This is a genomic window from Paenibacillus cremeus, assembly GCF_007786445.1.
Classification (GTDB): Bacteria; Bacillota; Bacilli; order Paenibacillales; family NBRC-103111; genus Paenibacillus_G; species Paenibacillus_G cremeus.
Window position 1 is genome coordinate 1 of record NZ_VNJI01000027.1, and the last position, 57671, is coordinate 57671.

Here is a 57671-nt window from a genome sequence, read left to right on the forward strand (position 1 = left end):
GGTTTCGCTATTGCCGTTTACGCGGGCTGAGAAATGCGACAGAGCAAGCGCTCATGACCGCAGCGGTTCAGAATATGAAGAAGATCGCCCTCCACTTAGAAAGGAGGGCATTGGAGGGTTAATACCCCCTCTAGTCCCGCAAAATATGTGTTTTGGGGCAAAAAAAGAGAAACCCAGCTTTTTAAAAAGTGGGTTTCTCTACAATCTGAAAAAGCCCCTTAGGGCTTTTTGTTTTTGCTTTTATCCGCGTGACTATACGCGAACCGGATCCTTGGCAAAAGAACGGGCGACCTCCTGGGCTCGCGCAATCGCTTTTTCCTTGATCGACTGAGCTTGATCCGGCATCGCCGCCATCCCCTCAACGAAGATGGATTCGACGTCCTTGATCCCGATAAATTGAAAGATTGCGCGTAAATGCTTGTCCCCGCACTCCAAATCTTTAGCCGGGCCTTCGGAATAAATGCCGCCGCGCGCTTGAATATGAATCGCTTTTTTATCGTTTAACAGCCCGACCGGTCCGTTCGCGGTATAGCGGAACGTTTTCCCGGCTATGCAGATCGTATCGATATAGGCTTTCATTCTAGGCGGATAGCTGAAGTTCCACATCGGGGTGACGAACACATACCGGTCAGCCGCAATAAACTGGTCCGTCAGCTCGTTAATGCGAGCCACCTTGGATTGTTCATCCCCCGATAGCTCGTCGAAGGCTTTACCTTGCTGCAGCTTGCCCCAGCCGCTGAATACGTCCGTGTCGATGTAAGGAATGTTGGTTTGATACAGGTCAAGCTCAACGATTTCGTCCCCCGGCTGCTCTTTCCGATATGCTTCAAGAAAGGCTCGGGCTACAGACAGGCTAAAGGATTGTTCATCCGCCTTCGGATTGGCCGTTATATAAAGAAGTTTGCCCATGGTTTGTGGTTCCACCTTTCGCTGCTCTAATTAAATGCTCGAATCATCGGCAAAAATCGGCTTCCCATATTCAAACATAAACTCGGCCGGCGCCACCGGTGTTCCGGCGTTGGGCTCTCCCGCTTCGTCGCTCACTACATCCTCTAACGGGATGTCCTGGCCATAACTAAACACGCTAACTCCCTCCTCCTTTGTTGCAACTGCCATCGGTTTTCGTCGATTTCAGTTGTCAACGTTTTGCAAGACTGATTCCAGTATCCCCTGCCGCAAAATATTTTATGAACATCCCCTCTGCCAAAAATCTCAATCTCTGCACGGCACTGCGCAGAAACAAAAACCCCTCTCGAGGAGAGGGGCTGCTATCGCTGTATGAAGCTACTCTTTCATCAAAATGGCCGTAATGCCCGGTTCAATCAAGTCGATAAAATGAATCGCATCTTCCCGCGTGCCGACGACATCCGCATAATGATAAGGAACAACCACCTTCGGATGAATCAGATTGGCTGCTTTAGCCGCTTCCTCATAGGCCATCGTGAACTTGCCGCCCATCGGCAGGAAGGCCACGTCCGCTTGGATGTCCTTCATTTCCGGAATGAGATCCGTGTCCCCAGCCATATAGTACTTCACGCCGTTCAATGTAATGATGTACCCGACCCAAGCCTTGTCCTTCGGATGGTTAGCCGTTTGCGTATTATACGCTGGAACGGCCTTGTAGGAGATCCCCAGCGCCGTACCCGACTCGTTCGGCTTTGCGCCGATCACCTTATCGAACCCGGAGCCCGCCAGCTTGTCCAGCTCATTCGCCGGGAAGACGATGGTCGCGCCTTTCTTGGCCACCTTGCCGATTTCCGCTAAGTTGAAATGGTCGCCATGGGTATGGGTAATAAAAATGATATCGCCATCCTTCGGCTCGCCGTCGACCTTATACGGATCCACGTAGATCACCTTGTCGCCCGTCAGCTTGACCATCGATTGCTTAAACAGCTGGACGCCTTTGAGTACATTCGATTTGGTCGTCACCTCTGCCGTCAGCTTTTGCTTATTCCATACAGCGGCTGCGCCCAGCTTGTCTTGAATGAAGGAAAGCTCGACATACACACGGCCATCCTTCAGGAATGGTTTATTGCCGTTCACCGCGTTGTCCGGCTTAAAAGTGACAGAGGCGCTGCCTTCCCCAATCCGTACGGACGTGGTGCTTGCATCCCAGACAACGGGGAGACCCATATTTTCAGCTACAATTCGGACCGGAACATAGACGCTGGCTGATACGGAATAGGGCTTAGCATCCGGAAAAACAATTGTACGCCCATCCACCTGAACGGTCGCCGCGCCGCTGGCCTCTTCTGCTGCAAAAATCGCCCCGGCCCCCGAGAAAGATAGGAGCAAGACTAATAAGACGGTCACACTGAGCCTCATTTGAACACCCTCCACAATTAGGTAGTTGCTTACAAAAACAACATTCTACAACGACCAAAAAATCCCTTTTTTTGCTATAAAAATTGGTAATCCGAGAGCACTTCTTCAATCGTGCTTTTGGATATCGAGGCCAGTACGGGGTTCTTGTCGATGTAGTAGACGTAAGCGATCAGGCCGAAGGACAGCGCCCAGCCTTGCCCCCGCAGCCAGGTCGCGTCATCGACAGGCAGCGCTGCGCGGAAGCAAGCGCGAGCTTCGGCGGTGAGCAGCGTCCACCCCGCCATCAAGTCGCAGGCAGGGTCGCCGACGCCCAGCGTCCCGAAGTCGATGATGGCGCTCAGCCGTCCCTCCTGCACCAGGACGTTGCCGGGGTGCAGGTCGCCGTGAAGCCAGACCGGCGCGCCGTGCCACACGGGTGCGTGCAGCGCGGCTTCCCAAGCCGCCAATGCCGCATCGGTGTCCAGGAGGCCGCTGAGGCCCGCGATGGCATCCCGAACCGCGGCGTCACGCTGGGCCAGCGGTACACCACGGCCCGAGTTGTGCGGCCCTGGCACCGGCCCCCCGGTGGCATCGATCCGCTGCAGCGCGGTCACAAAGTGCGCCAGCGCGTCCGCGGCCTGCCCCAGATCGTCGATGCCCCGGACGATGGCGTTCTCCCCCTCGAGCCACTGGTAGACCGACCAGCGGCTCGGATAGCCCTCGGCGGGCAGCCCCAAGGCGAGCGGCGCGGGGATGGCAAGCGGCAGCTGTGGGGCTAGCATGGGCAGCCACCGCTGCTCCTTCTCCACCTGCCCCATGGCCCATTCGGCCCGCGGCAGCCGCACCGCCAGCTCCTTGCCAAGCCTGAAGATGGCGTTGTCCGTCCCAGCGGACTCCACCGGTTCGATCGGCAGGTCAGCCCACTGCGGGAATTGGGAAGCGATTAATCGGTTCACAAGGTTGACGTCGACTAACATTTCATGGCTCATTATAGTTCAATCACCTCCGTGCAAAATGCAAACGATGCTGTAAGCATAAAATGCCACTTCAGCCGGTACAAGATGCAATTTTATTAAAACGAAAAAAGCCTGAGACTAGGTGGGATTGTAATAACCACCTAGTCTCAGGCTTAAATGCGGGGTTTTCGCTTTGCACGGGGCATCCCGGCCCGAGGCCAGGCTGCAAAGCGGGGGTTCCGCTTTGCACGGGGCGTCCCGGCCCGAGGCCAGGCCGCAAAGCGGGGTTTCCGCTTTGCACGGGGCGTCCCGGCCCGAGGCCAGGCCGCAAAGCGGGGTTTCCGCTTTGCATGGGGCATCCCGGCCCGAGGCCAATCTGCAAAGCGGGGGTTCCGCTTTGCACGAGGCATCCCGGCCCGAGGCCGGCTGCAAAGCGGGTTTTCCGCTTTGCACGGGGCGTCCCGGCTTGTTCTCTCCAAGTCCCAGCTCGGAAAAAAAGGACTGCGCCCAAGCGGCACAGCCCTTTCATAGCAACAGACTTATACGTTCAAGTCCTTCCGTTTACCGGTCACCATGTAGATGACGCCTTCGCCGATATTTGTGCAGTGATCGCCGACGCGCTCCAAATACAGCGCCGCGAGCATCAGCTGGGACAGCTGGCGGTTGCGGGCGAAGTCGGTCGTCATCAAGTGGTTGATCTCGTTCACCACGCTGCTGTAGATTTTATCGACCTCGTCATCCTTCTCAGCCAGCGCCGCGGCACGGTGTACATCCCGCTCGGTGTACGCCAGCAGGCTGTCGCGCAGCATGATCTTCGTCAGCTCCGCCATGCGCGGGATGTCGATCAGCGGCTTTACCAGCTCCTCGCCGTTCAAGCGGATGCAAATCTTGGCGATGTCCACCGCATGGTCGGCAATCCGCTCCAGATCGGTAGCGATTTTCAGTGCAATGCTGATGATGCGCAGGTCGCTGGCCATCGGCTGCTGCAATGCAATCAGGCGGAGGCAGCTTTCCTCAATGCGGATCAGCATGTCATCAATCTGATCATCCTGCTCAATCGTTTGCTTCGCCAGCTTCTCGTCCATACGAGCCAGCGCCTCTACCGCTTGATGGATCAGCAGTTCGACCTGGCTGCCCATGCTGAACAGATTTTGCTGCAATAAAACTAACGATTGATGGAAATTCACTCGGTTATCCAAAAGGGCACTCTCCTATTCTCTCTTTTAATTCCGTTATCCGAAACGGCCGGTAATGTAATCTTCCGTACGTTGATCGGACGGAGTCGTGAAAATCTTATCCGTTTTATCAGACTCCACAAGCACGCCGTTTAAGAAGAAGGAGGTGTAATCTGAGATGCGGGCCGCTTGCTGCATGTTATGGGTAACGATAATGATCGTGTACTTATCTTTAAGCACTTGCGTCAGCTCTTCAACCTTCAGCGTCGAGATCGGATCCAGCGCCGAGGTTGGCTCATCCATGAGCAGCACGTCCGGCTCTACCGCGAGCAGTCGGGCGATGCAAAGGCGCTGCTGCTGGCCGCCGGATAACCCGAGAGCCGATTTGTCCAGGCGGTCCTTAACTTCATCCCACAAGGCAGCCTGCTGTAAGCTGCGCTCTACAATTTCGTCGAGCACGGCTTTTTTCTTGATGCCGTGAATGCGCGGCCCGTAGGCGATGTTGTCGTAGATGCTCATAGGAAACGGGTTCGGGCGCTGGAACACCATGCCTACCTTTTTCCGCAAGGAGACGACGTCGGTGGTTGGATCGTAAATGTTCTGACCGTCAATAATAATGTCACCGTTGATCCGAACGTTCTCGATCAGGTCGTTCATCCGGTTCAAGGTACGCAGGAAGGTCGACTTTCCGCAGCCGGAGGGCCCAATCAAGGCCGCAATCGTATTTTGCTCGATGCTCAAATCAATATTATGAAGCGCATGGTTTTCGCCATAGTAGAGGTTCAGTTGGTTTACATTGATTTTCGTACCTGTTTCAATTCTATTCGCTACCGTCATGGTCATTTCCCTCCGGACAGTTTTTTCTGGATCATACGGCTTGGAATGGCAATGAGCAGATTGAACGCCAGCACGACGAGAAGAAGCAATGCTGCACTGCCCTTGGCGATATTTTTGGCGTCAGGAACAATCGCCTCGGATTGCACATACCATAAGTGAGTCGAGAGCGTCTCGCCCATCGAGAAAATGTTAAAGTCCGGCAGGTACCGGGAAACCGACAGGCCTGCGGTATAGATCAGGATCGCCGACTCACCGAGCGCGCGACCCGCTACGAGCGTAATCCCTGTCATTAAGCTTGGAAGCGCCGCGGGAAGGAGCACCTTCCGAATCGCCTGCCACTGTGTGGAGCCGAGCGCCAGAGAGGCCTCCCAGTACGATTCCGGCACCGAACGAAGCGCGACCTCCGTAACCCGCACCAAGACCGGCAGATTCAGCAGTGCCAAGGTGGCCGAACCGCCGAGAATCGAAAATTTCAATCCCATCCAATTCACGAACAATAGAAAGCCGAACAATCCGAAAACGATCGATGGAACCGAAGCCAGCGCCTCGACGGACACTCGAATGAAATCAGTAAACTGGTTCTTTTTCGCATAAATGGCTAAGTAGACACCTGCACCGATCCCGATCGGTAACGAAAACAGCAGGGACAGGAACAAAATATAAAACGAATTGAACAGCTGCGGACCTACGCCGCCCCCGGCTCTGACCTCGGAAGGTCTGCCGGTAATAAAGTTCCAGGACAGCATTGGAAGGCCGTCACCCAGAATGCGGATGAGAAACCAGGCGAGCAGGAGCACGATGATGAGCCCCGTTGCCCAAAAGAAGATCGTTGCGATCCGATCGGTCGTTTTGCTTGTCATTTCAGTTCGCTCCTTTTGGCCACAATACGAATCACGATAATCAGAAGCAGCGAGATCAGGAGCAGCACCAGTGCCATGAGAAACAATGCGTTATTCCACGTGCTTCCATAGTGTGTGTTACCCATATCTTTAACCACTGCAGTAGTCAATACCGTGGTGGAGGAGAGCAGCGATTTCGGCATTTGCGGCGAGTTCCCGATGACCATGAATACCGCCATCGTTTCCCCGATCGCCCGGCCCATCCCCAGAATCACACCGGTCAAAATGCCCGGACGTGCAGCTGGAAGGAGCACTCTCCAAATCGTTTGCCAGCGTGTTGCGCCCAGTGCCAGCGACGCCTCTTCCAATCGTCCCGGCAGCGAGCGTATGGCATCCTCGGAGATGGACAGGATCGTCGGCATAATCATAATGGCCAGAATAATCGCCGCGGGCAAAATCCCGTAGCCAAAGCCTTCATTGAATTTCGCCAAAAAAGGCACGATGACCGTTAAGCCGATCAACCCGTAAACGACGGAAGGAATGCCGACGAACAAATCCGTGGCCGGCCGTAAAATTTCACGCACCCAGCTCGGCGCGATTTTCGCCATAAAGACCGCTCCAGCCAAAGCAAGCGGCAGCGACATCACGACGGAGAGCAGCGTTAGAAGCATCGTACTGTATAGAAACGGAAACGCTCCGAACTTATCTTTAGACGGCGTCCAGTCCGTGGAGAAGAAGAACTCGCTTGGGGACACGGCCGAGAAGGTTTTTACGCCCTGCCATCCGACAAAGGCAATGATCGAAAAGATGATGACGGACACCAGAATCGCGCTGCCGACGAAAATAATCCGCATGATCCGGTCGTTGCGGTGCTGGCCGCGGGTCCATCGATTCCCCTTTGACGGTTCCTTTCTTGCTTGCTCCAGGCTATCCGTTAGCTGGTCGGCGTATGAACTCATTAGTGAAAACCCCCTGCTTGTTTAAAAATCACCTTTATTATCTCTCATTTATCTTAGAGTATAATTGTAAGGGCAATAATCGAGAATTGTTAAGGGAATGTAAAAGTTAATGAATTTGAACAAAAAAAGAACAGCGACGATGTCGTCACTGCTCTTTTCGGGTACTGCTTGGTATTACTTCTTTAGCAGGTTAGCAGGCAGGAATTTCAGCTCTTCCACGCTTTTGCCTTGGAAATCAGCGCTCATGATGTAATCCAGGAATGCTTTCGTAGCGCCTTTAGCTTCGCCTTTAGTGTACATATGCTCAATACCGTACAGTGGGTACTTGCCGTCTTTGATTGCGTCTTTGCTGAATGCTACGCCATCAAATTTAACCGCTTTGATGGTATCGTTCAGGTAAGGAGTATCTACATAACCAATGGAGCCTTGAGTTTGGCCAACGGTCGTTGCAACTGCGCCGCTGGACTCTTGCGTTACGCCGTCTTTTGTAAACTCAGCGCCGCCAAGCACGATTTGCTTAACCAGTGCACGGGAGCCGGAACCGTCTGGACGGTGTACTACAATGATTTTCGCGTCTTTACCGCCAACGTCTTTCCAGTTCGTGATTTTACCTGTGTAGATGTCCGCTGCTTGCTGCTTCGTCAGGCTATCCACGTTAACGTCTTTGCTTACGATCAGGGCGAATGGAGCCACTGCTACGATATGGTCCACCAAGCCTTTGTCTTTATATTCAGGACCTGCTTCAATGTCGGAGCTACCGATATCAGAGGTGCCGTCAGCTACGTTCTTAAGACCAGTGCCCGATCCGCCGGCTGTTGGGTTGATCGTCACTTTTGCATTTTTCTTCATGAAGTCATCTGCTGCTGCTTTTACCAAAGGAAGCAATGCGCTGGAGCCGGAAGCTGTAACTGTTCCTTCAATTGCTGGCGCTTGTGCCGCAGGAGTAGTTGCTGCAGGTGCAGGTGCTGCTCCTTGTTTTGTATCGGCAGGCGTTTGTGCCTTGCTGCCACATGCTGCAAGAAATCCTACGGAAAGTACCATTACCATTGCTACACTTACACTTTTTTTCGACAGCTGCTTAAACATTTCAGCATGTCCTCCCTTTTTCTTCTGTTGTTTTTGTTTACTTAGCTATAATAGCAACCGATTGTAAAGTCTAAACCCACGGAACGTTAACGCAATGTTAAACTTTTATTCCGACAAAATTAACCTCTTTTTTACATAATTCTAGCTCTCATTTAATAGAAGCGAATTAATCTATAAGGGGAGAAGTGTACAGAACTGAAGGGAGATTTATACCAATGACTTTAAAAATGAAGCTAATCTCGGGTCTGACCGGTGTCTTGATGCTTTTTCTGTGTGTAGCGTTATTCAACCTACAGCAGGTGCAGCAGATCAAAGGACAGCTGGAGCAGCAAAATCAGAAGGTCGAGCTTAAGCTAATGGCTCTAGAATTGAAGGAAATGGTCCAGGAGCTGAATATTATCGCTTCAGGCCTCGAGATTTCGAAGAAGACCGAATATATTCCTACATATAATGAGAAGCGAAAGCTCTTCGACCAGATGATCAAGCGGATCGGGGAAACGGCGGATACCGATGAAAAACACGTATGGCGCAGCAAGCTGATTCTGCTCACCGGCGAGTACACGAATACGTTCGATGTCGCGGCGAAGCTGATTCAGGAACGGCAGCTAGCACCGGCCGATCTGGACAAGAACATGGAATATTTGTATAACGAGTCACAAAGGGGCATGGGAGACATCTTTAAATATGTTGACCAATTCTACGCATCCTATTCGCAGGATGCCGACACGGCCGTTGCCGTTACGATCAGCAAATTGAACCGCACGGTTAGCACTATGATCGCCGCCTTTATTATTGTAGGCTTGTGCATCATCTCCACCGGCTTTATCCTGCTTCGCTCCTTCATGCGCCCGATTCAGCGGCTGCAGGAAGCGGTCGGACGCATTGCCGAAGGCGACCTGCGTTATCAGATTAACAGCCCTGCGAAGGACGAGCTTGGCCGGCTCAGTCACAGCTTCGATCACATGGTTCTGGAGGTACGCCACATGCTCCAGCAAACCCAGTCGATCGCCTCGTCGCTCTCCGAGCATTCGGAACGGTCCCGTGAGTTCTCCGGCGCAACCGCTGCGGCCAACCGCGAGATTATCCGGGCTATGCAGGAAATTTCCGAAGGCGCCTCGCAGCAGGCGGATTATACCGAGCAAAGTGCGACCATCATTTCCGAGCTGGCGCAGGAGATTCAGCAGATGTCGGACTACACGAATGCGATGCTGAGCAAAAGCCATGAGGCCGCCTTACATACGCACACCGGCTCCCAGTCGATGAAGTCGCTCGCTACCGCAGTAAGCCGTACCGAAGCGGTGCTGAAGGAAGTTCATACGGCGATGACCGCCCTATCGGAAAGCTCCGCCAAAATCGGTCACATTGTCGGCACGATCACGGACATTTCATCGCAAACGAATGTGCTCGCTTTGAATGCTTCCATCGAAGCCGCCCGTGCCGGCGTCCATGGGAAAGGGTTCTCCGTGATCGCAGAGGAAGTACGGCTGCTGTCGACACGCACGAACGAGTCCTCCAAGGGCATCGAGCAGCTGGTTCAGTCTCTGCTGTCGCAGACGAAGGGACTGGAGGCGTCCATCGCCGAAACCCACCATTCCTTCCATGAGCAGCATCAGCAAATGGTCGAAAGCGTCGAGGCGTTCAGCCACATCCGCTCGTCGATGGACGAGCTGTCCGGTCAGATCGATGGGGTTCACCAGCTGATCGCTCACACCGAAGAGCAGAACAGCCGATTGGTCGATTCCGTGCAGCATGTCGCGGGCATCGCGCAGGAAGCGGCGGCAGGCGTGGAAGAGGTCACCTCCTCCTCTCTTCAGCAGGATGCGGCTATCCACCAGATTGCCGTTCAATCGGATGATATGCTGGAGCTGGCACAGCGGTTGTTTACGGAGATCAGCCGGTTCAAGATCGGGGAAGAAGGGGTCCAAAGCTCCGAGCTTCAGGACGAGACTTCCGAGGGTTCGGGAAACGGAAAAGCAAAAGACAAGGAAAAGGGCAACGCCACCGGTACATCCAGCCGTACAGAGCTTGAATCATTGAAAGCAGCATCAGCATAAGCAGGAAGGCGATCGTTCGCTACAGAACGATCGCTTTTTTTTAGATTAAATTTCCTAGTAGAGGAAACAATAAGATAACTATTTTTGAAGCAAGGAGACTAAGATGCAGACCATCAAACCCATAAAGATTAGTTCTGCGAAAATGAATACTTCTGAAAGATTGACGTCGGCAGAAATGGGCAAGCTTTGGGCAACTCACATAGGAAACAGCATGTCCAGATGTATTTTGAGCTATTTCCTTCAGCATGTAGAAGACGATGATATTCGAACGCTAGTACAGAATGCGCTAAATTTGTGTACCGAATTTCTGAACACAACCACAGACATTTTCACGAAGGAAGGCTTTCCTTTGCCTATCGGCTTTACGGATGAAGATGTCAATCTAGGCGCGCCTAGACTATTTGAAGATGAATTCTATGTTCATTACTTGAAATATGTTGCCAAGGCCGGGATGAGCATTTATACCGTAGCTGTGCCCTTAGTCTTTAGAAAAGATATCAACGAGTTTTTCATTCATTGTATGGATTCCACCATGGCCCTAGTGATGCAAATCAAAGAGCTATTAATGAGTAAAGGCTTCATCATGAAGCCGCCGCTCATTCCAGTTCCGGAAAAAGCGGAGTTTGTTCGCAGGGAGTTTTTGAATGGGTTCTTTGGACATGTCCGGCCTTTGCACGCCTTAGAAATTGCCCATTTGTACGACAATATTGAAAATAACGTAACTAGCAAAGCGCTGATCATGTCCTTTAGTCAGGTTGTCCGATCGGAAAAAATAAAGGAGCTGTTCATCCGGGGAAAGGAAATGACTCATAACCACCTGGAGCATTATATGGAAAAAATGCATCACGAAAATTTACCTACCCCCTCATTTCTGGATCATTTGATTACAACATCCACCTTCTCGCCGTTTTCGGATAAGCTGATGTTATTTCATAAGATGGATATGTTTTCTATGAAAATCAGATCCTTTGGAAATTCAATGGCTGTGGACGGTAGGCATGATATAGGGCTTCTTTATTCCAAATCGTTGATGCACATTGCATCGTTTGCAGAGGATGCCGCCAAGCTCATGATCGACCACGGCTGGATGGAGCAACCTCCTTATGCGGCGGATCGAGATAAAATCGCTTTTCATTAAAATACACCGTGGAGCAGCTGCTTAAAGCAGACTGCTTCTTTTTATGCGTTCTCTGGATGTCGAAGGGTATGGTATAATTTAACAGTGTCGAGCCTTTTTAATCCAAGGGGGTTATGAAGTCTATGAGCGGTTTGAGATCATTGGCGGTATTCGCTATGACCTTTCTCCATCGCCGAAATTTGTTCATCAGAAGATCATTGCGAACCTGTATTTAAGTCTTCACAACACCTGTCATCAGAATGGGGAAATCCTCTTTGCCCCGATGGACGTCCATTTTGACGAAGACAACCTCGCTCAGCCTGATCTTCTCTTTATCGCTAATGAACATCGGGGCATCCTTCGTGATGGGTTCGTATATGGCGCTCCCGATTTGTGCGCTGAAGTGTTGTCGAGCAGCACCGGGCGCAAGGATAAAACCGTGAAGAAGGACATGTTCCAGCGCTTCGGCGTAAAAGAGTATTGGCTGATCGACCCGACGTACCGAACCGTCGATCAGTTTGTGCTCGTGGATGGCCAATACCAGCTGGCTGCGACGCTCTCGGAGAGCGACGTGCTGACCTCTCCGGTGCTGACTTGCATCTCGATTGATCTTAGTGCGATTTTCCCGCCGGAGAACGCCGCTGAGGCATAATAAAAGGGCTGCCCTCCCTCCGTAGTTCAGCTACGGTGAGGCAGCCCTTTGTCAACAATTCCGGGCGCGGAACACTCTTCGGCTCCATTAGCTGCTTCCAGGGCAGCTATTACGACAGCCGCCTAAGGCTTTCGCTCACATTTCCTGTTTTTTCCTAAAGTCGCTCGGCGGGAAGCCGGTCGTTTTCTTAAACGCCCGATTGAAGGTGAAATAATGCTCGTAGCCGACTTGGGCTGCGATCTCTTGAATCGACAAGCTCGTTTCCTCCAGCAGCCGGCGCGCATGCTGCATTCGTACATCGGCTACGTAGTCGATGAAATTTTCCCCGAACTCATCCTTGAACAAGCGGCTTAAGTAGTTTTTGCTGATGCCGAATTCCTCACTCAACAGCTGCAGAGACAAATTGCCGTTGCCGTACTGCTGTTCGATATGCTCCCGGACCCTGTGCATCAGCGACCGCTGGCTGCGATGCTCGCGCAGCAAGTTCCATTTGTCCGACACCCGCTTCAAGCTGCCGAAGAACGTATACCGAAGCTCATGCAGCGTCTCGAACGTGCCCAGCGCATGTGTAATCGGCGTGATCGCCTCCATCTTCCAAATCTCCATATACTCAGGCGGAAATTCCGACAGCTCCCGGGTAAACGTGAAGCTCATGTAGTGGAACAGATTGATCATTTTTATCGTATGTATACAGCCCGCATCCGAAGGAGATAAGATGGCCTCACAAGCTTGTTGAAACGATGACCGGCTGTTTTTGCAGGAGCAGCTGTCCCAGCCGTTCGCAAGCAGCTGGACTGCTGCGCGAAGCTATAAGGATTTTGACACGCAAGCCTATGATGTCCAAGTGGTGTCCCTGGTGAAAAAAGTTCCGATGCTGTCCGAATCCGACGGGTGTACTGGTCATCAATTTGGACCTGGCGGCATTGCAGAAGTGGCTGGAGCCGGCTCGCGCCACAATTCACGGATTTAACCGCACCTCACACTTTTGATGATCGGGCACCACCTCACCTTTTTCACACGCCTCACGTTTTTCACACTTCCTGGCGCTTCGAGTTCGGGCAAAAGCTGTTTGATCAGGGAGGCTTTCCGCCGATCAAAATCAAAGTAAAGCCCTCGCCAGCGCACTCGAATGGTTTCAGCTGACCGAATGCATTTCCGCCACCACTTTCTTCAAAAAGCAGAGCTCCAGCAGTTTATTCGCGAGTAATCTAGGCTATAAGCATGCAAAAAGGGCCCTCCCAGCGTTTTGGGGATAGGCCCTTTCATGTAGTAATTATTATGACAGTGGTTCAATAACAAACGATTCAAAATCAGCGTACGCTGCGGCATCCGATTCACTTCCGCTTCCACTCGCAAAGATGCCGACCTTGGCTCCGACCCATTTGCCTTCCTGTGCCCGGAAGCTCGGTCCGATCGCATGGAAGCGCTCGCCGTCCATGCTGTATTGGAAGCAGCAGTCCGCATTCCCAGTCACCGTGACCCGCAGGCTCACCGGACGGCTCGCCGCTTCCAGGGCAACAGCTTCCGCTTCCTGTTCCTCGCGTCCTTCCGCCCCGATCACTTGGGACAGCCGAAGCTTCCCGTCCGCCGTTCTTGCCACCGCAAGGTATGCGTAGCTCAGACCGAACACCATCAGCCCGGCGTGCACCTGCTCAGATGCCGAGTCTGGCAGTTCTACGGACGTCGTGGCTGCGAACTCCTGCGCCGGGAGCTTTTGCAGCAGCAGGTTCGGCGCGTCGTACAGCGTCTTAGCGCCCTCCGGCAGCGGCGCCGCATACAGCCGCAGCTGGCCTGGCTTAGCCTCCAGCGAGTACCACGACGCCACCGGATTCGCCTGCCACTGCCATTGAAGGCCTAAGCGCGCGCCCGAGAAATCATCCGACGTTTGCGGAACAGCTATCGGCTGAACGCCGCCTACCTTCGGCTTGCTCGATCTAGAAACAGGCTCGCCAACGCCTTCCGCATTCTGATTCTCGCCCATCAGCGGCCAATCGTCCACCCAGCGTACCGGCTGAATATGCACGATGCGCCCATAGGCTCCGCGGTCTTGGAAATGCAAGAACCAGGACTCGCCGGATTCCAGCTCCACCCAAGCGCCTTGATGCGGGCCGTTCACCTCGGTACCGCCTTGGTGCAGCACGATTTTGTCCTTATAAGGCCCCCAAATATCCCGTGAGCGCAAAATCGTCTGCCAGCCCGTAGCTACGCCGCCAGCCGGTGCAAAGATGTAATAGTACCCACTGCGCTTGTACATCTTAGGCCCTTCGAGCGTCGGATGCTCCACGGTCCCGTCGAAGATGATTTTTCCTTCCCCGAGCAGCTCTTTTCCGTCAAGCGACATCTCGAACAGATGCAGCTTATGCTTGATCCCGCAGCGGCTGGCCGCAAACGCGTGAACCAGGTAGGCTTTGCCGTCTTCATCCCAGAATGGGCACGGATCAATCCAGCCTTTGACCTCTTTAATCATATGAAGCGGCGTCCACTTCCCTCGCGGATCGTCAGCCGTGCTCATAAAAATCCCTTCATCCGGCGTGCTGAAAAACACCCAGTATTTCCCTGCATGATAGCGGATGCTTGGCGCCCACACGCCCTTGCCGTGCTGAGGGACGTCATAGCCGGGCAAGTCCAGCCGGTCGATGACGTGGTTCACAATCGTCCAATTAACCAAATCCTTGGAATGCAGAATAGGCAGCCCCGGCAAATGGGAAAAGCTGGACGCCACCATATAAAAATCATCTCCTACCCGGATTGCGTCCGGATCGGAATAGTCAGCGAACAGCACCGGGTTCTGAAACGTCCCGTCCCCCATGTCCGCCTGCCATGCTTCGCGCTTAGACAATTCTGATTTCATTTTCTACGACCTCCTCAGTTGGCTGATAAAAGCTTAAAGTAAGCAGCGGCAGCGTCCACTCGTCGACCAGTGTCCGGGTCCGGCCTAAGGAGACCAGACGTACTTCGCTCGAACATCGCCAGCCAGATCGCAATCGCTTGACGGCTCAGCTCGACATCTTTTAAATGATAACCGTACAGCTTCGATTGGGCAATATCGTCCACCTTGACAGTCCCAGCTGTTTCAGCCCATCGGGGGCGTTTTTGCTACAAATGCAGACATGTTAAACTACCCCCTGGTTTCGATTCATCGGGCTATAAAATAGGAAGTCCGCCGATCGCTCGGCGGATTCCAAGTTGAAGGCGTACATTATTTCCCGCTGCTTTTGTTGTAATCGGCGGTAAATTCCTCGATGATTTTATCGCCGCCATTTTTACGCCACTTCTCGACGACGTCGTTCCAGCCTTTTTCATCCAGCTCGCCAAGCACATATTTCACTTCCGCATCGGTCACCGCTTTTTTCAGATCCACACCTTTTTGTGTGTTCGTATCGGACAGCAAGGCAGCACTGAGGTCTACAACACCAAGTTTTGAATTGTCGACAAATAATTTATCCACCTTTTGCTCCAGCGGGGTTTTCTCAATTTGGATACCGCCGTACGGATTTCCCCATCTCAGGTTAAATACGTCCCCGGAGCCCAGGGCGCCGGCAATCTTCTTGGCTTTGCCGCCTTCTACATTGTAGTCCGTTCCTTCCAGACCTACGTTGTTCAACGTCAGCATCGGATCGTCGCCCAATTTATCGAGGAAGCCAAGGATTTGCTTCAGCTTCGCTTCGTCCTTCACGCTCGATTTCGGAATGGCGATGAGCGAGTCATAGCCTGTCGTACCTCTGACACGTTGACCCTGCGGGCCGTCAAAATTCTCTGCAACATCCACTTGAGCCTTCGGATTTTGCTTCATCATATCCACGTGACGCGTGGTGGCATCATCGATAACGGAGTAATACATTCCGGCTTTGCCTTGGTTGAAATAATCATATTTTTTGGCGATGGGGAAATCGGAAGCAATAATTTTTTCAGCCACCATCTTCTTGTACAGGTCCAATGCCGTCTTGAATTCCGGCGTGACGAAATCCGGCACAACCTTGCCATCCTTAAGCCCCCAGCCGTTCGGGCCTCCGGCATAGACCGTCAGCTGCTTGAGCAGCTCCATCGTCGCATCTTCCTGGATCCCAAAGGTATCTTTCTTGCCGTTTTTGTCCGGATCATTCTCGGTGAATGCTTTGGCTACCTTGTACAAATCATCTGCCGATTTCGGCATTTGCAAGCCCAGATTATCCAGCCAATCCTTGCGGATGATCATCCCATACCGGGAAAGCACGCGTTCGCGCGGAATACCGTACAGCTTCCCGCCGATGCTCGCATTTTTCACTCCAACCGGGCTCATTTTACTCAAGTTTTTGGTATCCTTCAGGTAAGGCGTTAGCTCCCAGAACACACCCGACATTTGCGCGTTCAGGTTCGGGGACTCTTTCGTTTTCCGGATCAGGAGAACATCCGGCAGGTTTCCAGACGCGATCGTTGCGCTCACTTTATCGTCATAGGCGGTTCCGGCTCCCGGCACCCAGGTGATATCCAGCTTTGTATTCGTGTATTCTTCGATTTTCTTAATATACGGATTGTCTTTCTTAGGCGGCTCGGCAGCCTGCTGAATCATCATAATTTTCAATTCGAGCGGCTTAGCAGCAGCCTGCGCTCCTCCAGCTTGAGCAGGCGTTTCTTTCTTGGCGGACGTACAAGCGGCAAGCATCGATGCGGACATGCAGGTGATGCAGACCACGCTAACCCATTTGAGCGATTTCCGACTTCCTTTCGTGTTCATCCAATTCTCTCCTCTACATGATTGTAATACTAGCCTTTTACGGACCCCAATAGTGCACCTTTGGCAAAATGCTTCTGTAAAAACGGATAAACAACCAAGATTGGCAACGTCGTGATGACAATAACGGCCATCTTGATCGTTTCCGCAGGCGGAGCAACAAAGTCGTCCCCGAACTGCGTCGAATCTCCAATCCCCCCCTGAGATAATATAACAATTTGTCTTAACCAAACTTGGATCGGCCAAAACGTATTGTCATTGATGTACAGCACGGCATTAAAATAAGAGTTCCAGTGCCCGACCGCGTAAAACAACGCGAGGGAAGCCAGTACAGGCGCCGACAAGGGCAGGACGATGCGGAACAAAATGCCCGGATCACTGCAGCCGTCAATCCGCGCGGCTTCCTCAAGACCATCAGGAAGCTGCTGGAAGAAGCTGCGCATAATGATCAGGTTAAAGGCACTGATCAAACCCGGAACGATAAGGGCCGCCGGATTATCGAGCAGTCCGGTTGCCTTCACGATCAAATACGTTGGGATCATCCCGCCACCGAACAGCATTGAAAAAACAACCAGCTTCATGATGATGCTCACACCCATCAAGTCCTTTTGTGCGAGCGGATAAGCCATAAGGGCGGTGAAAAATAAATTCGCCAGCGTCCCAAGGACGGTGACACCAATGGAAACGCTCAAGCTGGAAAGAATAATATCGGTTGACAAAATGTACTTGAAACCAACTAGTGAGAACTTATGCGGGATCAAGATGAAGCCTTTTTGGATCAGCTCCTGAGGATCGGTCAGGGATGCAGCCAAGATATATAGAAACGGCAGCACACACACCGCGGCCACGAGCAGCAGCAGCAAATAATTCATGCCATCCAGAAGCCTGCTTGAGAAGCTTTTGTCCACCATGCCGGTAAGTCCCCCTTTCGTTAATAAATGCCGTCTTCGCCTAATCGTTTGGCGAGCCGATTGGCCACGATGACGAGCACTAACCCGACAACCGATTTAAACATGCCGACCGCGGTGCTGTAGCTGAACTTTCCTTGGGAAATCCCTGTGCTGTAAACGTACGTGTCGAATACTTCACCGACATTGCGGTTCATCGGATTGACCATCAAGAAAATTTGCTCAAAGCCGGAGTCAAGAAAATGTCCGATCCGCAAAATCAGCAAAACGATGATCGTACTGCGAATGGCCGGAAGGGTGATATGCCACATTTGCCTCCAACGTCCTGCACCGTCAATGCGCGCCGCTTCATACAATCCCGGATCCACGCCGGCAAGCGCTGCCAAGAAGATGATCGTACCCCAACCGGTTTCTTTCCACATCACCTGTGAAGTGATCATCGTGCGGAACCAATCGGCGCTGAGCAGAAATTTCACGGGCTCATGACCGACACTCGTCAGCATACTGTTGACAATCCCGCCCTCCGTAGAGAAGAACAGGAAGCTGATCCCAACGACGACGACCCAAGAAACAAAGTGCGGAATGTAGATCAAGGTTTGCACGACCCGCTTGAAGGCTTCCTTCCGTACCTCGTTTAACATGAGTGAAATAATAATCGGCAGCGGGAAAAAGAATACGATGTTATAGACCGCCAAGATGAACGTGTTCTTAAACAGCATCCAAAAGCTGGCATCCGTGAAGAACGTCTCGAAGTGCTTCAGTCCGACCCATTTACTCCCGAAAAAACCGAGAAAGGGCTGGTAATCCTGAAAGGCAATCAGGACTCCCCACATCGGTGCGTATTTATAAATTAGAAAATAAAGCAGACCAGGAAGCAGCATGATATAAAACCACCGATGACGCATGAGGCGTCTGGCCAATGTGCTTTTTTGTGAAACCGTTCGCATATTGTGGACCGATTTCGCTATCTCCATGGTTGTTCCCCCCTCCTAAAAAGTAATCGTAGTTTGTTGGTCTGGGTATCTTTTCGAGATACGTTCAGCGTACCCGGATAGGTGATTCCTGTCGACAATCCCCACAGCAGTTCCTAGGGAATTCAGACGGTTTAAACGTCAAGATAATCACTTCAGCAGATCCGATACTCCGCAGGGCGTATGATGAAAATGAAAAGAATCCGCCGAATGCTCCGACGGATTCCTTAGATATATGATTATTTTTTACTTTGGTTATAACTCGCCGTAAATTCATCGATGATTTTGTCTCCGCCGTCCTTACGCCATTTGTCCACGGCAGCGTGCCAGCCCTGATCATTCAGCTCGCCCATGATGTACTTCGTTTCGGCATCGGAGATGGCGGTTTTCAGCTCATTGCCTTTCTCCGTATTCGTGTCCGAGAGCAAGGAGGCGCTCAAATCCATCACCGATAAGCTCTTATTTTGAGCATAGAGCTGATCGAATTTGTCTTCCAGCGGTGTACGCGTTCCCTTCATCGAAGTGCCGAACAAATCCCATCGGAACATGTTCAGGTCTCCTGCGCCTGGTGTGTTTGGAATTTTCTTTGGCTTGCCGCCCGCCATCGTGTAATCCGTCCCCTCCATGCCCCAATCGATTAAATCCTGCACCGGCTGCTCCGCCATCTGGTCCAGGAACGTCAAGATCTGCTTCAATCTCGCCTCATTTTTTACGCTGGACTTCGGAATCACGAGCAAGGAATCGTAGCCGGTCGTCGCTCTCACGCGTTCCCCCTGCGGCCCGTCAAAGGTTTGCGTGACATCAATCACGGCATTCGGATTGGCCTTCAGGAGGTCGGGATGAGTGATGGCATCGCCGATCACGGAGAAGTACATGCCAGCCTTCTCCTGATTGAAATAACTGTATTTTTTGGCGATAGCAAAGTCGGCATTGATGAGGTGCTCGTCGGTCATTTGGCGGAGCAGATCCAAGGCGCTCTTGAACTCGGGATACAGGAAGTCCGGTGTGATTCGGCCATCCTTCAGGCCCCATGCGTTAGGAGCGCCCAAGAACAAGGCGATTTGCTTCAGCGATTCGATGCTCTTCTCCTCTTGCATGCCGAACGTATCGTTTTTGCCGTCCTGATCCGGATCGCTTAACGTAAACGCCTTCGCCGTCTTATAAATATCGTCTACTGTTCTCGGCACAGGCAGACCTAGATGATCCAGCCAGTCTTTACGGAAGATCAGCCCATATCTGGCAATCGGGCGTTCCCTCGGAATGCCGTACAGCTTTCCGTTCAGGCTAGCATTCGTTACGGCCACCGGGCTCAGTTGGCTTAAATTTTTATAGTTCTTCAGATAAGGGGACAGGTCCCAAAACATGCCTGACAGCTGCGCATTGAGCATCGCGGATTCTTTGTTGCGGCGTAGCAGCATGAGTTCAGGCAGATTGCCGGATGCGATGGTCGCGCTCACCTTGTCATCATAGGTCGTAGCTGGCACCCAAGTGATATCAAGCTTCGTATTCGTAAGCGTTTCGAGCTGTTTGATGACCGGGCTGTCCTTTTTCATCGGCTCGGCGGCAAACTGAATCATCATAACGGAAATCGGCGGCACCTGCGATGCACTGCTGCCTTTTGCAATAGCGGATGGCTTGGGCCCCCCCGTTCCACCGCAGCCGGGCAGCAGGGCTGCGACGAGCGCGGCGAAGACGATGGCGTGTACCGCCTTCCTTCTGCTGTTCCAATCCATTTTCATCTTTGGACAACTCCTTCTCATTTCACTACTTATCATAGCAGGAAACGATCAAAAGGACAGCCCTAAGTCCGGTACTGCGAGCTTAGGACTGCCCTTGTTCAAAGGACAATGCTTATTTGGGGGATGGCATCCGGTTCGCGGCCGCGAAATACTCCGGCTTAGAGCCATCCGTGAAGCGAATCGCTGTGCCCGCTTCGGAAAAATCGTTGCCTACGACAAATAGCTGGCTCGGCTCTACGTCCTCCAGCGCCAGGAACGTCTCTGTTCCCGGACGTGCCTTGGAATGCTCTACCGACAGCTTGTTCACGTGCTTCAGCTCAATGGCGTTCTCGCCTGCAGCGGGAGCACCACGGAAGTGCACCAGGGATAAGTCCTCCAGATGCTCACCGTACAACGCTTGCTTCCAATGTTTATTGAGCGGTGCGCTCCACTCGATTTCAATATCATACAGGGAAATATTTTTCCCATAGCGGCAGAAGAGCGCTGGCGTGGGGTGTGGGAACACGCCTCGTGCCGTTGGATTCGTATCGAACACGCCGCCTGGATAGGGGCTGCGCTGCTTCATTGTATATTTCAGGTTACGAATCGCAATGCCTTCGATAATACAATCCTCGGAGCCCTCGAGATAAACCGCGTTTTCCCCCTCCGCTAGTATTTGGTCAAACCGGATGTTGCGGATTGGTCCAGGCTTCCCGAGATGGGTTTCCCGACGAGGCTCAGCTGTCACAAAGATCGGCTCGCCTTTGCCCCACCATTTGCGCTTACGGGTTTGCTCGAACTCGTCACTGAACAACCGTGTTTCGACGATGATGTTTTGGAACAAAATATTTTCGATCGTTCCCCCATTCCGAGACCATACCCCCATCCCGCGGTTCGAATTCCGGATGACGCAGTTCTGGAACACGACGTTGCGGATGTCGGCGAACGTTTCGGTCCCGATCTTCAGCGCGCAGGAACGGGATATCATCGTGCAATTCGTGACAGTAATATTCTCGCACGCCCCATAAGCAACGGCTCCGTAATCGGTTGTTTTGAGCACAATACAGTCGTCGCCCGCTTCAATATGGCAATCAGAAATATGTACGTCACGACAGCTGTCGGGGTCGATCCCGTCGTTGTTCGGACCACGCAGCTGGCCGAGAATTTTGATGCTTTGCACGTTCACGCGCTGGCAGCCTGTCATATGCAGACACCAAGAGGACGCACGCCACAACGTTACGTCGCGGAACAACACGTCGAAGCATCCCTCGAGGTCGACCAGCTTCGGGCGAAACTCCTGCAGCGGCAGCAGCACATGATCGCCTTGGAAATCGTCTTCCTCCAGGAAGCGCGGGCCTTGTCCGTCAATCGTTCCGAGACCGGTCACCGAGATGTTGTTCGCGTGACGCGCACAGATCAAACCCCGGCGGCCGATATTCACATCCGGGTCGAAGTCCTGCTCCTCCATGCTGGAGATAATGCGGGCCGTAGCCGCCAGATGCAGCTCCACGTTGCTTTTCAGCATAATCGTCCCCGTTAAAAATTCGCCTTGCGGCACGAGAACCGTTCCCCCGCCGGTCTCCGTACAAGCATCGATTGCCGCTTGGATGCTATGGGTATTCAGAGTGACCGCGTCGCCGACGGCACCGAAATCGATAATGTTAAACGTATTTTGCATGATGGAACTCTCCTTCTCCTTCTAGCGTGCTTGAATATACTAACCGTACTGTGTTTATGGATTCCTGTCGACAATCCGGAAAGCAGAAGATCGGGTAATAATCATCAGAGCAGGATGGATAATCATCTGGGCGGCCGCAGCGCAAAAAAAGACCTGAGGCAGCACCTCAGGTCCTTCGAATATGATGATTAGCTTTCTTTGCCAAAGAATGTTTTTACTCCTTCATAAAGCAGGGCCCCGGAAAACACAATTAACCCGAGCAAAGAAACAATGGCAAATACGATATCCAGCATCGAAAATATTTTCCAGCCGAACATGCCGACCGAAACATTCGATAATGCGATACTGCCGATCAGACCGCCCACGTACCCAAAAAATTTGCTCATTGCCTGCCGACCTCCTCTCCGCCGTCCATTTAGTACACTGTATTCCGCGGACGCTGGAGAGGACTGTACATTCGTAAGAATATTTTGAATATTTAAAATAATTAAAACATTCATAAAAGGAGCCTCTCCACTATGGCTGCCGCTGACAAAATAAGCAGTTTGTAAACAGCCCCATACAGGAAAGGTTCCGTCTTCGTGATTGCCACGTCGATTATCGATGCTTTTCACGGTATTGTCCCGGCGTCATGTCTTCCATTTTGCGGAAGTAGCGGATGAAATTTTGCGAGTTCTGATATTGCAGCTTCTCGGCGATCTCGTTGATCTTCATATCCGTTTCCACCAGCCATTGCTTGGCCACCGTCAGCCTGTATTTGGACAAGTAATCACTAAAATTACTGCCCGTTTCTTTGCGAAACACCGTCTTGATGTAATTCGGATGGTAATTCAATCGCGAAGCGCACAGCTCCAGCGTTAATCCCGAGGCGAACTCCTCGTGTATCATCTCCAGCATGCGCTCGGATATTTTCTTGTTCTGGGTCTCCCATTTATGATGAAGCGAGTCCATCATCGGCTCGATCACATCGCTGTAAAACCACGCCTCAATTTCCTCGGCCGTTCGCAATTGAACCAGCCGTTCCTGGAACGAGCTGCCCGAAGGATCAAGCGTACTCGCTGTCTCCCTTGCTTCCTGCCATTCCCTGAGCAAGTCGATTAGAAGACGAGTAAGCACCATTTGAAGATCATTGTAGCGCGGGTAATCCATGATCGCCTTTTGAATAAATTCATTCAGCAGCGCTTTGGCTTTGCCCCGCTCCTCCATTTTGACGGCATCAATCAGTTCCTTCTCCAGCCATTCCGGGTATGCCGCGACGATCCGCGTATCGGGCAGCACGTTGTCAAACGGCAGAATGGCCAGCTCACCGAAGCGTACCCGGTATTTCAGCGCCTCTAAGCTTTCCTTGTACGCTTGCGAGGTCTCATCAATGTCCTCGTAGGAGCGGCTGATCCCCATACTGATCTTAATCTCCAGCAGCTGGTTCACGGTGGATTGGACGAGCTCCGCATAAGCGTACACTTGCTCTTCGAATGCAGGAATCGTCATCCCTATTCCGCGGCAAATGGTCACCTGGCTGCCGACCATCATGACGGGCTCAAGCCGATGCTCCGCTGGAATCAGCTCGCTGGCAATATTGTTGATGGCGAACATCAGCAAATCCATGTCTTGCTCGCAGTATCTTGTTCGGTCAAACGCATCGATCTGAATCGTTAACACCGCAAATAGCCCGGGGGTAGGATCATAGGCAAATTGCACCCAACGCTCACGTGTCTCGTTTGGCCGTATCTCTCCGTGCAGGAGCCTCCGGATAAAAAAGGCTTCCAGCTGCTTGGAGTGAATGCTAAGCTGATCCAGCAGTTCCGTCTGCGACGAGCGAAGCTTGTGAATTTGTTCGCCGATAAATTGCAGTTCGTCCTTGCTCTGACGTTCATCGGCAGCCTGGTCGGAGGCCGCCACCGAGAAGACGCGGTGAATGGGCAAATACATCCGCCTCGAGCCAATCCAGGCAACAAGAAGGATGAGGACGAACGTTCCCACGGAAACATACAGAGTGTACCAGCCGATCGAGCGGGAATCCTTCGTAATATCGCTTAAGGAAATTAGGGACAAATAATACCAGCCGTTATATTGCGATTGATTGAACAAGATTCCGATGGTTTTGTGGTTGGCATCTTGCATTGTAAGATAGCCCTCAGGTGTATCACTTGCTTGCTTGATTTGCTCCACCACCCGAGCTAAATCGCCAGGGGAGTTGAGCACGCGTCCGAAGGGCTGCGTCAGCGGCTGAAATTGATCATCGAGGATCACCGTTTCCCTCTCCTCCGCATCATTGGCAACCATCTTCTCTAATTTAAATCCCGGAATTTCTCCAATAATGAGGCCTGAGCTGCTCGACCAGTTAATCGGCAGCTTCTTAATGAGACGCACACCCGGTGCCGCTACCTGTGGAACCTCCCCGCCGGCATTGCCCCCGCTCGCAGGTGGTGCTGGAGGCATGGTCTTCCAGAAGGAGCCCCGATCCGCACTCGCATATTGCTGGATGAGGTCCTTCATTCCGGAATCTTCCAAAGTGACATAGCCTTGATTGGACAATAACCAGTCATATTTCAAATTTGCCAAATACACGTTTTGTACGCCAAGCTCGAACGGCTGCAATTTATTTAGTCCAGAGGACAATTCATTAATAAAAGTAAAATTTTTGGCGGAAAACGGCGTCTGCAACGCTTGTCCGATGATCGGTGTGGTGATGTACTGGGTCATCAGGTTTTCAAACAGCTGAAGCACCTGCTCCACGTTGACCTGAGTTTGCTGCAGCAGCTGCATGTTACTGTCGTTCACTTTTTGCTGAAGGCTGTTCTTCGCGCGCAAGAAAGAAAGGCTGCCTAGCGTCACTACAGGGATGGTTCCGATCAGCAGGCTGAAGATCAGGAGCCGGACCAGATATTTGGAAGCAAACCATTTGGGCATCCCGAACCACTCACTCCTCATACACAGTTGTTTTCTGTTAACCCATCATTCTAGTATAGCCCTCCCAAAAGTTCAAATCAATCGCTGGATGGCATGGATTGGACTCCTGCTGACCAAAGTGGAGGCGAGCAGGAATCGCGGACAGACTATGCTAGAATGTGTAATGGGATGTGTATGCAAGAGAACAGCCGCTTACCGTCTCATTCCCCCGGAAGCCCGTACAGCCGCCACGGCTTCAGGCCACCGAACGGTCGGATCGGCCGATCCGACCGTTCGGTGGCCTAACAACAAGCTCCGGCATCGTATCGCCCGGATACAAAATCGCTTCCTCGCCCCGGCGCAGCTCCAGCTGGATCACGCCCCCGTCGCTGCCGCTCAGCTCAGCGCTGTACTCGCTGCCCTCGTCCCCGCCGCCGACCACCTGCCAGCGCACGGTGCCGCTCCAGCCGGTCTGAATCCGGCACGGCTCGCCCGCCAAGCTGCGCACGCGAATCCACGCGGTGCGGCCATCCCGCCGAACCGCGCTGACCGAGAAGCCGCCCTCGGCGCGCAGCTCGTGAAACGCCGCTTCGCGCCAGGCTTCCGGTACCGCCGGGAATACCCGCAGCGTCCCGCCCCAGCTCTGCAGCAGCATATCGTGCAGCGCCTCGGCTCCCGCGAGCGGCGTCTCAATGACCGGGCCTGCCTCCTTGTACATCGTATTCGGCTTGATGATATGCATCAGCGCCTTCAAATAGCGAAGCGCTTCGCTCCCCCGGCCCAGCGTCGCCGCGATCGAAGCGGCACCGGTCAGACTGAACCCGCGGAGATCGCCTTCCTTGTCAATCCAGTGCTTCAGCGATCGTTCGATCAGTCCCCGCTCCTCTTCCGTGTCGACGCCGATCAAATGCAGCGGAAAAACCGCCAGCAGATGGCTGAAATGCCGGTGCCCGTAAGCCAGCGGCGTATCGCGCCCGATCATGAAGCCGGTTTCATCCACCGGCAGCGGAGCCAGTCGCGCCAGCACGTCACGCCAGCGCTCCTGCAGCGGATCGTCCACACCAAGCCGCCCACAGCTTGCCAGCAGCGTCTCGCAGCCCCAATGCAGTAGCGCCAGATCGTAATGGCAATCGCTCACCTTCGTCTTAAAAAACGAGCCGTACTCCGGCGAAATCATCGGAGGCAGATGCAGGTGGCCGTCCTCCCCTTCTTCCAGCAAATGCAAATAGTAGTTGATGCTTCGGCGCAAAACGGGATACAGCAGCTGCTCCAGCAGCCGATCGTCCATCGAATAGCGGTACTGCCGCCAGAGACAGTGGCACACCCATGTCAAGTTGCCGACCTCATCGTCCACCTTGCTGCTCAGATCATAGCTGCAGCTGCGCCCTAGCCCGGAGGAATCATGGCGGAACGGCTCGGCAACGTTGCGAATGAGCTGCTCCTGCTGCTCCGCAATGGCACGTACAAGCGATTCGCCGATCTCCAGCCGGCCAGAAGCATACACCGGTGAGTAGCTCATCTGTACGTTCATATTAAACCAGACACCCGCCCAAGGCGTCGGTGCAAGCCAAGGGCCTTGATTATCGATCAACGGCTTGTCAGCCCGGGTTGCCGAGGCCAGCTTATACATCTGAATCCAATAGAAACTCTCCAGCTGCCCGTCCGGAATGGAGATCAAGCTTTGCCGGTAATAGCGGTGCCACCAGGCGCGATGAGCGTCCACCCACGACTCAAAAGGCGTGCCCGACGCTTGCATAACCGCATCCACCGCTGCCCGCCGAGCCTCCTCATCACAGCCCTTAGCCACGGACATATAGATCACCCGGCGCGTGTCGGACAGCTGCACCTCTTTCATCGCCGTAACACAGCCTTCGTGAAGCGTACTGTACCGCTGAACCACAACAGCTACCCCATTTTCGCTGCTCTTCTCCACCACAGCTTCGGGAATAAACTGGTTCAGGTTGATCCCATCGGCGTTGATCAGCACCGGATCGACCTCAGAATGCGCATACCAGTGCACACCCGCCCCCAGCTCGCCTTCAGATGCTCCCAGCTCAATAGCCATCACCGGCTCCTCGCTATGCACGAACGCGCGAAGCCGAGCTTCCCCCTTGGTGGTCGTGAGCAGTCCCCGCACCTCTGCGTTCCACAAGTCCACACGCAGCCTCGTCGGATGATAGATCATCCCCGCAAGCTCCAGATCAAGCTCCCCAATTGGCACTCGAGGCGGGAAGCCCGGCTTGTCCGTCCGCGTCGCCGTAATGTCTGTTCGCCCGGTAACAAAGCGCAGCACATGCCGCTTCTTCGCATTTTCTTCGCCGTAGATCATGGCGCCCAGCAGCCCATTGCCTATAAAAGCACCCTCGTCCCAGCTGACTGGCTTCACAACCCATTCCATATCATTTGGCGCCAAAAATGTCTCCCAATCCAGCTCCAGCCTTACCGCTCCAGTGCTGCCATCTACCATGACCATCGAGAACACTCCTTCTCCGATTGAAAATTAGCCCGCTTCCACTCATACGCTGAGTAAAAGCGGGCTCCATGCGCTGCTACTTTTTAGTTTTCGTCTGTTCGTACGCCTGCTGGTTAATTTCGAGATAGCGCTTCAGGTTCATTTTATCCAGTGTGGCTAAATAGTTGTTCCATTCCTTCTCGATGTCCACCCCGCCGGTGACTGCCTTCGCAAAGAATTCGGTCCGGTAATCCGTAATCGTCTTCTCCAAATTAGCCAGCTCCTCCGCTTGCTCGTTCGTGAAGAAAAGAGGCGGCACGGTCTTCTCCAGCTTGATGGCATACGGCTCGTACTTTTCCTTCGTTTCCTTGAACAGAATAATTTCCAGCGGGTTCTTCGGATCCGCGTATTGGCCCATGCGGAACTCATTGGTGCGAAGGCTTGGACCGGCTTGCGCCCAATGTACGTTTTGTAGCTTGCCAAAGGTGACCAGCTGCTTCCACTTCGCCGGCTTGCCGTCGAGCCCCAGATCGCCGGAGGCCGCTTTATCCCACTCCTGGCCCGGACGTCCGATCGTGCTGCGCAAAGTCGCTTCCTCGCTCAGAAGGAAATCCGCCAACCGGAACGCAGCTGCAGGATTTTTCGCTTTGTTCGTAATGACGAACATGCCGTTAATAATCTGATACGGGTTAAATGGAGCCGAACGCACGCCCGTAGGTCCCTTGAGCGGAGGCAGGGCCACGAAATCCTTGAATCTCGGCGAATCCGCATCGACAAATACCGTTTGATTCTGCGATGGAACGGCACCGATAATGGCGGCATCCGGGTTCATGCCCATCTGCTTCAGCTGATTGCGGTCCTGCGTAAACGTCTGCGCCGAAATCAAGCCGTCCGCGTACAGCTTATTCAGGTACTTCAGCCCTTCCTTCCATTCCGGCTGATTGAACGCCACCTGCACCTTGCCGTCTTTTACATATTTCAGGTTGAAGTCCTTCTCAATAAACGAGCTCATGAGGAAATATTCCAGGGTCGAAGCCGGCCCATTCGTCGCGCCTACCAGCGGGATCTCGTCCGCCTTTCCGTTGCCGTTCGGATCCTTTTCTTTAAACGCTTTCAACACTTGAGCAAATTCGTCCGTGGTCGTCGGCAGCTTGAGGCCTAGTTTGTCCAGCCATGCTTGGTTAATCCACATTTTTTGCCCCAGCGAGCAGTGGTAGCATTGGTTGATTTGCGGCAGCGAGTAAATGTTGCCATCCGGCAAAGACATCTGCTCCTTCGCATACGGCACCTCTTGGAACATTTTCTTCGTTTCCACGCCGTACTTGTCGATATATTGGTTCAGCGGAAGGAACACGCCATCCTTGCCATAGATCGATTGCTGAATCGGCGACACGCTCATATTCAGCAGCACGTCGGGATAATCTCCGCTCGCCAGCGACACGTTCAGCTTTTCCTGGAACGTTTTTTCCGGCGCGACCTCCCACTCGATCTGGATGTTCGTTTTCTCCTCCAGCCATTTGCTGAATTCATTCGTGGCGAAATTTTCCACAATGCTGGAGCCCTTGACCATGACGCGCAGCTTCGTCTTTTCCTTCGTGATCGGGAAGACCCCCGCTTCCGTTACGCCGTCCGCCTTCGGGTCGGCTGCGCTTTTGTTTGCTGTATCGCCTGTTTTCCCGTTGGAGCAAGCGCTGACCAGCAGCATGGCCGCTGTCGAGACCGCAAGAATGCTTTTGAACCCTGGTTTCATAAATGAATAGCCCCCTTGATTTATCCTTTAAACTTATCCTTTCAATGAGCCAATCATCATGCCCTTGACAAAATGCCGCTGAATAAACGGATAAATGATCAGCACCGGCACCGTCGACACCACAATCAAAGAGAACTTCAGCAGCTCCCGCAGCCCTTGGCGGGCCACCGCATCAGCCACATCCGTGATCATCGACGAATCGACCTCGTTTTGCACGAGAATGTCCCGGAGCACCAGCTGCAGCGGATACAGCTCCTGCCGCTTCAAATACAGCAGCGCGTTGAAATATTGATTCCAATGCCCGACCGCATAAAATAAGGCGATAACCGCAATGATCGGACCAGAGAGCGGAAGCACAATTCGGCGGAAAAACGTAAAGTCGCTGCAGCCGTCCATCTGAGCGGCTTCCAGCAGCTCGTCCGGGATCGTCGTTTGAAAATACGTGCGGGCGATAATCATATTCCATACCCCAATGGCCGCAGGAATAATGAGCGACCAGCGGGAATCGATCAGCCCAAGTCCTTTAACTACCAGATAAGAAGGAATGAGGCCTCCGGAGAACATCATCGTGAACACGAACAGCGCCATAATGACATTGCGGGGCATAAAATCCTTACGTGAGAGCGGATATGCCGCCATCAGCGTCAGCACCACGTTAAACGCCGTACCGACGACGGTGTAGAACACCGAGTTCAGGAAGCTCGTGACGATAAGCGGATGCTTGAATACCGCCGTGTAGCCCTCCAGCGTCATGTCCACCGGATACAGCCATACCTTGCCGGACACCACCGCCGAGGCAGAGCTGAAGGATGCGCTGAAAATATAAATGAGCGGATAGAGCACCGTAATCGTGAATAAGAACAAAATCGTATAGTTGATCCAGTTGAACAGCCGGTCGTCGCGGCTTTCTTTTACGTTACCTGTCACTCTACTTCCTCCTCTCTACCATAGGCTAGTCTGCCCAACTTTTTTGGCAAATCGATTGACGAGCACCAAAAGAATTAAGCTGATCACGGATTTGAACAAGCCGATAGCCGAAGAATACGAGTAGTTAATCGCCGTGGACGCCAGCCCCACCTTGTACACGAACGTGTCGATGACCTCAGAGGCGCTCATGTTCAACGGATTTTGCATCAGCAAAATTTTCTCAAAGCCGATATCGAGCACGTGCCCGGTGCTCATGATGAGCAGGATTGTAGCAACCGGCATAATGCCCGGCAAATCAATATGCCACATGCGGCGCAGCTTGCTCGCTCCATCGACCACTGCGGCTTCATGCAGCGACGGATCAATGGCGGCTAATGCAGCCAGGTACACGATACAGGAAAACCCGACATTTTGCCAAATGCCCGACCAGACGAAAATGTGCGAAAACCACGCCGGATCGCCGATCCAATTCGCCGGTTCAATTCCAATGGCCCGAAGCAGCGTGCTTACCAGTCCGACGCGCGGGTCGAGGATTTGCAGGATGATGCCAACCATAACGACTACAGATATAAAATGCGGAGCGTACGTAATCATTTGGACCGTTTTTTTGAAAAATTGGTTTTGCACGAAGTTGAGGCACAGCGCCAGCAGGATTGGAAACGGAAAACCGGCAGCCAAGCTGTAAAAGCTTAGGACGAGTGTGTTCTTCATAACACGGATAAAGTCGTAGGAGTTAAAAAAACGAATGAAATACTTGAATCCAACCCACTCGCTGCCCCAGATGCCTTTGGTGGGCACATAGTTTTTGAAGGCGATTAACGCACCGTACATCGGTACGTATTTGAAGACGATCAAATAAAGCACGGGCAGCAGGATCAGCAGGTAGAGCTGCCATCGGTCCTTGAAATTTCTCGCTAGGCGCGTTAGGAGACCTTCCTTGACCTTCATCGTCTTCGCTGGATTGGAGGTGGATGTAGGGTTACTGACGGATACTTGCATGAAGACCTCCTTACTCGGGGGGCTAAAGTGTAGGTTCGTTTGTCGAATCCTGTACTCTTAGCATAATCCCAAGTGAAGGAGGCCGCATTATCGTAACTTATTTGGATATGACTTTTTTTGTGCCGGTGGACGGCATATGCAGGGTCATCCGTGTCCCTTGTCCGAGCGTGCTGTCGACTCGAAGCCCGTACGGCTCTCCGAACACCATCTGAATGCGGCTATGGACGTTGACGAGCCCGATGCTGCCGCCACCTGGCATACTCGTTTCTTCCTCATTCGAGGGCACGGCTTGCATCGCCAATCGCGTACGCAGCTGATTCAGCTTGTCCGGCGTCATGCCGCAGCCGTTGTCCTCCACGATCACGTAGAAGTCCTCCTGCTCGCACGATGCATCAATGACGATGCGATGATGCTCCTCGATGCCGTCTGGGAACGCGTGCTTAAACACATTTTCGATGAGCGGCTGCAGCGTTAACCGCACCATATGCATCAGCAGCATCTCAGGAGGCACCCGCACGTCGACTTCGAACTCTCTGCCGATGCGAAACTTCATGATCGACATGAAATGGAGCACGTGCTTCAGCTCGTTGGCTACCGTAATCTCCTCCAGGTCGGTACGGATGGAATAGCGGAGCATGTACGACAGGGAGCGAACGATCTCCTTGATTTCGCTCGACTTCTGGATGACGGCGTAGCAAATAATAATTTCCAGCGTGTTATATAAAAAATGCGGATTGATCTGCAGCTGCAGCGACTGAAATTCGGCCAGCTGCCGCTTCAGCGCGTTATCCTGCTCGCGAAGCTCGGATTCGTAGACGCGATCCACCAGCTCCTCAAGCCGGCCCACCATCGTATTGTAGCTGGTGATCAGGCGGTCCATCTCATCGCGGCTGCCGCTGAGCGCAACCTTCGTCCATCGCCCCTTCTCCGTTTGCCGCATTCCGCTCTCCAGCCTGCGCACCGGGTTGACGATCGACCGGCCAAAGCGGATGGCCAGAAACGACGCCAGCAGCAGCGTCCCCAGCCCGACGTACAGCGTCGTCTGCCGCAGCGCCGCAATCGGCTCCCGCGTCTCCCCGATGGACATGCTGGCGACCAGCGTCCAGCCGGAGTAGTCCGAATGGCGGCTGAAGAAGATGCGCCCCTCTTCATCCGGCATGTCGAAGATGCGGTCCGTGTTCTTTTGCACCGTCTCAAACTGACGGCCTGCCAGCTGCTTGCCGATGCGCTTGGGATCGGGATGATAAATGATTTTGCCACGGTCGTTGACAATGAAAAAGTAGCCCGATTCCCCCAGCTGAATTCCTTTCCATAGTGTCGTCAATTCGCCTATGCGCATCTCAAAGCCCATGACCCCCGTATATACGCGGGACGTTTGACGGTCCGAAATTTTGCGCGCGAGGGTCAGATGCCCGTCCAAGAAGCCGGAATCCTGAATCATCAGCATCCCGTCATCCCGGGTATCCTCCTTCAGCTGCTCTACGTATTCCTCGAACGCTTTATAGTTAATCCGGTTCAACTGGATGTTAAAATCCGTCGCGCGAAAGCCGTTGTTGCCCGCGAGATAGACCATGCTGATTTCCGGGTTGTTGATGAGCACCGGCTGGAACACTTGCTGCTTAATGATGTTTTCTTTAACTAGAAAATCGCTGACGGTGGTCTCCTTCGGATTGAGCGCGTCCCGCACCAAGGGCGACGTCAGGATCGACAGCGTAGCCCGCTCGTACCCTTTTAAATACAGGTCGGTCTGGTGTGCGGCATTGTTGACGATCTGCGCGAGCAGCGCTTGGTATTGATTTTCAAGCTCTCGGGATGAGCGCCAATAGCCCGCCACGCCGATCGTCACCGTGCTCAGCATAATAACGATGACAAAGTAGAGATAGATCCGCTGCGACATGCTGACGTTCACCATTTTCATTTGATCCCCAGCATGCTGCGGAATTCGGTCGGGGAGCAGCCGGTCGCTTTCTTGAACACCCGGGAAAAATGCGGATAGCTGTCGTAGCCGACCTCCGCAACGATATCGATAATTTTATAATGAGGAATCGCCAGCAGCCGTTTGGCATGCTCGATCCGTTTGCGCAAGCGGTAGTGCACGAACGTTTCATTGGTCGCTTTTTTAAAATAGTGGCTGAAATACGTCGGCGTCACGCCGAGCCGATCCGCCACCGCCTCCAGCGTCAGCTCCTCGCGGTAATGCTGCTCGATGTACTGCAGCGCCGCTTCCAGCAGATTGAGCTGACCGCCTCCCCGGGCCTCCAGCAGCTGGTGCAGCCACGCGAATACTTGCCCCTCGAACGCCTCGAATGCCTGCCGGCCGGACTTATTTGCCCCCGTATGCTTCGGGTCCATCTGGAATTTAAACACCCCGCGCGCGTTCAGCTTCCCGGCCAGCAGCTCCAGCCCATCCTGCGCCATTTGCAACAGCGGAAACCCTCCGCCATCGGCCGCATCCGCAAAATAATGCGCCTTTCCCTCTTGCAGCAGCTCGCTGACCCGGCCTTCCTCAGCCTGCCAGAGCGCCTCCTCTAGCTGGACCACCCATTGCTCGAAGCGCGACAAGGAGAACGTGCCGGATTTCACCTCGCTGAGCACTTTGCCGAGCACAGGATACAGCTCCAGTTCGGTCACCGGCTTCAGCAGGTATTCCTTCACTCCGTAGGACATGCATTTCTGGGCATACGCAAAATCGCCGTACCCGGACAGCACGATCACCTGCGTCGGCAGCCTGTGCTCGCGCATTTGGCGGCACAGCTCGATGCCGTCCATCTTCGGCATGCGGATATCGGTCAGCACGATGTCCGGCGGATCCGCTAGGATCGCGTTCAGCGCGCTGCTGCCGTCCGTGAAGGTTCGAATCTCTTCGAACCGGTTATATTCTCGAATCATTTGGCTGATGCCAAAGCAAATGATCGGCTCATCATCCACGATATAAATGCGACTCATGCCAAGCCCTCCCACAGGTGCCTTCAACTGGCTCCTATTATAGCATCGCGCTCCCCTGTTTTGGGAAGTAGAAAAATGGCGGGGAGGTGGTCCTGCCATTAGTTGCTTTTGGAGCAGCTAATTTCAGCATGCGCCATCTGAGCTGCCCATTAGTTGCTTTATGAGCAGCTATTGCAGATTTTCCGCGCTCCTCCGCCTTATTTCTCCCAATAGTTGCTCTCAGAGCAGCTATTGGCAGTATTATTGTCCTATCGGGGTTCGTTAACAACAAAAAAGCGTGTGCCAAATTCAGCACACACTAAAAGTAACGCTATTTCAACTCCCTACAACAGCACTGTCTGACCGGTAACCCTGCTTTCATTAGCCGCCTCGAGGAACCGCATGATCTCGACGGTTTCCTCCGGTTCGATCGGCGAGACGCGGGATTGGAACATCCGCATCGTATCCTCGAGCAGGCCGGCGTACAGCGGCTTCGGATGCTTCCGGGCATCGACCAGCTGGATCGTTTTTTCCCGGTGGATCACCACGCCGAAGCTGTTGTTGCCCTTGCGGTTGCCCCGGGCCGTTCCAATCCGGCCGTCCTCCCACACCCCGACGATCATGTCGTAGTCGCCGTTGCAGGTAACCGTGACTTGCTTGCAGCCCTTGCCGAGTCCCCGGTAGAGCATCTCGACACAATGAATGCCGTACCAGTGGTAAAACGGCATCGGCGCACTCTCCACCATCGGGCCGGAGCAGTCCATCCCGAGCACTTCGCCTTCGTCCTGCTGCAGCGCCTGAACGAAGTCCTCGGCATACCGCAGACTGGACGCGCTCATCAGCGGAACGTTATAATCCCGCGCGAGCTGAAGCATCTCCCTAGCCTCTTCCGTAGTCGCCGAGAACGGCTTATCGATATAGACTGGCTTCCCGTACGGGGCAATCGCGCGGAACTGCTCCAAGTGCACTCGCCCGTCCACCGAGGTGAGCAGAATCGCATCGGATGCTTCCGCCACTTCCTCCAGCGTATCCACGAGCTTGATGCCGTACTCTTCCGTCAGCTTTTTCGTAATCCCTTCAATTCGGGAGTAGCTGACCTCCAGATCATCAGAGCCCCCCTTGTAGGCGAGCTCCACCCGACCTCCCGGCACGTGGTAGGGAACTTCCGGGTTGTTGAGCAGCTTGATAAACGCTTCGCAATGTGATGTGTCCAGTCCGATCATGCCGATTTTAAGCAAGACGTTCAGCCTCTTTTCCGCGTGTAATGGTAATGGTTACTTCGCCAGCACGGCCGTAATCGCTTTATTGGCGCCTTCATCCGCCTGCCGGAGCGCGCTGTTCACGTCAGCCTTGCCGTTTCGTTGTGTACATGCTTGCCCCGCTCTTGTATACCTCTACAGGAATCGCCTTGCTTCCATCCCACTCCATCAGCAACAAATCGGCTGGCGCGCCAAACTCCAAGCCATTCGCCGCTTGCAGCCCGACCTTCGCCGCTGGGCGAACGGAGGCCATCTCCCAAGCGTCCGCCAAGCTGCACAGCCCCCGGCCGACCATATGCGCGATGCTCCACAGCAGCATTTGCGCGGACCCGGCCAAGAGCCTCGGATCGTCGGCCAGATGCAGCCGGCCCGACTCCGTCAGCACGACCCGTCCGCCCACCGGCGTCTCATAGGCGCCCGGCGGCATGCCGCTTAAGTGAACGGCGTCGCTGACGAGCAGCATCTGCTCCTCCTTCACCTTGAGGACGACCTTTAGCACCGCATCGGGCAGATGGAAGCCGTCGGCGATGACGCAGCTCCACAGCTCATTACACGCCAGCTGCTCCCACAGGTAATTCGGATGCCTTGGCAGCACCGGATGCGCGCCGTTGCCGAAGTGCGTGGACATCGAGGCTCCAGCCTCGGCGGCGGCACGAATCTGCTCCGGCGAAGCAGCCGTGTGCCCGATGGATACAACGATGCCTTGCTCCACACACCGGCGGATAAAAGCAGGCGCCTCCGGCCATTCCGGCGACAGCGTCACGATGCGGATGCGCCCGCCCGCCGCGTCCTGCCAGCGCTGAAGCAGCTCCCAGTCGGGCGCCGTGACATGCGCTTTCGGATGAGCGCCCCGCGCCCCGTCCTCCGGCGAAATGAACGGGCCCTCCAAGTGGATCCCCGCGATGCAGGCTGCGGTCAGCGGGTCTTCTTCGCAAGCACATGCGATGGCGCTCACTGCCTGCTCGATGAAGGCCGCAGAATTCGTAATTACTGTCGGGTAGTACGAGGTGACTCCCTCTTTCCACAACGCGCGGGTGACACTATGGACGACTTCCGGCGTGATGGAGTCCGCGTTAAAGTCCATGCCCTGATAGCCGTTCAGCTGCAAATCCACCAGCCCGGGTCCGATCAGCGGCAGCGGCTGTTGTGACAGGCTGTCGCCCGCCCCCTCCCACTCGTCGATCCGCTTCAGCTTGCCGTCTTCGACGACGACCTCGATCGGCTGCCCGCTCCGGTAATGCCTTCCTCTTATCACGGTTCGCTCATGTGCCAAGGCAGGTCACAGCCACCTTTCGTACTCGCAGGAGTCGCGGTCTACGTACAGCGTGCAGTCCGGATGCGAACGCAGCGCCGTAGCAGGGCAGGCCGTACCGACCGGCCCGGTGATCGTAGCGGTGACGGCGGCACGCTTGGTCGGGCCCGGCACCATGCAGAAGAGATGGGACCCGGACATGAGAGCCGGGATCGTGAGCGTGAGCGCGTGCGTAGGCACGGAGGCCAGGTCCGGGAAGCAGCCGTCGTTGACCTGCTGCTGGCGGCACGCCAAATCCAGCTTCACCGGCTTCACCCATTGCGGGTCCTGGAAGTCCGCCACGGGCGGATCGTTGAACGCGATATGGCCGTTCTCGCCGATGCCGAGACAGACGATGTCGATCGGCTTCTCCTGCAGCAGGGCGGCGTACCGCGCGCATTCCGCCTCCGCCGATCCCGTGCTGTCGATCAGGTGCACTTCGCCCGGCTTCACCTGGTCGAACAGCTTTTCGCAGACGAATCGGCTGAACGCTTGCGGAGCACCTGGCGGCAGTCCGATATATTCGTCCATATGAAACACCGTGATTGCTGACCAGTCAATGCCTTCCGCGGCCGCAAGCGCTGCCAAAAATTCATTTTGGGATGGAGCAGCCGCAAAAATCATCCGCAAGCTCCCTTTTTCCCACTGCAGCTGCCTAATGCGTTCAATCGCTTGCTCCGCCGCCGCTTTCCCCAAGGCCCCCCGATCGGAATACACCTGCACCTTCAAATGCTCCGCTGTAAAAGCTCGAATTGGCTCCGTCATCGTCCGTTCCACGCTCCTTTAGAGTGAGTGCTGATCGTTACAGAAACACCTGCTGCCCCGTACGGGACGATTCATAGATCGCTAGAATGAGTTCAACCGCTTTTTTGGCGTCTTCGCCAGTAATGAGAGGATCACGATTTTCTCGAATCGATTGAATCAAATCGTCGATCAGCACAAAGTGCCCGTCCGCCGAAATTTTCGTCGGATCGCTGCTGGAGTTAACCCGGCCTTCCACCTCCGGCATCGGCTCGTCGCTGTTAGCGAATTTCCACTGCTTAATTCCGCTGTCCGCGAACACGATCGTCCCGTTTTCCCCGTGGATTTCGAACCGGGTTTCCTGCGCCGGGTATACCGACGTGGTTCCTTGAATGACGCCGAAAGCGCCATTTTTATACTTGAGCACCGCCACAGCTGTGTCTTCCACCTCAATCTCACGAACCAGAGGAGCCGAATATGCAAAAACGGATTCCACATCGCCCATCAGCCATTGAATGACATCGATGCCGTGCACGCCTTGGTTCATCAGCGCCCCGCCGCCGTCCATCGACCACGTGCCTCTCCAGCCCGCCGTCCGGTAGTATTCAGGAGAACGATAATATTTGAGATACGCATCGCCGAGCACGAGCTTGCCCAGCTTACCTTCCTGGATCGCTTTTTTCGCTACTACAGTGGATGGCATCACGCGACGTTGATACACGCAGCCCAGCTTCACCTGACGGTCGCGGGCCGTTTGGATCATCCGGTTCATGACATCCTTCTGAATGTCGAGCGGCTTCTCGCAAAAAATATGCTTGCCCGCCTCTGCCGCCGCAATCGTGATCTCCCCGTGCATCCCGCTCGGTACACATACCGAAACCGCGTCGATATCGTCGCGCTTCAGCATTTCCTGGTAGTCGGCATAAATGCTGGCCGCTCCGACACCATGCTCATCCGCAAGCTTCCTCGCCTTGTCCGTCTCTACATCGGCAATAGCTACCAGCTCTGCATCCGGATGCTGGCTGATTGCCCGAGCATGAAACGGAGAAATCACTCCTGCGCCTACGATTGCAAATCTCATTTTTCTCGATTCCATCTGAATTCCCTCCAAATATAGGTTTATTCGTGAATGAGCTGAACCTCTTGATCCGCTTCAATCGTTGCTTTGGTGGCGAGCCAAATATCTCTGTGCGTGATGACTCCGGTGCCGCCTTCGATCCGGTTCAGGAAATCGGCGGTAATGCTCGATGGTGGCTGAAGCAGCTCGGCTCTGCGCAGCTCCTCTTCATGCGTAACCACAAGCAGCAAATCATCCTTCGAGACGAACGGGTCTCCCTCCAAGCGCAGCTCGGCCGACCCCTGGGTGCCGGTGACGAACAAGCGGCAATCGCCCCACGTCCAGCTCCTCTCCGGGTTATGCCAATCCGCATACAGCTGTGCGGTAACCTGCCCGTCCATCACGACCTGCAGCCCTGCGCGATCGTAAAAGGTCGGATGCTCCGGCAAAATCGACTTGGCCATATAGCCGCTCGCAGAGACGGGCTCCTGCCCGGTCAGCCATCGCAGCAGGTCGAAATCATGAATGAACAAATCAATGACGATGCCGCCGTTCTGCTCCTTGGAAAAATGCCATGAAGGCCGCATCGTAGGCGTCAACCGGTGCGGCTTACGCATGGTAATGTTGAGGACGCGCCCTAATTGTCCTTGCTCGATGATCTGCTTCAAAGTGTAGAGCGACGAGCGAAAGCGCTCCGTCAGCAGCATGCCGACTTGAATGGCCCCCCGGTTCAGCACAGCCTCCAAGCGCTGCAGGTCCTCGCGATTCGTCACCGCAGGCTTGTCGATCATGACGTGCCTGCCGTGCTTTTCACACAGCTCGATGATGCTGATTTTCTCATTATTGATGGCAGCGCAGCCGACGAGGTCTACGTCCGAAGCGAGCAGCCGGTTCACGTCATCTACCACCGGAATCTGATAGGTATTGGAAAAATGAGCGGCCAAAGCCACATTGTCCGGCTCGTAAATCCCGGCGCAGGTATGTCCCAGCTCCAGCATTTCTTGGATAAAAATGCCCACATGCGCATGCTGGCAGCCGATGATCGAAAAGGTGTATGCCACCTGCTTCCCTCCCCTTCTTTTTCCATTCAATTAACTATATACTATACTGTTCCTATTTAAGACAAGTCTTTATATCGTCTTTTAATTGCCGCGAAAATGGCTCGGCGTCCGCTTGAAATATCTCGTAAACGCGCGCGAAAACGTATATAAATCCGGATAGCCCACCGACAGCGCAATTTCCGTGATCGTTAGCTTTGTTTGCTTCAGCAGCTCAGCGCTTTTGTCCATACGCAGCTTCTGGATATATTGCAGGGGGGAGATACCCACCGACTTCGTGAACACCATCGAAAAATGCGACCGATGCACCCCCGCGCGTTCGGCGGCGTCGGCGATTTTTACATTTTCCATGAAGTGCAGGTTCAGGTACTCGATGCTCGTCTGCAGCCAGTCCTTCTCGCTGTTCACCTTGAGCTGCCGATTGGGCTTCCCGCTCGCTTGAAGCTGCTCAAACAGCTGGTACAAAAGGCTTTGCCATCGCAGCTCCCGCTCCTCCGTCTCCCGCTCGAACAGCTCCTGAATGCGCTGCAGCGTTCGTTTGGCGCTAACGGTGAGTTTTTGCCGGGCATAGGGCTTTGTGGCGTCGAGATCGAGCTGCTCCAGCAGCTGCGGGACTTGGGGCCCATCGAGCGCCAGCCATGCCATTCGAAGCGGCGTCGCTTCGCAGGAATAGATGTAGGTCCTTTGCGGGAATAGGCAGAACAGATCGCCTTTCTCCAGCACCTTTTCCTGATCCTCGCAGGTGAGGCGGACTTTTCCTTCCAATATAAAATGCAGCCCGTAGCATTCAATCTGCCTCGGACCGACCCGGTAATGCGGCTTCGCTTCGTTTCGTCCAGCCCGGACCAGCCACACGCCTCCGAGCTTTTGCCAAGGGGTTGGAATGTTATACCATTGGTCGGCAAATTCGTGGTGCGATTCCTTCATCGTATGTCCGCTCCCTTCCTTCATGCGTTCCTTTTACCATGATACAACAAAATGACAAACAACAGGATGTCATTCCTTGGCCTTAGCAAATCTCTTATATTAAAAAAAGAATAATTGAAGGAGGGCTTACCCGATGTCGCAGCGCAAACCGAATATTTTATTGATCACGAGCGATCAACAGCACTGGAATACGATTGGCGCATTCAATCCGGAGCTCCATACGCCGAATTTGGACCGGCTCACCAAAGAGGGCACCACGTTCACCCGGGCCTACTGCCCGAATCCGACCTGCACTCCGACTCGTGCTTCCATCATTACCGGCACGTATCCGAGCCAGCATGGCGCTTGGACGCTGGGCACGAAGCTGCTGGAGGACCGTCATACGGTCGGCGAGGACTTCCTTCAGGCGGGCTATCGGACGGCGCTCGTCGGTAAGGCGCACTTTCAGCCGCTGAAGGGGACGGAGGAGTTTCCGTCGCTGGAGGCGTATCCGCTGCTGCAGGATTTGGAGTATTGGAAGCAATTCGAAGGCCCGTTCTACGGCTTCGAGCACGTGGAGCTGGCGCGCAACCATACGAATGAAGCACACGTCGGGCAGCATTACGCCCTCTGGATGGAGGAAAAAGGCTGCACCAACTGGCGCGACTATTTCCTGCCGCCGACCGGGACCATGGACAAATCCATCCTGCACCACTGGGCCATCCCCGAGGAATTCCACTACGATACTTGGATCGCGGAACGGACCAATGCGCTCTTGGAGACGTACAAGGAGCAGGACGAACCGTTCTTCCTGTGGTCGAGCTTCTTCGATCCGCACCCGGACTATTTGGCGCCGGAGCCATGGGATACGATGTATGATCCGGAAAAGCTGACAATCCCGTCCGCTGCCCCAGGCGAACACGAGCAAAATCCGCCGCATTTTCGTTTGACCCAGGAGCTGGAACCGGATTTCTCCCATCTGAAGGAATCGGGCTTCGGGATTCATGGCTACCATTCGCACGTCCGTCATTCACCGGAGGAGCGCAAAAAGCTGGTCGCCACCTACTACGGTATGATCAGCTTGATGGACAAATACATCGGCCGCATTCTCGATAAGCTCGATGAGCTGGGGCTGGCGGACAACACGATCGTCGTATTCTCGACCGACCATGGGCATTTCTATGGACAGCATGGCCTGCAGTACAAAGGCGGCTTTCACTATGAGGATCTCATTCGGGTGCCGTTCATCGTCCGCTACCCTGGCAAGGTACCAGCCGGCGAGCAGTCCCCCGCCATTCAGTCGCTGGTCGACCTCGCGCCGACGTTCCTCTCGTTCATCGGAGTGAAGATCCCGCACGCGATGACCGGCGTCGATCAGAGCCGCGTCTGGCTTGGGGAGCAGTCCCAAGCGCGCGATCATGCGCTCTGCGAGTTCCGCCACACGCCGACGACGATCCATCAGAAGACGTACGTCGGTGAGCGGTACAAAATTACCGTATACTACAATCAGGAGTACGGCGAGATTTTCGACCTGCAGGAAGACCCGAGCGAGCTCCGCAATCTGTGGGACGACCCAGCCTCCCTGCCGCTGAAAAGCGAGCTGCTGCTTAAATACGCGTGGGCGGAGCTTGGCAAAGAGGCCATGCCGATGCCTCGCGTTTGGCACGCTTAGGCTTCAATCATTGCTTGCCGAGCAGTTAAATGACTGGAAAAAACGTGGAAAGCCGGATAGCTGCTCCTAGAGCAATGATCCGGCTTTTTTTTGCTATCTGCCGATGCGATCCACGTTTAGCTGCTCCGAAAGCAGGTAAATTTGCGCCACCCCACCTTTTCCGCGCACTACGCCTAACTCAAAAAGACCGGAGGCAGCTGCCCCCGGCCTTATTAACTTTAATTCCCCTTATACCGTTGCCGGTACGCTGTCCTTTACTTGAAGCACCTCGTCGAGCGTGATCGGACGGTTTTCCTTCACGGAACGCCATACCGCTTCACCGGTTCCGATCGAGTACGCGCCGTCGCGGCTGCCGGACAAAATATCGTAAGTGCGGTTCGGATCCGCACCGAGGAACAGATCCTCGAGCAATACCGGGTCGCCGCCGCCATGGCCGCCTTCGCGGTGAACGACGTGAATCGTTTCCTTGGAGCCGAACAATGGGAAGTAGTCGATCGTTTGCACCGGTGTAGGGAATGGAACACGGTTCGGAATGTGGTACTCGACCGTCTCGATCCGTCCTTTTGTACCGTTGATCGCCAAGCGATAGCCTTCGTAAGGAACGGAGAAATTCACCGAGTAGCTGAGCAGCGCGCCGCCGTCATAGCGAACCGTTGCCGTGTACGTGTCCTCAATGTTGATCTCCGAATCGAAAATACAGGCATCCGGACGGTAAGTCGAATAAGCGGCTTTCTCGGTTTGAACGGTGCCCAGATGGTCGTCCTTTACGCTCATCGTCTTGCTGCGGGTATTCCAGCGAGCGTCGTAAGCACAGTCGCGACGCACCTCACAGGTGCTGCAATGGCGTCCATCCACCTTCTCCGGATTGAGCTCACCCTCAGGGCCGTAGTAATTCAAGGCGCCAAATGCGAACACGTCCACCGGCGTTTGATCGATCCACCAGTTCACCAGGTCAAAGTGATGCGAGCTTTTATGAATGGACAAGCCGCCGGAATTTTCGCGTATACGATTCCAACGTTTGAAATAGCTTGCACCATGGTAAGTATCAATGTACCAGTTCAAATCGACGGAGGTCACGCGGCCAATTTTCCCTTCGAGAACCATTTCTTTAATTTTGGTATGAATTGGGGAATAGCGGTAGTTAAACGTTACAATCACTTTCCCTTTGCTCTTCGCTTCAGCGTCCATAATTTTGCGGGCATCTGAGCCGGTCGTCGCCATCGGCTTTTCCGTCATGACGTCCAGATCGTGCTCCAGTGCCTTGATAATGTAAGGGGCATGCGTATCGTCGCGGCCTGTAACGATGATGACATCCGGCTTCGTTTCGCTGACCATTTGGGCGAAGTCGTCTGGACCGTACTCTTTTACATCCGCCAATTCAGGATATTTGCTCTTGCACACTTCCTGGCGTCTTGGGTCGATATCCAGAAGGCCCACCAGCTCAGCGTGAGCCGAAAACGTTTTCAGCATGGGGCCGATAAACATCCCGATTGCCCGGTTGCTAACTCCACATACTGCATATCTTTTTTTCATCGTTGTTATACCCCTATTCTGCTTCTCGAAGCAATTTGTAGTCCAACCTCCTTCTATTGTAGAGCACAAGATGCGATAAATCTGTACACATCCATGCCGCATTTCAGATGAAATTGCGTTTTTTTGTCACCGTATGTAATTTAGTAGTACAACTTCATGCAAAAAGCCCCAACCTTTCATGATGAAAGAGGGGCTCGTACATTTGCTATTAATTCCTATCCGTTTGCCGCGACGTCTACATCATATTGCCCATACTGCTCGTTTAACACCTGCAGCCATTCCTTGGAGTGACGCGGAGTGTAGACGCTGGTCTTGCGTTTGGCGATCATGCCCTTCATGGACCGCTCTTGAACTTCCTTCCACAGCTCGTCGCCGCAGCCATCCAGCTGAGGGACGATGCGGATCACCGATTCCTCGGACTCGAGCACCGACTCCAAGATGGATCGCCGCTTCAGCAGCGGGAGGTTCCGGAGATCCCGGCCATTATAAAATAAAATATCCCACACCATATACGTCACGGGACGATGTCTAGAGCTGGTTGCGATGCTTTTTTTATTATGAAGCTGCAGCCGTCGTTTTATCCACGCCGCATCCATTTCCCCCGACTCGGGATGGAAATAGCAGACTTCCCCGTCCAGCACCACGTCCCCCTTAATTCCAAGCGTATGTAATTCCGGATATTGCCGCGTGCATTCGACCTTCTGTCTTGTCCACAGACGGGTCTCCACGCCTTGCTTTTTTAAAATCAGTCGATGTCCTTCGAACATCGGCTCAAATACATATGAGTCATCCGAAAACGGCTGCTCCGCCATTTCCGGCAGCATTAGTGCATTCAACATAACCCCTCACCCCAGATCATTGTACCATGGGAAGTATGCGTGAATAATCAGGAAATTGGTGGGGAATGATACACATAAATTGGCAGCCACTTGAGTGCCAAACCCAAGGAGGTTCATTCCATGATCCAAGGTCAAGGTCAAGCACAGAGTCAATCCCGCAGCAGCAATCAGCTGTTAGTACAGCAAGCATCCCAGGCGCTGCAGCAGCTTAAGTACGAGGTGGCGCAAGAGTTAGGGATTCAAATTCCGCAGGACGGCTACTACGGCTACATGGCGACACGTGATACCGGAGCCATTGGGGGCAACATGGTACGCCGCCTCGTTCAAATCGCGGAGCAGCAGCTCTCCGGCAGCATGAATATGAATAATCGCTACTAAACTTATGCGATGAAAAAAGGAACCCTTGCCGCGACGTACACACACAGCGAGGGTTCCTTCGTTTTTTCGGCAATCAACCAACACGCTTAAACTGACTGCTGTACAGCTCGTAGTAGAACCCTTTTTGCTCCAGGAGCTCCAGGTGGGTCCCCTTCTCGATGATTTCGCCGCCATTGATCACGAGGATCATATCGGCTTCGCGGATCGTGCTAAGCCTGTGGGCGATGACGAAGCTGGTTCGTCCCTTCATCAGATGATTCATCGCTTCCTGGATGTGCATCTCGGTTCGCGTATCGATGCTGCTGGTGGCCTCATCAAGGATGAGGATTGCCGGATCGGCTAGAATGGCTCTAGCGATTGTGAGCAGCTGGCGCTGGCCGTGGCTCAAGTTGCCGCCTTCCGCCGTCAGCACCGTGTCGTACCCGTGCGGAAGCTTCGTAATGAAGCTATCGGCATTCGCCAGCCTGGCGGCCGCCTCCACTTCGGCATCGGTCGCGTCCAGCTTGCCGTAGCGAATATTTTCCCGGATCGTATCGGAAAATACGTAAGCATCCTGCAGCACGATCCCCAGCTTGGTGCGCAGTCCGTCTTTATCCAGCCCGCGAATGTTCTCGCCGTCGATGCTGATGCGTCCCTGGTCGATGTCATAGAATCGAGTGAGCAGGTTGACGATCGTCGTTTTCCCCGCTCCGGTAGGCCCAACTAAAGCAATCGTATTGCCGGGCTTTGCGGTGAAAGACAAATTTTTGATGACCGGAGTCCCCTCTTTGTAACCGAACGAGACGTCTTGGAAAAGCACCTGCCCCTCTACCCGCTCCGGTGTTTTCAAGGCTCCTTCTTCGTCGTACTCCGTTTCCGTATCCATAATCTCAAACATCCGCTCCGCCCCGGCGATAGCTGTCTGGATCGCGTTGAACTGGTTCGCCAGCTCGTTGATCGGACGACCGAACTGCCGCGAATAGTTCAAAAAGCTGACGACCATCCCGATCGTCGTCATGCCGGACAAGGCCATCCATCCGCCTCCGCACGCAATGATCGCAAAGCCAATGTTATTCATAACGTTCATCACAGGGCCCATCAGCCCGGTAAAAATTTGCGCCTTCGTCCCATAGGCTCGCAGCTTGAGGTTGATCTCACTGAACTCGGACATCGCCCGCGCTTCGCGGCAGAAGGTTGTAAGCACCTTTTGGCCCGAAATCGTTTCTTCAATAAATCCGTTCAATTCTCCGAGCTGCTTCTGCTGACCGCTAATGTAGCTTCGGGTGCCCGCGGCAATTTTGCCGGTAACGAACATGATCAAAGGAATCATAATTACGCTAAGCAGCGTCAGCCATACACTCAAGCTCAGCATGATCACAATGGAACCGATCAGCGTCAGGGCACTGGAGAAAAACTGGGTAATGCTCTGATTCAGCGAAGCGGAGACATTCTCGATGTCGTTCGTCGTGCGGCTCATGAGCTCCCCATGCGTCTTGGTATCAAAAAAACGCAGCGGAAGCCTCTGCAGCTTGGCAAACATGTCGTTTCGCATTACCCATACGGTTCGTTGGGAAATTTTGGACATGAGATAGGTTTGCATCCAGGTCGTGACCGCGCCGAACACATAAACGCAGCATAACGCAATACACAGCCACAACAGCCCGTTAACATCCTTCGCAATAATGTAGCGATCGATCGCCGTTCCGATCAGATACGGTCCAGCTAGACCCAGTACCGAATTCAATGCCGTTAAAAAGAAGACAGTGACTAGCCCTTTTCGTTGGAGGCTTAGATAGGCCCATAGGCGCTTTAGCGTTTCTTTGATGTTTTTGGCGCGCACCTTCGGCATGATCATTCGACCGGGCCCTCCCATCCCGGGACCGAATCCTGGCCCTGGACCGGTTGGCAGGCTGGTCGCTGGACCGGCCTTAGCATGTCTGGCATCAGGCATGGAGAACATCCTCCTTTCCTAGCTGGGATCTGTAAATTTCCTGGTAAACACGGCTGTTCTGCATCAATTCCGCATGCGTGCCCTCGGCTACGATGACGCCTTCGTCCAGGACTAGAATTTTGTCCGCCTCCACCACAGAGGAAATCCGCTGGGCGATGATCAGGCTGGTGCTTCGGCGCGTTTGCATTTTCAGAGCCTTCTGGATTCTCGATTCCGTCCCCATATCCACGGCACTCGTGCTGTCGTCCAAAATTAGGATCGCCGGATGAATCAGCAGCGCTCTAGCGATGGATAACCGCTGCTTTTGGCCGCCAGACAGGTTCACGCCACGTTGACCAATCTTCGTATCATACCCTTCAGGAAATCCCATGATAAAATCATGCGCCTGCGCCGCCCTAGCCGCTTGCTCTACTTCCTCCGGCGTCGCATCAGGCTTTCCGAACCGGATATTATCCCGAATCGTCCCGCTGAACAAAATCGCCTCCTGCATCACCATGCCGATCCTGCTTCTCAGGCTGTGCAGATCTAATTCTTTTACATCGACCCCGTCGATCCGAACGGTTCCCTTCGTCGCCTCGTACAGCCTTGGGAGCAATCCGACCAGTGAGGACTTGCCGGAGCCGGTGGCTCCAAGAATCGCTACCGTCTGACCGGGCTCAGCAGTGAAGCTGACATTGCGAAGCACCCATTCCTCGTGATCATAGGCAAAGGATACGTTGTCAAACACAATGCGGCTGGCCTGCATGGTGGAAGGGCTGATGGCATGAGCGCTATTTTCGATGCCCGGTGCGGTGTCGAGTACCTCTTGAATCCGGTCGGACGATACTTTAGCGCGGGAGATGTTCATCATCATCATGCCGACCATGAGCATCGAAGCGAGCATCTGGGTCACGTAGTTTATAAAAGCAGCCAGATCGCCAATCGGCATCGAATAATTCCACACCCGCAGCCCTCCGAACCACAGCACGGCAACAATACTCGTATTTAACAGAAAAAACATGATCGGCATCATCGTCGCCATCACAATGTTGGCTTTGGTTGAAATATCCCTAAACTCCTCATTCGCACGGCCAAAGCGCTGGTTCTCATAATCGGCCCGGACGAACGCTTTGACGACGCGGATGCCGGAGAAATTTTCTTGAAGCACCGTATTCACGCGGTCCAATTTCTGCTGCACGATGGAAAACAGCGGGAAGCCTTTGCGAATGACGACAAACAGCACGCCAAACAAAATCGGCGTAGCTACGACCAGGATCAAGGCCAGCTGGTAGCTGATCGTAAAGGCCATAATCAAGCTCCCAATGGTCAGCAGCGGGGCTCGAACCATGAAACGGAGCAGCATCTGCACGAACGTCTGAGCCTGCGTGACATCATTCGTCAGCCGGGTGATCAGGGAGCCGGTATGAAATTGATCCAGCTTTTGAAAGGAAAGCGATTGAATTTGATGAAACAGATCCTTCCGGACATCCGCACCAAAGTACTGAGAGGCAAAGCTGGAAAAAATCGTACAGCCCACGCCACCGATCAGACCGATCAGCGCTATGCCGGCCATAAGCAGGCCTGTTTTTTGGATGTGCGCCAAATCGCCGGTGAGCACCCCCTGGTCTACAATGCTGGCCATGAGCTTAGGCTGCAGCAGGTCCATATAGACCTCGAGAAGCATCAATAAGGGGGCCATGAGCGTGGCTTTCCAGTAGGGCTTCAAATATCGGGATAATAGCTTAAACATAGGTCACCTCTTTCATTAGTCGACTAAATGTTTAAAGTCAGCATGGTTGAGATTATCGTACATTTGCAGCAGCAATCGGCGGAAAATAATTTTCTCCTCCGTCGTGAACATCGCAAAGCAGGTCTCTTCCATCAGCTGCATCGTTTCATTCACGCCCAGCAGTCCCTGGTGCCCCTTGGCGGTAATGTACACGCGGGATATGCGCTGATCCGTCACGTCCGGCTTGCGCTCGACCAGTCCGGTCTTTTCCATCCGGCCCAGCATCACGGTTAACGTAGCCGGAGTAATCTGCATGGTCTCGGCCAGCTCCTTCTGGCTCTGCCCATCCCGTTCCGCGAGCGCCCGCAGCAGCGGCGGCTGTCCGGGGTACACGTCTTTGCCCGACAGCAAGGAATGCACCGTATTGCTATGCAGCTTCGCCACCTTATGAAAAAGCAGCTCCAGCGATTGAATGTGTTGAATCCCCATGGGTCCCTCCATTTTAGTTAGTCAGCTAACTATTAGTTTAATGTGGTTTACTGTGGCGAGTCAATGAAGAATAGCTTAATTCAAATGGCTGTTACGATATTGGATGGGGGTCACGCCCGTGATTTTTCTAAAAATTCGGCAGAAGTAGGGGAAATTAGGTATTCCGACGACCGAACCGATATGTTCTACCGATTTGGATTCCGTTTTTAATAGCCAGCAGGCCTGTCTTATTCTGCGTGCGATGACGTATTCGGTGATGCTGCCCCCGGTTTCGGCCCGGAACAAACGAGAGACATGGTGCTTGGACAGATGAAGCTCGCTGGCTAACTCGTTCAGATCAAAAGGCTCCGTATAATGCTCCTCTACCCAGTTCATGATTTTTTCAGCGTGGCTCTCAGGACGAGCAGTTCCGCTAAACCCGCCTTGATGCAAGGATTTTAAATAATCCAGCATGTTGAGGATCAGCATGGAGGCAACCTCAAGGTCCAAATCTTCCCCCGTTTCCGAAACCAAATCATCCATTCGTTCAAGAATTCCTGTGACATAAGCGGTGCTGCGATCCATTCGGAATACCTGGTGTGATAGCTGCTCCTTCCACATCTGCTCAAAAAAACGATAGAGCGCGGGAAAGTTTTTCAGAAATGGCGCAAAGATGGCGGGTTCGAATTTTAACACCGTGCGCTCATAAGGACAATCAGCATGGATCTCAAATTGAATGCGGTGTAATTGAAAGGGCTGCAAAATTACGATGCACCCCGAGTTTAGACTATAAATTTTACGGTTTAGGGTCAGGCTCCCTTTCCCTTGATGGACAAACAAGATTTCAATGCCTTTATGATAATGGTAAAAATCGCGTGAGCGTTCTTCTAGGTCTATTTTATAACGAAGCTCTAAGCCCACTTTATTTAAAACATGAAATACTTCAATGCGTTTATCTTCCAATGTGGGTCCCCCCCCAACAAGTCTTAGGATCATTATATCAATTGAGTGCTATTTTTTAACAGAAGAATATCACTTTTGGGTTTAAAAACAGGCTATGATTACATTAGGGATCCAATCTAATGATACGATGTTGTGCTGAAACAGGCGGAGGGTAAAACCACTAGGGTTGGAGGCGGGTACAATGACATTAGCTTTAGCCATTCTAAAAGAACAGGAATACTCCGAAGTATTAGATGGAATGAAGAATTTATTGAAGGAATGCTATCCCATTTCCGATGAAGAAGCGAAGATGGTCCTAACTAAGGGAATTGAAACCTCAGAAGCGCTGCTGGTCGATTATGTTCCATATATAAACTCCATTGTTGAGACGATTAGCGGGATCAGGAGCACACTCGACAAACATATGAATCAAGCACAGCAGCAAGAAGGGCTCGATTCGAAAATGATCAATGAAGCTGCCGTATGGCATGCGTTCGAATGCATGAGGCAGTGTTATAAGAGCATGGCGAACGATTTTGTATAGGGACTTAAAAAAACGTGCCGCATGGATGTCTGGATATCCATGGGCACGTTTTTCCTTTACTTCTTATTGAAACTGCGGCAAGTACTGCTTATGCACCTGCAGGTACTCATCCAAAATCGCCTTAGCGACCGTGAAGGACGGCACCATCGGATGCACCGTGAGCGCGTTCAGCGCCGCTTGGTAATCCCCTTTAACAGCCGCTTCGACCGTGTAGCGCTCGTACGTTTTGACCGGATGGATCAGCGACATCGCCAGATCTGGGATCGTGCCCACGTTCAGCGGAGTCGGGCCATTCTGATTCACAAGACACTGCACCTCGACGACATCGTCGTCCTTCAGCCCGGTAATCGTGCCCTTGTTCGGCACATTGAGCGTCAGCACCTGCTGCTTGTTCAGGTGAATGCTCTTAATGACATTGAGGGCCAGCCCCTCGTAGCCTTCTTCTTCGAATTGGCTGTGCGCAGGAGCCTCCTTCTCATACACATTATGCAATTGACCGGACGTCTCGCGCGCCATATAGGTGTTCGTACGCTTGTCCAGCGTCTCGTTGTAATCCTTCCAAGCCTCAGCAAGCTTGCCTTCGCGCACCAGAGGTGCGATCCGCGCCAGCAGCGGGCGATTAAGCTTGACGATCTGCTCCCCACGGGTTTCACCCGTTTCGAGAATGTTGCGGACCGATTGGTCATGGTAATAGAAATAGTATAAGTACTCATTCGGCAGCATGCCGATATTGCGAATCAACTCCGGTTCAAAGAAACTGAACACATGCGCTGCACTGGCCAGCTCCTCGAAGCGATCGAGCAGCATCGGCATTTGATCGACGCCATCCAGATGCACCTTCGGGATCCAGCCCAGATGGTTCAAACCGAAGTAATCGACCTGCAGCCGGGAATGATGCACCTTCAAAAACTTGCTCAGTGCATTTTTCATGCCCGCGTGCGCATCGCAGATTCCAATCGCTTTGCACGAGCCGTAGGAGTTCAGTGCTTGAGCCAGCAAGCCGGATGGATTGCTGAAGTTCAGCAGCCACGCGTTCGGACACACCTCGTTAATAATGCGGGAGTATTCCAGCATCACCGGAATGGTGCGAAGCGCCATCGCGAAGCCCCCTGGCCCCGTTGTTTCTTGACCCAGCACGCCATATTTCAATGCCACCCGCTCATCATGAGCCCGGCTTTCCTCTTGCCCCACACGCACTGCGGAGAAAATGTAATCGGCCCCCGTCAGCGCCTCACGCGCGTCCGTTGTAAACGTAACCTTGAATGGCGCTTGCTTGCTGTCCGCGATATATTTGGAGAGGCTCCCCATAATCATCAAGCGTTCTTCATCCGTATCGAACAGCGCCACTTCGTCAAAACGAAGCTCGTCGATATGCCGCATCAAACCGTTCACCAGAAGGGCTGTTCTCATGCCCGCTCCGCCTAAGATCGTTAATTTCATACTGAGATTCCTCCTCATATCCATGTATAGCTTGATCTCTATTCAAATTCCTCCGTCACTTGCTCCCACGTTGGAGAAGCTGCGGTCCCGCCGATTCCCAGGACAGATCGAGCGCCGCAGTAATTGCCAAGGCGAATCGCATCTGCTAGCGTCCAGCCTTTGGTCAGCCCCGTTAGCAATCCAGCTAAAAAATTGTCACCGGCCCCCGTCGTATCGACAGGCGTATCAATCGGCTGACCGGCTACCTGCTGAATGCCCCCCGGCCCCGCAAACATCGCACCCTCGGGCCCCAGCTTCACCACCGTTAACCCAACCATGCTGGACAGCTCCAGCAGAGCCTCCTCTGGTGTAGCCTTCCCTGTAATCGCCAGCGCTTCCGGCAGGTTCGGCGTAAACACATGCCCCAGCTGGAGCAGCTCTTTCAGCTCCGGGCTGTAGATCCACTCGTCGTCCCAGCCGATATCCAGCACGACGGTCATTCCCTTACTGCGGGCTTTCTTCATCACCGGCACAAACTCCGGCCGCGCATTGACGATCAAATACGTCGCCTCCAGCGTATCCAAAGCCTGCACCAGATGCTCCTGATACGCCGCATGATCGACCGGGTCCTGGTAGGTGACAAACGCCCGGTCCCCGTCGGTGTTAATCGCAGCCGTCACTTGGCGCATCGGTCCATCTACGATATACGCATGGGCAGCGGAGAGCCCTTCGCGCTCCAGCTGATCCACTGTATACCGGCTCAAAAAATCGGTCCCCAGCGGAGCCAGCACCGCCGCCTTCATCCCCAGCCGCGCCATCGCGACCGAAGTGATGTAGGTACTGCCGCCGCATGTGAACTCGAAGCCTTGGGCGAACACTTCCTCCCCCAGCTTCGGCATCCGCGAAACCGCAGAAAACACGACGTCCGTAAATATGGGGCCGCATACGAGCACATCATAGTTCCCCATCCTAATGCCTCCTATGTTGCAACTTTTATTGCGGAATCGAGATACAAGCTGCAACTAAGCCAACAAACTCTTCATATCCTCAACAGCTTCTTTAAAATGCGGATATAACCGGAACTCAATTTCCAAATTCACAATACCCTCATAGCTGTCGATCCATTGGAAGACATCTGCGTAAGGAATCGATCCCCAGCCGACCGGCAGGTGCAGGTCACCATACCCGTAAGGCAGATTGCTCATATACGATTTGGCATCCTTCAGCTTGCCGAAATTATCGTGCACATGCAGATGCTTCACATACGGCAGCACATCCAGGATCGCTTGTTTAAAATCGTAGCCATGCGCGATCGAGGTCAAGTAGCAATGTCCCACATCCAGCGTCATCCCCACATTGTCGAGGCCGATGCGGCGTATATGCTCCACGACATCCTGAGGCCGCAGTCCATACGTATACTCGTACCTCAAATCGTACCAAATGTTGTTCTCGATCCCGATTTGAATGCCTGCGCGCTGCGCTATGAGACCCAGCTCCCGCAGCCGCCGAACATCCTCCTCCACCAGAATGGAAAACAGCTGCTCGTGGTACATTTTACCATACTTAGCAAAATAATAATCCAAGTTCTCCTTCGTCAATTGTGCGTAGGAGCTGTGATACACAATCGTGTCTGCGCCGATGGCCGCCGACAGCTCAATCCCCGCTTCGAAGCAGCGATAGTAATCGTCGCCCTTCTCCAGCGACATCAAATTCAGCTCATACGGCAGATGCATCGTGTACCGAAGCGGAAACTGCTCCAGCACCTGGCGAACCCGCTCCAGCCGCTTCGGATGCACCTTCCCGTTAATGACGACGTCAAGCCCGTGCATAATGAGCTCAGCGAAGTCGCACCCGGCTTCGGCAATATACCCGAGGTGCTTCTCCAGCGCTTCCAAATCGCCGTTCACCATATCCGCATTCAGACTGATTCCGATTCCTCTTGGTTTCAATGTGCTCCCTCCATTCCTATTCCAACCTGCGGCATGCCGCTTTATTCAATATCATAAAACAGATATTTACTGATTTCGACCGACAATTCGGAGCCGGGTATGAAACGTTCTCGCCAATCCGCATGGAATTGGATGTCATCGTTTAGTGCAACCGTGCCCTGCACGAAGTTGCCGCGGTAGCTCGATTCCGTCACCTTCACCCGGAACGCTTCACCCGAAGGTTCGCCCGAACCTCGCAGCATAACATTCTCCGGACGGAAGCATAGCAGCGCCCTCCCGTCTTTGCGATGCACGCCCCGAAGCGGAATCGTCGTGCCGCCTTCCGTAACAAACACGCCACCACGCACCGTTCCCTTGATTTGGTTGCTGCGCCCCACGAAATTCGCCGTAAACGCATTCGCCGGTGTTTCGTAGATTTCCTCCGGTGTGCCGACCTGCATCACATTTCCTTTTTCCATCACGGCGATGCGGTCGGACAGCTCGAGCGCTTCCTCCTGATCATGCGTTACATAGATTGAGGTGATGCCGAGGCGCTTCTGAATCTCCTTAATATCGGCACGCATCTTGATCCGAAGCTTAGCGTCCAGGTTGCTGAGCGGCTCATCGAGCAGCAGCACTTGTGGACTTAACACCAGCGCTCGGGCAATGGAAATGCGCTGCTGCTGCCCGCCGCTCAGCTCGCCAGGCGTACGGGTTTCCGTGCCGGAGAGATTAATGAGATCGAGTGCCCAAGCGACCTTTTCGCGAATGGTTTGCTTGTCGGCCTTGCGCATTTTTAACCCGTAGGCGATGTTGTCAAAAATCGTCATGTGCGGCCACAGCGCATAGTTTTGGAAGACGAAGCCGATATTTTTTTCCCAGGGGTTCAGCGGCATGACGTCTTGATCACCAAAGTATATGCTTCCGCTGTCCGCTTTTTCAAAGCCGGCTATGCAGCGAAGCAGGGTCGTTTTTCCGCAGCCCGACGAGCCGAGCAGGGTGAAAAATTCGCCAGGGCGGATGTCAAACGAGACGTCCTTCAGAATCGGATTGCTGCCGAAGCTTTTGCGCAGGCTTTTAATGGTAATGGCAGTGGGGTTCGGATTGGTGTTCCCTTTCATAGTAAGCCTCCTGTCTGAAGAAGCAGCGCCTTGCACGGCTTTGTGCTTCGCCTGCTAGTCTTGATGGCGCGAGCGTTTATTAACAAGCAAAAGCGGAATATAGATGCACAGCATCAGCACTACGCCCATAGCGGCGGAAATGCCAAAGTCCGCGCCGGCCGTCATCGCATTCTGGAAAATGACGACGGGCATCGTTTCCCAAGGCGGTCGGTACAAAATTAACGTCGAGCTAAGCTCGGTCATAATCTGCAAAAACGAGATGGTCGCCCCGGAAATAACGCCTCCGATCATCAGCTTGAAGGTGATGTCCTTGAAGGCGGTGAACGGCTTCGCGCCGCACATCAGGGCCGCATCCTCCAGCGCTTTGTGCACCAAGTAGAGAGAAGACTCGGAGCTCTTAATGGAGAACGGGAGCTTTCGGATGAACGAAACGAGCACGAGAATGATCCACGTTCCAGTCAGAATGACCGGCGGCTTGTTAAACACGACAATGAAGCCAATCGCCAGCACCGTTCCGGGAATAATATAAGGGACCATCATCGCGATGTTGACGAAGTTCGAAATAAACTTATATCGCTTGCGCACAATGAGATACGCGATCCCGACGCCAAAAATGATATCCAGAATCGTCGACATCGAACCCAGGAAGAAGCTGACTCCAATTGGGGTAAGATGGCTCTTGAACAGATTCACATAGTTCACCAGGGTAAACTGGTTGGTCAGGATGCCCCACTTCCACTTGAGCAGGGACACGATCAGCAGCGTCACGTGCGGCAGGAACGACATGCTGATGATGGAAGCGATATACAGCCCGATAAGCACAGCCACCTTCTTGCTAGGCTTCACACGTTTGGCCTTCTTGGCAGAGACGGACGCATACGTTTTCTTCGCCAGCAGGTACCGCTGAATCATCAGCGCAACGGACGAGACGATGATCATAATGACACCGACCGCGGAAGCCATATGCAGGTTGCCTCCGACCTCGCTGACAAACTCGTTGTACACGAGTGTGGGCATCACAGGGAATTCCCCGCCGATGATGGCCGGTGTGCCGAAGTCCGAGAATGCAGCGAGCGCAGCCATGAATAAGCCTGTAATGACCCCGGGCATCGCGAGCGGAATCTCGACGGTCCAGAACGTCTTGCGCTTGTTCGCGCCAAGGCTCATCGAAGCTTCCTTGAGCGACGGGTCCTGTCCGGAGAACGAATCGTAGCTTAATAAGAAGATCAGCGGAAAGATCAGCCAGATGATGACCCAGACGACGCCGGCTTCCCCTCTCAGCTTCCAATTCAAATCGTAGTCGAACCAGCTATCGACGATTTTATTCAAGACACCATAGCGTCCCAGCACGATCACCCAAGCGTAAGCACCAAGGAACGGCGGCGACGATGTTGCCATCGTAATCAGCGTTAAGGTTGTATTTTTAAAACGGAAGTCATACTTCGAGAACAAATAAGCGAGTGGAATCGCAAGGAGTGCAGCAAGCACCGTCGAGAACACGACAACCTGCAGGCTGTTGAACAGCGCGGTCGTATAACGGCTCTTTTGGAAAAACTCCACATAATGCTGAAGCGTGAGTCCTCCGTTATCCGTCTGGAACGAGGTCACAATGGTTTGAAGCTGCGGGTAAAAGATCAAGCCCAGCGACACGACCATACAAATGAGTGCAAAAATGATCCATGGATCCCTTACCGTCTTATTAAAGCTCTGTTTCACGAGGTTTCCCAACATTTCCCGAAGACCTCCTTCCTCTTGATGATAACCCTCTGCACCGGAAATACCGGAAATACCGGAGGTACCGGCTGATACACCCGGCGCAGAGGATAAAGCCATGCTGATCTGCAATCAAAATTTACTTTCTGGCATTCTCCAGATGCGTGTTAAAGCCGCTGCTCAATTCATCCCGTGTCATTGGCTTGTTTTCGATCATCTTCAGCTTGCTCAGATCAGCCAGGCCTTGCGGAGGAGCGACGTCCTTGCGCGTCGAGCGGCGAAGCACTTGATCCTTCATGATCTCGTGCGCTTCCTTCGAGCCCATATAGTCGATGAACGCTTTCGCGTTGTCCGCGTCCTTCGCACCCTTGATGACGGCCAGCGAGTCCAGCGTGTTGGTTACGCCGTCGGATGGGAAAATCATTTTTACCGGCACGCCGGTTTGCTCCCACTTCGCGCCAAGGTCTTCATTAATGAAGCCCAGCGGCACAGCGCCGTCCTTCACCGCTGCAAACATGGCATCGGAGCCTGGCGATACTTCGATATTCTTCTGCATCTGCTCTACAAAATTCCAGTCGTACAGCGATACGATCCCGTTCAGAATGCCGGCACCCGTGCCCGATTTGCCCGGATCGGCGAAGGCGATCTTGCCCTTAGCCTTCCACTTCGGATCGCTGAGATCCTTCAGCGTCTTCGGCCATTCCGCTTGATCCTTCAGCAGCTTCGTATTGACGAGTATGGCTTGCGGCATAAAGGTCCAGACGTGCCATATATGGTTCGGGTCCTGACGAATCATATCCTTATCGGTTGGCGATTCATACGCATCGAAATATTGTTTGCTCGTATCAAAAGCATAAGGCTCGCCGCCAAGCAGAATGTCGCCCCCGGGGTTGTCCTTCTCTGCTGCAATTCGCGCAAGCAGCTCACCGGAACCGGCCTTCACGAGCTCAGGCTTGATGTTCGGATATTTTTTCTTAAAGCCTTCGAATAACGGATCGGTAATCTCGGGACCTGCGCCGGTATAAATCACCAGCTTACCCGACAGCTCCTTCTTCGCCGCAGCGGTCGGTGCTGGAGCCGGTTCGCTACCGCCTGCCTTGCCCGCTGCAGGCTGCTGAGGAGCGCTGCCACAGCCGGCCAGAGCCACTGCCATCACCACCCCAAATGCAATCGCTTTCATTTTTCTAACATGTTTCATTGATAAGCCTCCCTTTTCATGGAACTTGTTGTAACGATTCTGCTTTGCATTTATAATAC

General features: G+C 53.6%; 50 protein-coding genes. 7 read left to right on the plus strand and 43 right to left on the minus strand.

Annotated elements, in window-relative coordinates; genetic code table 11:
* Window positions 1-252 precede the first annotated feature (252 nt).
* The 9 genes from FPZ49_RS20165 to FPZ49_RS20200 form a co-directional block, all read right to left on the minus strand.
* Window positions 253-909, minus strand: a complete 657-nt coding sequence (locus FPZ49_RS20165; protein ID WP_144850285.1) for an FMN-dependent NADH-azoreductase — start codon at window positions 907-909, stop codon at window positions 253-255.
* Between the two features lie 30 nt (window positions 910-939).
* On the minus strand, window positions 940-1083 hold the full coding sequence (locus FPZ49_RS35880) for a hypothetical protein (protein WP_186445944.1): 144 nt from the start codon (window positions 1081-1083) through the stop codon (window positions 940-942).
* 201 nt (window positions 1084-1284) lie between these two features.
* Window positions 1285-2325, minus strand: a complete 1041-nt coding sequence (locus tag FPZ49_RS20170; protein WP_144850287.1) for a stalk domain-containing protein — start codon at window positions 2323-2325, stop codon at window positions 1285-1287.
* A 74-nt stretch (window positions 2326-2399) separates the two neighbouring features.
* Complete coding sequence (locus FPZ49_RS20175) at window positions 2400-3293, minus strand: aminoglycoside phosphotransferase family protein (RefSeq protein WP_144850289.1); 894 nt, start codon at window positions 3291-3293, stop codon at window positions 2400-2402.
* Between the two features lie 506 nt (window positions 3294-3799).
* Window positions 3800-4459: a phosphate signaling complex protein PhoU gene (phoU, locus tag FPZ49_RS20180; RefSeq protein ID WP_144850291.1), complete on the minus strand. Its 660-nt coding sequence runs from the start codon at window positions 4457-4459 to the stop codon at window positions 3800-3802.
* A gap of 33 nt (window positions 4460-4492) precedes the next feature.
* Window positions 4493-5278, minus strand: a complete 786-nt coding sequence (gene pstB, locus FPZ49_RS20185) for a phosphate ABC transporter ATP-binding protein PstB (protein WP_222429932.1) — start codon at window positions 5276-5278, stop codon at window positions 4493-4495.
* Entirely contained in the window at window positions 5275-6132 is an 858-nt protein-coding gene (gene pstA / locus FPZ49_RS20190) for a phosphate ABC transporter permease PstA (protein ID WP_144850295.1), read from the minus strand. Before pstA ends, pstB begins: the two co-directional genes overlap by 4 nt.
* The gene (gene pstC, locus FPZ49_RS20195) at window positions 6129-7070 is read right to left on the minus strand and encodes a phosphate ABC transporter permease subunit PstC (protein WP_144850297.1); all 942 of its coding nucleotides are present in this window, start codon (window positions 7068-7070) and stop codon (window positions 6129-6131) included. Before pstC ends, pstA begins: the two co-directional genes overlap by 4 nt.
* A 174-nt stretch (window positions 7071-7244) precedes the next feature.
* Entirely contained in the window at window positions 7245-8156 is a 912-nt protein-coding gene (locus FPZ49_RS20200) for a phosphate ABC transporter substrate-binding protein (protein ID WP_144850299.1), read from the minus strand.
* A gap of 215 nt (window positions 8157-8371) precedes the next feature.
* On the opposite strand from FPZ49_RS20200, the gene FPZ49_RS20205 reads away from it, so the two are divergent.
* The 3 genes from FPZ49_RS20205 (at window position 8372) to FPZ49_RS20215 (ending at window position 11979) form a co-directional block, all read left to right on the plus strand.
* A complete protein-coding gene (locus FPZ49_RS20205; RefSeq protein ID WP_144850301.1) occupies window positions 8372-10210 on the plus strand; it encodes a methyl-accepting chemotaxis protein in 1839 nt (612 codons plus the stop codon).
* 103 nt (window positions 10211-10313) lie between these two features.
* Entirely contained in the window at window positions 10314-11348 is a 1035-nt protein-coding gene (locus tag FPZ49_RS20210; protein ID WP_144850303.1) for a DUF3231 family protein, read from the plus strand.
* A 136-nt stretch (window positions 11349-11484) separates the two neighbouring features.
* Window positions 11485-11979 carry a Uma2 family endonuclease gene (locus FPZ49_RS20215; RefSeq protein ID WP_261381511.1) on the plus strand — a complete coding sequence of 165 codons (495 nt, stop codon included), beginning with the start codon at window positions 11485-11487 and terminating at the stop codon, window positions 11977-11979.
* A 135-nt stretch (window positions 11980-12114) separates the two neighbouring features.
* Here the strand turns inward: FPZ49_RS20215 and FPZ49_RS20220 are convergent, their stop codons facing one another.
* Complete coding sequence (locus tag FPZ49_RS20220) at window positions 12115-12570, minus strand: helix-turn-helix transcriptional regulator (RefSeq protein ID WP_222429933.1); 456 nt, start codon at window positions 12568-12570, stop codon at window positions 12115-12117.
* A 163-nt stretch (window positions 12571-12733) separates the two neighbouring features.
* On the opposite strand from FPZ49_RS20220, the gene FPZ49_RS20225 reads away from it, so the two are divergent.
* Window positions 12734-12949: a hypothetical protein gene (locus FPZ49_RS20225; protein ID WP_144850309.1), complete on the plus strand. Its 216-nt coding sequence runs from the start codon at window positions 12734-12736 to the stop codon at window positions 12947-12949.
* Window positions 12950-13255: 306 nt separating this feature from the next.
* Here the strand turns inward: FPZ49_RS20225 and FPZ49_RS20230 are convergent, their stop codons facing one another.
* The 21 genes from FPZ49_RS20230 to FPZ49_RS20330 form a co-directional block, all read right to left on the minus strand.
* Complete coding sequence (locus FPZ49_RS20230; RefSeq protein ID WP_144850311.1) at window positions 13256-14830, minus strand: glycoside hydrolase family 43 protein; 1575 nt, start codon at window positions 14828-14830, stop codon at window positions 13256-13258.
* 14 nt (window positions 14831-14844) lie between these two features.
* A complete protein-coding gene (locus tag FPZ49_RS20235; protein ID WP_144850313.1) occupies window positions 14845-15033 on the minus strand; it encodes a hypothetical protein in 189 nt (62 codons plus the stop codon).
* Window positions 15034-15178: 145 nt separating this feature from the next.
* Entirely contained in the window at window positions 15179-16693 is a 1515-nt protein-coding gene (locus FPZ49_RS20240; protein ID WP_144850315.1) for an extracellular solute-binding protein, read from the minus strand.
* A gap of 29 nt (window positions 16694-16722) precedes the next feature.
* Entirely contained in the window at window positions 16723-17601 is an 879-nt protein-coding gene (locus FPZ49_RS20245; protein WP_144850316.1) for a carbohydrate ABC transporter permease, read from the minus strand.
* A 20-nt stretch (window positions 17602-17621) separates the two neighbouring features.
* On the minus strand, window positions 17622-18545 hold the full coding sequence (locus FPZ49_RS20250; RefSeq protein WP_391563845.1) for an ABC transporter permease: 924 nt from the start codon (window positions 18543-18545) through the stop codon (window positions 17622-17624).
* A 263-nt stretch (window positions 18546-18808) separates the two neighbouring features.
* Complete coding sequence (locus tag FPZ49_RS20255) at window positions 18809-20308, minus strand: extracellular solute-binding protein (RefSeq protein ID WP_186445945.1); 1500 nt, start codon at window positions 20306-20308, stop codon at window positions 18809-18811.
* A gap of 112 nt (window positions 20309-20420) precedes the next feature.
* Complete coding sequence (locus FPZ49_RS20260) at window positions 20421-21965, minus strand: glycoside hydrolase family 28 protein (RefSeq protein ID WP_144850320.1); 1545 nt, start codon at window positions 21963-21965, stop codon at window positions 20421-20423.
* A 188-nt stretch (window positions 21966-22153) separates the two neighbouring features.
* Window positions 22154-22351, minus strand: a complete 198-nt coding sequence (locus FPZ49_RS36430; RefSeq protein WP_144850322.1) for a hypothetical protein — start codon at window positions 22349-22351, stop codon at window positions 22154-22156.
* Between the two features lie 211 nt (window positions 22352-22562).
* Window positions 22563-24875 (minus strand): helix-turn-helix transcriptional regulator, encoded by a 2313-nt coding sequence (locus FPZ49_RS20270; RefSeq protein WP_186445947.1) that lies wholly within the window; start codon window positions 24873-24875, stop codon window positions 22563-22565.
* 235 nt (window positions 24876-25110) lie between these two features.
* Window positions 25111-27327: a glycosyl hydrolase family 95 catalytic domain-containing protein gene (locus FPZ49_RS20275; RefSeq protein ID WP_261381507.1), complete on the minus strand. Its 2217-nt coding sequence runs from the start codon at window positions 27325-27327 to the stop codon at window positions 25111-25113.
* A 76-nt stretch (window positions 27328-27403) separates the two neighbouring features.
* Window positions 27404-29056 (minus strand): ABC transporter substrate-binding protein, encoded by a 1653-nt coding sequence (locus FPZ49_RS20280; protein WP_144850326.1) that lies wholly within the window; start codon window positions 29054-29056, stop codon window positions 27404-27406.
* A 33-nt stretch (window positions 29057-29089) separates the two neighbouring features.
* Entirely contained in the window at window positions 29090-29983 is an 894-nt protein-coding gene (locus FPZ49_RS20285) for a carbohydrate ABC transporter permease (RefSeq protein ID WP_144850329.1), read from the minus strand.
* A gap of 15 nt (window positions 29984-29998) precedes the next feature.
* Complete coding sequence (locus FPZ49_RS20290) at window positions 29999-30982, minus strand: ABC transporter permease (RefSeq protein WP_261381508.1); 984 nt, start codon at window positions 30980-30982, stop codon at window positions 29999-30001.
* Window positions 30983-31079: 97 nt separating this feature from the next.
* Complete coding sequence (locus FPZ49_RS20295) at window positions 31080-32900, minus strand: cache domain-containing sensor histidine kinase (protein WP_144850331.1); 1821 nt, start codon at window positions 32898-32900, stop codon at window positions 31080-31082.
* Window positions 32897-33928 (minus strand): response regulator, encoded by a 1032-nt coding sequence (locus FPZ49_RS20300; protein ID WP_186445948.1) that lies wholly within the window; start codon window positions 33926-33928, stop codon window positions 32897-32899. Before FPZ49_RS20300 ends, FPZ49_RS20295 begins: the two co-directional genes overlap by 4 nt.
* 323 nt (window positions 33929-34251) lie before the next feature.
* Window positions 34252-35145 (minus strand): Gfo/Idh/MocA family protein, encoded by an 894-nt coding sequence (locus FPZ49_RS20305; protein ID WP_315899200.1) that lies wholly within the window; start codon window positions 35143-35145, stop codon window positions 34252-34254.
* A 106-nt stretch (window positions 35146-35251) separates the two neighbouring features.
* Entirely contained in the window at window positions 35252-36439 is a 1188-nt protein-coding gene (locus tag FPZ49_RS20310) for an N-acetylglucosamine-6-phosphate deacetylase (RefSeq protein WP_144850335.1), read from the minus strand.
* Between the two features lie 6 nt (window positions 36440-36445).
* On the minus strand, window positions 36446-37222 hold the full coding sequence (locus tag FPZ49_RS20315) for a glucosamine-6-phosphate deaminase (RefSeq protein ID WP_144850337.1): 777 nt from the start codon (window positions 37220-37222) through the stop codon (window positions 36446-36448).
* A gap of 37 nt (window positions 37223-37259) precedes the next feature.
* Window positions 37260-38294, minus strand: a complete 1035-nt coding sequence (locus tag FPZ49_RS20320) for a Gfo/Idh/MocA family protein (protein ID WP_144850338.1) — start codon at window positions 38292-38294, stop codon at window positions 37260-37262.
* 23 nt (window positions 38295-38317) lie between these two features.
* On the minus strand, window positions 38318-39316 hold the full coding sequence (locus FPZ49_RS20325) for a Gfo/Idh/MocA family protein (protein ID WP_261381509.1): 999 nt from the start codon (window positions 39314-39316) through the stop codon (window positions 38318-38320).
* Between the two features lie 81 nt (window positions 39317-39397).
* Window positions 39398-40240, minus strand: a complete 843-nt coding sequence (locus FPZ49_RS20330; RefSeq protein WP_186445949.1) for an AraC family transcriptional regulator — start codon at window positions 40238-40240, stop codon at window positions 39398-39400.
* Window positions 40241-40373: 133 nt separating this feature from the next.
* On the opposite strand from FPZ49_RS20330, the gene FPZ49_RS20335 reads away from it, so the two are divergent.
* Complete coding sequence (locus FPZ49_RS20335) at window positions 40374-41891, plus strand: sulfatase family protein (protein ID WP_144850342.1); 1518 nt, start codon at window positions 40374-40376, stop codon at window positions 41889-41891.
* Window positions 41892-42119: 228 nt separating this feature from the next.
* Here FPZ49_RS20335 and FPZ49_RS20340 read toward each other — a convergent pair whose 3' ends face one another.
* Window positions 42120-43424, minus strand: coding sequence for a Gfo/Idh/MocA family oxidoreductase (locus FPZ49_RS20340; RefSeq protein WP_144850344.1), 1305 nt, complete (start codon window positions 43422-43424; stop codon window positions 42120-42122).
* Window positions 43425-43639: 215 nt separating this feature from the next.
* On the minus strand, window positions 43640-44263 hold the full coding sequence (locus FPZ49_RS20345; RefSeq protein ID WP_144850346.1) for an ATP-dependent DNA ligase: 624 nt from the start codon (window positions 44261-44263) through the stop codon (window positions 43640-43642).
* Between the two features lie 120 nt (window positions 44264-44383).
* Between FPZ49_RS20345 and FPZ49_RS20350 the strand changes: the two genes are divergently transcribed.
* Window positions 44384-44641, plus strand: coding sequence for an alpha/beta-type small acid-soluble spore protein (locus tag FPZ49_RS20350; RefSeq protein WP_144850348.1), 258 nt, complete (start codon window positions 44384-44386; stop codon window positions 44639-44641).
* Between the two features lie 73 nt (window positions 44642-44714).
* Here FPZ49_RS20350 and FPZ49_RS20355 read toward each other — a convergent pair whose 3' ends face one another.
* From FPZ49_RS20355 to FPZ49_RS20370, 4 genes are all read right to left on the minus strand, one after another.
* Window positions 44715-46571, minus strand: coding sequence for an ABC transporter ATP-binding protein (locus FPZ49_RS20355; RefSeq protein ID WP_391563844.1), 1857 nt, complete (start codon window positions 46569-46571; stop codon window positions 44715-44717).
* A complete protein-coding gene (locus FPZ49_RS20360; protein ID WP_144850350.1) occupies window positions 46564-48300 on the minus strand; it encodes an ABC transporter ATP-binding protein in 1737 nt (578 codons plus the stop codon). Before FPZ49_RS20360 ends, FPZ49_RS20355 begins: the two co-directional genes overlap by 8 nt.
* A gap of 15 nt (window positions 48301-48315) precedes the next feature.
* Complete coding sequence (locus tag FPZ49_RS20365) at window positions 48316-48768, minus strand: MarR family winged helix-turn-helix transcriptional regulator (RefSeq protein WP_144850352.1); 453 nt, start codon at window positions 48766-48768, stop codon at window positions 48316-48318.
* Window positions 48769-48843: 75 nt separating this feature from the next.
* Window positions 48844-49710: an AraC family transcriptional regulator gene (locus tag FPZ49_RS20370; RefSeq protein ID WP_186445950.1), complete on the minus strand. Its 867-nt coding sequence runs from the start codon at window positions 49708-49710 to the stop codon at window positions 48844-48846.
* Window positions 49711-49891: 181 nt separating this feature from the next.
* On the opposite strand from FPZ49_RS20370, the gene FPZ49_RS20375 reads away from it, so the two are divergent.
* The gene (locus FPZ49_RS20375; protein ID WP_144850356.1) at window positions 49892-50233 is read left to right on the plus strand and encodes a hypothetical protein; all 342 of its coding nucleotides are present in this window, start codon (window positions 49892-49894) and stop codon (window positions 50231-50233) included.
* Window positions 50234-50296: 63 nt separating this feature from the next.
* Here FPZ49_RS20375 and FPZ49_RS20380 read toward each other — a convergent pair whose 3' ends face one another.
* From FPZ49_RS20380 to FPZ49_RS20405, 6 genes are all read right to left on the minus strand, one after another.
* A complete protein-coding gene (locus tag FPZ49_RS20380; RefSeq protein ID WP_186445951.1) occupies window positions 50297-51673 on the minus strand; it encodes a 6-phospho-beta-glucosidase in 1377 nt (458 codons plus the stop codon).
* 38 nt (window positions 51674-51711) lie between these two features.
* Window positions 51712-52620 carry a carbohydrate kinase family protein gene (locus FPZ49_RS20385; RefSeq protein ID WP_144850360.1) on the minus strand — a complete coding sequence of 303 codons (909 nt, stop codon included), beginning with the start codon at window positions 52618-52620 and terminating at the stop codon, window positions 51712-51714.
* Between the two features lie 54 nt (window positions 52621-52674).
* Window positions 52675-53601, minus strand: a complete 927-nt coding sequence (locus FPZ49_RS20390; RefSeq protein ID WP_144850362.1) for a sugar phosphate isomerase/epimerase family protein — start codon at window positions 53599-53601, stop codon at window positions 52675-52677.
* A gap of 41 nt (window positions 53602-53642) precedes the next feature.
* Window positions 53643-54701 carry an ABC transporter ATP-binding protein gene (locus tag FPZ49_RS20395; RefSeq protein ID WP_144850365.1) on the minus strand — a complete coding sequence of 353 codons (1059 nt, stop codon included), beginning with the start codon at window positions 54699-54701 and terminating at the stop codon, window positions 53643-53645.
* A 54-nt stretch (window positions 54702-54755) separates the two neighbouring features.
* On the minus strand, window positions 54756-56432 hold the full coding sequence (locus tag FPZ49_RS20400) for an ABC transporter permease (protein WP_144850366.1): 1677 nt from the start codon (window positions 56430-56432) through the stop codon (window positions 54756-54758).
* A 121-nt stretch (window positions 56433-56553) separates the two neighbouring features.
* Window positions 56554-57612 (minus strand): extracellular solute-binding protein, encoded by a 1059-nt coding sequence (locus tag FPZ49_RS20405; protein WP_144850368.1) that lies wholly within the window; start codon window positions 57610-57612, stop codon window positions 56554-56556.
* Window positions 57613-57671 lie beyond the last annotated feature (59 nt).

Excerpts from the sequence above, each read along its gene's own strand:
- FPZ49_RS20200 (WP_144850299.1), bottom strand. The coding sequence starts at position 8,156 with ATGTTTAAGCAGCTGTCGAAAAAAAGTGTAAGTGTAGCAATGGTAATG.
- FPZ49_RS20170 (WP_144850287.1), bottom strand. The coding sequence starts at position 2,325 with ATGAGGCTCAGTGTGACCGTCTTATTAGTCTTGCTCCTATCTTTCTCG.
- FPZ49_RS20260 (WP_144850320.1), bottom strand. The coding sequence starts at position 21,965 with ATGCAAAATACGTTTAACATTATCGATTTCGGTGCCGTCGGCGACGCG.
- FPZ49_RS20255 (WP_186445945.1), bottom strand. The coding sequence starts at position 20,308 with ATGAAAATGGATTGGAACAGCAGAAGGAAGGCGGTACACGCCATCGTC.
- FPZ49_RS20355 (WP_391563844.1), bottom strand. The coding sequence starts at position 46,571 with ATGCCTGATGCCAGACATGCTAAGGCCGGTCCAGCGACCAGCCTGCCA.
- FPZ49_RS20175 (WP_144850289.1), bottom strand. The coding sequence starts at position 3,293 with ATGAGCCATGAAATGTTAGTCGACGTCAACCTTGTGAACCGATTAATC.
- FPZ49_RS20365 (WP_144850352.1), bottom strand. The coding sequence starts at position 48,768 with ATGGGGATTCAACACATTCAATCGCTGGAGCTGCTTTTTCATAAGGTG.
- FPZ49_RS20405 (WP_144850368.1), bottom strand. The coding sequence starts at position 57,612 with ATGAAACATGTTAGAAAAATGAAAGCGATTGCATTTGGGGTGGTGATG.
- FPZ49_RS20320 (WP_144850338.1), bottom strand. The coding sequence starts at position 38,294 with ATGGAATCGAGAAAAATGAGATTTGCAATCGTAGGCGCAGGAGTGATT.
- FPZ49_RS20350 (WP_144850348.1), top strand. The coding sequence starts at position 44,384 with ATGATCCAAGGTCAAGGTCAAGCACAGAGTCAATCCCGCAGCAGCAAT.
- FPZ49_RS20400 (WP_144850366.1), bottom strand. The coding sequence starts at position 56,432 with ATGTTGGGAAACCTCGTGAAACAGAGCTTTAATAAGACGGTAAGGGAT.
- FPZ49_RS20245 (WP_144850316.1), bottom strand. The coding sequence starts at position 17,601 with ATGGTGGACAAAAGCTTCTCAAGCAGGCTTCTGGATGGCATGAATTAT.
- FPZ49_RS20210 (WP_144850303.1), top strand. The coding sequence starts at position 10,314 with ATGCAGACCATCAAACCCATAAAGATTAGTTCTGCGAAAATGAATACT.
- FPZ49_RS20360 (WP_144850350.1), bottom strand. The coding sequence starts at position 48,300 with ATGTTTAAGCTATTATCCCGATATTTGAAGCCCTACTGGAAAGCCACG.
- FPZ49_RS20205 (WP_144850301.1), top strand. The coding sequence starts at position 8,372 with ATGACTTTAAAAATGAAGCTAATCTCGGGTCTGACCGGTGTCTTGATG.
- FPZ49_RS20295 (WP_144850331.1), bottom strand. The coding sequence starts at position 32,900 with ATGAAAATGGTGAACGTCAGCATGTCGCAGCGGATCTATCTCTACTTT.
- FPZ49_RS20290 (WP_261381508.1), bottom strand. The coding sequence starts at position 30,982 with ATGCAAGTATCCGTCAGTAACCCTACATCCACCTCCAATCCAGCGAAG.
- pstB (WP_222429932.1), bottom strand. The coding sequence starts at position 5,278 with ATGACCATGACGGTAGCGAATAGAATTGAAACAGGTACGAAAATCAAT.
- FPZ49_RS20270 (WP_186445947.1), bottom strand. The coding sequence starts at position 24,875 with ATGCCCAAATGGTTTGCTTCCAAATATCTGGTCCGGCTCCTGATCTTC.
- FPZ49_RS20345 (WP_144850346.1), bottom strand. The coding sequence starts at position 44,263 with ATGTTGAATGCACTAATGCTGCCGGAAATGGCGGAGCAGCCGTTTTCG.
- FPZ49_RS20375 (WP_144850356.1), top strand. The coding sequence starts at position 49,892 with ATGACATTAGCTTTAGCCATTCTAAAAGAACAGGAATACTCCGAAGTA.
- FPZ49_RS20385 (WP_144850360.1), bottom strand. The coding sequence starts at position 52,620 with ATGGGGAACTATGATGTGCTCGTATGCGGCCCCATATTTACGGACGTC.
- FPZ49_RS20330 (WP_186445949.1), bottom strand. The coding sequence starts at position 40,240 with ATGAAGGAATCGCACCACGAATTTGCCGACCAATGGTATAACATTCCA.
- pstA (WP_144850295.1), bottom strand. The coding sequence starts at position 6,132 with ATGACAAGCAAAACGACCGATCGGATCGCAACGATCTTCTTTTGGGCA.
- FPZ49_RS20250 (WP_391563845.1), bottom strand. The coding sequence starts at position 18,545 with ATGCGAACGGTTTCACAAAAAAGCACATTGGCCAGACGCCTCATGCGT.
- FPZ49_RS20220 (WP_222429933.1), bottom strand. The coding sequence starts at position 12,570 with ATGGAGGCGATCACGCCGATTACACATGCGCTGGGCACGTTCGAGACG.
- FPZ49_RS20335 (WP_144850342.1), top strand. The coding sequence starts at position 40,374 with ATGTCGCAGCGCAAACCGAATATTTTATTGATCACGAGCGATCAACAG.
- FPZ49_RS36430 (WP_144850322.1), bottom strand. The coding sequence starts at position 22,351 with ATGAGCAAATTTTTTGGGTACGTGGGCGGTCTGATCGGCAGTATCGCA.
- FPZ49_RS20275 (WP_261381507.1), bottom strand. The coding sequence starts at position 27,327 with ATGGTCATGGTAGATGGCAGCACTGGAGCGGTAAGGCTGGAGCTGGAT.
- FPZ49_RS20395 (WP_144850365.1), bottom strand. The coding sequence starts at position 54,701 with ATGAAAGGGAACACCAATCCGAACCCCACTGCCATTACCATTAAAAGC.
- FPZ49_RS20240 (WP_144850315.1), bottom strand. The coding sequence starts at position 16,693 with ATGAACACGAAAGGAAGTCGGAAATCGCTCAAATGGGTTAGCGTGGTC.
- FPZ49_RS20300 (WP_186445948.1), bottom strand. The coding sequence starts at position 33,928 with ATGAGTCGCATTTATATCGTGGATGATGAGCCGATCATTTGCTTTGGC.
- FPZ49_RS20230 (WP_144850311.1), bottom strand. The coding sequence starts at position 14,830 with ATGAAATCAGAATTGTCTAAGCGCGAAGCATGGCAGGCGGACATGGGG.
- FPZ49_RS20165 (WP_144850285.1), bottom strand. The coding sequence starts at position 909 with ATGGGCAAACTTCTTTATATAACGGCCAATCCGAAGGCGGATGAACAA.
- pstC (WP_144850297.1), bottom strand. The coding sequence starts at position 7,070 with ATGAGTTCATACGCCGACCAGCTAACGGATAGCCTGGAGCAAGCAAGA.
- FPZ49_RS20340 (WP_144850344.1), bottom strand. The coding sequence starts at position 43,424 with ATGAAAAAAAGATATGCAGTATGTGGAGTTAGCAACCGGGCAATCGGG.
- FPZ49_RS20280 (WP_144850326.1), bottom strand. The coding sequence starts at position 29,056 with ATGAAACCAGGGTTCAAAAGCATTCTTGCGGTCTCGACAGCGGCCATG.
- FPZ49_RS20315 (WP_144850337.1), bottom strand. The coding sequence starts at position 37,222 with ATGACGGAGCCAATTCGAGCTTTTACAGCGGAGCATTTGAAGGTGCAG.
- FPZ49_RS20380 (WP_186445951.1), bottom strand. The coding sequence starts at position 51,673 with ATGAAATTAACGATCTTAGGCGGAGCGGGCATGAGAACAGCCCTTCTG.